We start from the raw sequence: 57,671 nt of genomic DNA on the forward strand, positions 1-57,671 counted from the left end.
CGTTCGCCCCGGGGCCGTGCGTCACCCGCTCCGACGAGCCGAGCCCGTCCCCGACGCCCGACGCCACCCCGTCGCCGTCGGCGACTGCGCAGGACGACGCGGCCGCGGACGAGAAGTCCGGCAAGGTCGACACGGAAGCGGGCGAGAAGCCCGGCCCGGGCGGGGCCACCGCCCCGGAGCCGTCCGCGAGCGCATCGCCGGCCGCCGACGGCCCGGCCGGGGCGGAGCCCCCTGCGAAGGGGGCCGACGCGACCGACGACGCCTCGGCGCGGTCCGCCGCCGCGGAGCCCACCGCGCCGTCGTCGCCCACCGCGTCGAGGAACCCGCTCGACCCGCTCGGACTCGGCGACGCCCTCAAGGACCTCTTCGACGGGCCGGACAGGGCAGAGGACGAGTCCCCCGGGAGCGCGAGCCCGTCCCCGAGCCCCACCCCCGCCGCCCCCGGCCCGGTCGAAGCGCCCACGGCAGCGGCTGAGGACACGGCGAACGAAGAGGACGGTCCGGCGAAGGACGGCCCCGGCCCGGCGGAGGGCTCTTCCGACCCGGCGGAGGACGCCTCGGAGGAGACCGCCGACGCCATCCGCGAGGCCGCCGCGCAGGCGGGCCAAGAGGTGACGGAGCTCGACGAGGACGTCAAGGGCCTCGACCCCAGGAAGGACGAGGACATCCCGGACGGCGCCAAGCCCCGGTTCCCCTGCCCCGAGCCGGACCCGGACGCGCTCGCCGCGGCCGACCTGGAGCCCGGCCTTCCGCTCCTCCCGGCCGACCCGTGGATTCTGGAGTCCTCGCTGCTCACCCTCAACGGCCTGGACTACCGGGGCATCGTCGAGGTGAAGAAGGCGGACGGCCGCGTCAAGAAGGTCCTGAAGTTCACCGCGAGCTCCATCGACATCAAGGACCTCCACCAGCTCACCACCGGCCCGGCTGGAACCACGGGCCATGTGAAGGGCCGGGCCGGCTCCACCTCGAAGATCCGCAACGGCACGGTGACGATGTACACGGAGGAGCTGAAGGGCAACCTCTTCGGTCTCATCCCGATCACGTTCAGCCCCGAGACCCCGCCGCCGCTGAACGTCCCCTTCGCCTTCTTCACCCAGGTGAGGGTGGTCCAGGCCGGCCAGTTCGGCGGCACGCTCACCATTCCCGGACTGCAGAACTACCTCGACGGCGGCGCCGGCTGACAGCCGCCCGGGAGCCGCACACGGCCGTGGGNCCGGGAGCGCGGCCCACGGCCGTGTGCTGGAGAAAGGGGTCAGCCCCGCTCACCGCCCAGGTGGTGGACCCGGACCATGTTGGTGGTGCCCGGGATGCCGGGGGGCGAACCGGCGGTGATGACCATCGTGTCGCCGTGGTTGTAGCGGTTGAGCTTCAGCAGCTCCGCGTCGACCAGCTCGACCATGGCGTCGGTGTTGTCGACGTGCGGGACGACGTGCGCCTCGACGCCCCAGCTCAGGGCGAGCTGGTTGCGGGTGGACTCGTCCGTGGTGAACGCCAGAATCGGCTGCGCCACGCGGTAGCGGGAGAGGCGGCGGGCGGTGTCGCCGGACTTGGTGAAGGCGACCAGGGCCTTGCCGTTCAGGAAGTCCGCGATCTCACAGGCCGCACGGGCCACCGAACCGCCCTGCGTACGGGGCTTCTTGCCGGGGACCAGCGGCTGGAGGCCCTTGGACAGCAGCTCCTCCTCCGCGGCGACGACGATCTTCGACATGGTCTTGACCGTCTCGATCGGGTACGCGCCCACCGACGACTCCGCCGACAGCATGACCGCGTCCGCGCCGTCCAGGATCGCGTTCGCGACGTCGGACGCCTCTGCGCGCGTCGGCCGCGAGTTGGTGATCATCGACTCCATCATCTGGGTCGCCACGATCACCGGCTTGGCGTTGCGCCGGCACAGCTCCACCAGGCGCTTCTGCACCATCGGGACCTTCTCCAGCGGGTATTCGACGGCCAGGTCGCCACGGGCGACCATCACACCGTCGAACGCCATGACGACGCCCTCCATGTGCTCGACCGCCTGCGGCTTCTCCACCTTGGCGATGACGGGGACCCGGCGGCCCTCCTCGTCCATCACCTTGTGCACGTCCTTGACGTCCTCCGCGTCCCGGACGAAGGAGAGGGCGACCAGGTCGCAGCCCATCCGCAGGGCGAAGCGGAGGTCCTCGACGTCCTTCCCGGACAGGGCCGGGACGTTCACCGCCGCACCGGGCAGGTTGATGCCCTTGTGGTCGGAGATGACACCGCCCTCGATGACGATCGTCTTGACCCGGGGACCCTCGACCTCGACGACCTTCAGCTCGACGTTGCCGTCGTTGATCAGGATCGGGTCGCCCTTGGCGACGTCGCCGGGCAGCCCCTTGTAGGTCGTGCCGCAGATCGACTTGTCGCCGGGGACGTCTTCGGAGGTGATGGTGAACTCGTCCCCGCGGACCAGCTCGACCGGGCCCTCGGCGAACTTGGCCAGCCGGATCTTCGGGCCCTGGAGGTCGGCGAGCACGCCCACCGCGCGGCCGGTCTCGGCGGCCGCCTTGCGGACGCGGTCGTAACGGCCCTGGTGTTCCTCGTGGGAGCCGTGACTGAAGTTGAACCGGGCCACGCTCATGCCGGCCTCGATCAGAGCGACGAGCTGCTCGTGGGAGTCGACGGCGGGACCGAGTGTGCAGACGATTTTGGAACGGCGCATACGGCGAATCCTATCGGTTTGTTTCGCTACGGAATATTCCGCCTGGTGGAAGATACAAAGGGGCGTGGGGGTGCTCAGTTGTCACCCTGTGCGGGGACCGGCCCGGCCTGCCCGGCTCCCGGTCCGCCGACCGGTCCGGACCGCCCGACCAGGGCGAAGGTCTGGTCGGCGATCTCCAGCTCCTCGTCCGTCGGCACCACGGCCACCGCCACCCGGGCGTAGTCCGGCGAGATCAGCCGCGGCTCACCGGACCGCCGGGCGTTGAGGCCGGCGTCGACCGCCATGCCGAGCTCCTCCAGCCCCGCGATGGCAGCCTCCCGCACCGGGGCCGCGTTCTCACCGACCCCCGCCGTGAACACCACCGCGTCCACCCGGCCGAGCACCGCCGTGTAGGCGCCGATGTACTTCTTCAGCCGGTGGACGTAGACGTCGAAGGCCAGCGAGGCCCGCTCGTCACCCGCGTCGACCCGGCGGCGGATCTCCCGCATGTCGTTGTCGCCGCACAGGCCGACCAGCCCGCTCTTCTTGTTCAGCAGGACGTCGATGTCGTCCGTCGACATCCCGGCCACCCGCTTGAGGTGGAAGGTCACCGCCGGATCGACGTCTCCGGAACGCGTACCCATCACGAGCCCCTCCAAGGGGGTCAGCCCCATGGAGGTCTCCACGCAGCGCCCGCCCGCCACGGCCGAGGCGGACGCGCCGTTGCCCAGGTGCAGCACGATCACGTTCACCTCCTCCGGGGCCCGGCCCAGCAGCTCGGCCGTCTTCCGCGACACGTACGCGTGCGAGGTGCCGTGGAAGCCGTAGCGGCGGATGCGGTGCGCGTCGGCGGTCTCCACGTCGATCGCGTACCGCGCGGCCGCCTCCGGCATCGTCGTGTGGAACGCCGTGTCGAAGACCGCCACCTGCGGCAGCTCGGGGCGCAGCGCCTGGGCCGTCCGGATGCCCGTGATGTTCGCCGGGTTGTGCAGCGGGGCGACCGGCACCAGCCGCTCGATCTCCGTCAGCACCTCGTCGGTGATCACGGTCGGTGCGGTGAACCGCAGCCCGCCGTGCACCACCCGGTGCCCGATCGCGGCGAGTTCGGGCGAGTCCAGTCCGAGGCCGTCCGCGGCCAGCTCCTCGGCCGCCGCCTCCAGGGCCGCCGCGTGGTCCGCGATCCGGCCCGTGCGCTCGCGCGGCTCCGCGCCGCCGCCGGCCAGCGGGGTGTGGACCAGGCGGGAGGTCTCCTCGCCGATCCGCTCGACCAGCCCCGAAGCGAGCCGGGACCGGTCGCGCATGTCCAGGAGCTGGTACTTCACCGAGGAGGAGCCGGAGTTGAGGACGAGTACGCGGTGCGCTTCCACGGGGGCCGTGCCTTCGTTGTCGGGAACAGTGCCGGTCATGCGGGGCGCTCCTCGTCCTGGGCCTGGATCGCCGTGATGGCCACGGTGTTGACGATGTCCTGGACGAGCGCGCCGCGCGAGAGGTCGTTGACGGGTTTGCGCAGCCCCTGGAGCACCGGGCCCACGGCCACCGCGCCCGCCGAGCGCTGCACGGCCTTGTAGGTGTTGTTGCCGGTGTTCAGGTCCGGGAAGATCAGCACGGTCGCCTGGCCCGCCACCTGGGAGCCCGGCAGCTTCGTCGCCGCGACGGACGGTTCGACCGCCGCGTCGTACTGGATCGGCCCCTCCACCCGCAGCTCCGGCCGCGCGGCCCGGACCCGCTCGGTCGCCTCCCGCACCTTGTCGACGTCCGCGCCGGAGCCGGAGGTGCCGGTGGAGTACGACAGCATCGCGACGCGCGGGTCCACGCCGAACCGGGCCGCGGTCACCGCCGACTGCACCGCGATGTCCGCGAGCTGTTCGGCGTCCGGGTCCGGGTTGACCGCGCAGTCGCCGTAGACGAGCACCTTGTCGGCCAGGCACATGAAGAAGACGGACGACACGATGGAGGCGTCCGGCCGCGTCTTGATGATCTCGAAAGCCGGGCGGATCGTCGCCGCCGTGGAGTGCACGGAACCGGACACCATCCCGTCGGCCAGCCCCTCCCGCACCATCAGCGTGCCGAAGTAGTTGACGTCCGCCACCACGTCGTACGCCAGCTCCACCGTCACCCCACGGTGCGCGCGCAGCTCGGCGTACCGCTCGGCGAAGGTCTGCCGCAGCTCGGAGGTCTGCGGGTCGATCAGCTGGGTGTCCGCGAGGTCGATGCCCAGGTCGGCGGCCTTCTTGCGGATGGTGTCCTCCGGGCCGAGGAGGGTGAGGTCGCAGACGTCCCGGCGCAGCAGCACGTCGGCGGCGCGCAGCACCCGTTCCTCCGTGCCCTCGGGCAGCACCACGCGCCGTCGGTCGGCGCGCGCCTGCTCCAGCAGCTCGTGCTCGAACATCATCGGCGTGACCCGCCCGCTGCGGGCCACCGAGATCCGCTCCAGCAACGCCCCGGTGTCCACATGGCGTTCGAACAGGCCGAGGGCGGTCTCCGCCTTGCGGGGCGTCGCCGCGTTCAGCTTGCCCTCCAGGGAGAAGAGCTCCGCCGCGGTCGGGAAGGAGCCGCCGGCCACAGAGACGACCGGGGTTCCCGGCGCGAGCCGCGCGGCCAGCGTGAGTATCTCCTCGCCGGGGCGCTCGTCCAGCGTCAGCAGGACGCCCGCGATGGGCGGGGTGCCCGCGCTGTGCGCGGCCAGCGAGCCCACCACCAGGTCGGAGCGGTCGCCGGGCGTCACGACCAGGCAGCCGGGCGTCAGCGCGTTCAGCAGGTTCGGCAGCATCGCCCCGCCGAACACGAAGTCCAGCGCGTCGCGTGCGAGGCCGGAGTCGTCGCCGAGCAGCACCGTGCCGCCCAGCGCGGCGGTGATCTGCGCGACCGTGGGCGCCGAGAGCGCCGGGTCGTCCGGCAGCACGGAGACGGGGACGGGCAGCCGGGCGGCGAGCCGCTCCGCGATCACCTCGCGGTCCTCGGACGCCACCCGGTTCACCACCATGGCCAGCACGTCGCAGCCGAGCCCCGCGTAGGCGCGGTACGCGTTGCGGGTCTCGGCCCGCACGGACTGGGCGGGCTGTCCCTTGCCGCCGACCACCGCGATCACCGAGGCCCCGAACTCGTTGGCCAGCCGGGCGTTCAGCGCCAGCTCGTCGGGGAGCTGGGTGGCGGCGAAGTCGCTGCCGAGGACGAGCACCACCTCGTAGTCCCTGGCCACCTCGTGGAACCGTTCGACGAGGAGGGAGACCAGGGCGTCGGTCCCCTGCTCGGCCTGGACGGCGGAGGCCTCGTGGTAGTCCAGGCCGTAGACGGAGGCGGGGCTCTGGGAGAGGCGGTAGCGGGCTCGCAGCAGCTCGTAGAGCCGGTCCGGCCCGTCGTGGACGAGGGGGCGGAAGACCCCCACCCGGTCCACCTGACGCGTCAGTAGCTCCATGACTCCCAGCTCGACGACCTGGCGGCCGTCCCCCCGGTCGATCCCGGTCACGTACACGCTGCGCGCCACGCGTGCTCTCCCGTCGTTGTGTCGGTGCCGCGACCCGCGGGTCGCCCGGACGAGCGGTGAGGTCCCCGTGCTGTCCCGGTCTTCCGCGGGGTGCGGCATTGGCCTGCATCGGCTCTTGACGATACCCGCGAGGGCCGCTAGGCCGCCCGCCGGAGCCGTCGGCAGGGGCGTGCCGGGCGGCCCCCGGCGGGCGCGGTCCGCCCGGCCCCGTCGGCGCCCCGGCCCGGCCGAGAGCGCGGGGCCCGTGCCGGGCGTGGGACAATCGTGCTGGCTCAGGGCACGGGGGACGCTTCGGACGGACCCCGTACAGCGCGGCACTAGCGAGCAGGAGACACACCACGATGCGCATCGGAATTCTCACCGCGGGCGGCGACTGTCCCGGTCTGAACGCAGTGATCCGGTCGGTCGTCCACCGGGCCGTCGTGGGGCACGGGGACGAGGTCATCGGTTTCGAGGACGGCTTCAAGGGACTTCTGGACGGCCACTTCCGCCCCCTCGACCTCAACGCGGTCAGCGGCATCCTCGCCCGGGGCGGCACCATCCTCGGCTCGGCCCGCCTGGAGCGCGACCGGCTGCGCGAGGCCGCGGAGAACTGCGAGGAGCTGTCCCGCCGCTACGGCATCGACGCGCTCATCCCGATCGGCGGAGAGGGCACGCTCACCGCGGCCCGGATGCTCTCCGACGCGGGGATGCCGGTCGTCGGCGTGCCGAAGACCATCGACAACGACATCTCCGCCACCGACCGGACCTTCGGTTTCGACACGGCGGTGGGCGTGGCCACCGAGGCCATAGACCGTCTCAAGACCACCGCCGAGTCCCACCAGCGGGTGATGGTCGTCGAGGTGATGGGGCGGCACGCGGGCTGGATCGCGCTGGAGTCCGGGATGGCGGGCGGCGCCCACGGCATCTGCCTGCCCGAGCGCCCCTTCCAGGTCGACGACCTGGTCACGATGGTCGAGGAGCGCTTCGCGCGCGGCAAGAAGTTCGCCGTCGTCTGCGTCGCGGAGGGCGCTCACCCGGCCGAGGGCTCCATGCCGTACGCCAAGGGGGCGATAGACCAGTACGGTCACGAGCGCTTCCAGGGCATCGGCAACCGCCTCGCCGTCGAGCTGGAGACCCGGCTCGGCAAGGAGGCCCGACCGGTCATTCTCGGCCACGTCCAGCGCGGCGGCACGCCGACCGCCTACGACCGGGTCCTCGCGACCCGCTTCGGCTGGAACGCGGTGGAGGCCGTGCACCGCGGGGACTTCGGCCGGATGACCGCCCTGCGCGGCAACGACATCGTCATGGTGCCGCTCGCCGACGCCATCACCCGTCTCAAGACGGTCCCCGCCGACCGGATGTACGAGGCCGAGTCGGTCTTCTGACGCCCGGCCGGCGCCGGCCCGTGCCCGCGCACGGCCGTCCGCCGCGCGAGGTCCGCACGGGAGGGGGACGGGGACGCCGCCCGCCCGTCCCTTCCGCGGCCTCCGTCACCCCAGCAGCCGCCGCACGGCCTCGCGGCCCGCTTCGAGAGCCGCTTCGAGCGTTCTGCCGTCACGGGTGAGGCGGCCGACCCGGGGGGAGTCCGGAGACGGGCGGACGGACAGGACGGCGGGCTGTGCCGACGGGGCGGCGCCCGGCCGGGCGTCCCGGACGGGCAGCCCCGACCGGTCGTAGGCGGTGAGGAGGGCGTCGTCCTCCAGCAGCCGGCTGTCCCGGGCCAGGAATGCCTCGTGGAGGGCCTTGGGGTAGCCGCGCAGGGCCGTCGCGGCGACGAACCGGGCCCCGTGGGACGGCCGTCGGCCTGCCCGGGGCCCGGGGGGAGAGGGGCGGACCGCCGGGCGGGAACGCAGCACGAGCACATGGGTCGCTCCCTGGGCCAGGGCGGTGCGGTAGGGGATCGACTCGGCGAGGCCGGCGTCGTAGAAGACGCGGCCGCCCAGTTCGACGGGCGGGCCCGCCAGGAAGGGCAGCGCAGCGCTGGCGCGCAGGGCGAGCCGCAGTTCGACCGGACCGGTGAGGTACGGGCGCAGGTCGGTGGACGCGCCGGTGTGCGCGTCGGTGGCGAGCGGGTGGTAGGTCACCGGGTTGGCCAGGACGGAGTCGAAGTCCATGGGCGCCACCTCGCAGTAGAGGTGCTCGACCAGATGCCGCACATCGACCACGGGGCGACCGCGCCAGACGTTGACGGGCCGGATCATCGCCCGCGCGTACATCGGCTCTGCCCACCCCGCCAGGTTCTCCGGGGCGCTGCTGAGCAGCCAGGCGCCCGTGATCGCCCCCGCCGAAGCGCCGTAGACGGCGTCGAAGGCATCGGTCGCGCCCGCTTCGTGCAGGGCGAGGGCCATGCCCGCGGAGACGGTTCCGCGCATTCCGCCGCCCTCGACGACCAGGGCCACGCGCAGCCCGTCGTGGCGCCGCCCGGGTCTGCTGCCGTCGCGTGAGCGGTCCGCGATGACACGCAGCACGTCGTGCCGGTCCTCTGCGGTGGAGCCCTCCCGGAGCATGCGCCCTCTCCCTGCTCTCGCTCGTGTGCGCCCCGCCGCCCCGCGGCCCCGGTCGGCACGTCGGGCGCCCGTGCGCCACCGTTCCCGGCGCGGGCCCTCCCGGGCTGCTGGACGAACGTGCGAACACTACCGGACCCGCTCGGCCTTGCCCGGGAGACTCCGAGCCGCCTCGCGCCGGTCCTCCCGCGCCGGCGCCGACGCCGTGTCACCCCCGTGGGCCCGGGCCCGGGCCCGGGCGAGCAGGGCGCCGGCGTCCGGGTCCGCCTGGAGGGAGCGCAGGACCAGCAGCCACCATTCGTCCAGCCGTGCGCCCCAGTCGCGACGGCCCGGCATCTCGTCGGTCAGGGTGCACAGGCCGAAGAAGGCGCCCACCAGGCTCACGGCCGCGGCCGACGGGACCACCCCCACGGCGAGTTCGCCTCGCGTCCTGGCCTGGGCGAGCAGCCGGGTGACGGCCAGCGCCCAGGCGCCGAACGGCGTGGGCACGACGGCGGCGATGGCCCGGCGCTCCGACCACAGCCGTGCGCCCGCGCGCGCCACCACGTCCTCACTCAGGGCGCGGGCGACCCCGAAGCTGAGGGCGACGAGCTTCTCCAGCGGGGGGACGCCGGGTGCGGCGTAGGGGGCGACGAGCTGCGGCCAGGTGGCGAACTGCTCGCTGACCACGGCGAGGGCCAGCCGCTCCTTGCTGGAGTAATGGAAGTAAATGGCTCCACTGGTCTTGCCCGAGTGGTCACTTATGTCATTGATGCTCGTTCCCGTATAACCCCGTTCGACAAATAGATGTGCGGCTGACTCCAGAAGGATTCTGCGGGTGGTGCGTGCCCGGTCCTGCACGTCAGTTCTCCTTTCGTTCGCATGCGTCAATATTGCTGGAAAAGCTCAGGGGTGAACGTGAGCTAGGCGCGGCGGCATGGCGCGAAGATCCTATTATTCTTCGGCCATACGCGTGGACGAGGGGCAGGGAATCGCCTCTTTTTCTGCGGGGCGGAAACGTTTTACCTGGGGCGCAAAGCGCGGTCGGTATTCCTGTGGGTGAGCAGCGGTCCCGCCGCTCACCAGGCATCTTGCGGGTGCTGGAGGAATCGCGCCCCGTTTCGGCTCGCGACGGGTCGCGCCCAGGTGTCGTCCGCCGCTCCTTTCGCGTGCACTCGAATTGGTGATTGCGGAAAACGGGAGTCCGGAATTAACGTAATGACCACGATGTTTCTGGCTCGGCCGGAAGTGACCGTCCGGGCCCGTCACGGCGCTCACGCGGTGCGACCGGTCACGTCCGGCGTGCTCGCGGCAGCCCGTGCGGCATCGCTCGTTCCCGCCCGTCTCCGTGGGTGGGCCACCCCCGCCCCGGTCCGTCCGCGCCCCGCACCGCTCGGCGCGGTCTTTCGAGAACGGCAGCTATATGACAGCTCATCGCATTTTCGCGTGGTCCCCCTCCGCCATCGTCTTCGACTGCGACGGCACCCTGATGGACACGGAACGGCACTGGCAGGAGGCCAGGACCATCACGTTCCAGGCGTTCGGCCTCAAACCCCCGCCCGGCTTCGCCGACCGCGCCAAGGGGGTGCACTACACCGACTGCGGCGCGCTCATGGCCGAGGAGACCGGAAAGCCCGACCTGGTGGAAGAGCTGACGGACAAACTCCTCCACACCTTCACTGCGCTGGTCGACGAGGACCCCGTGACCATGCCGGGGGCGGCCGCGCTGGTCCGGATGGCCGCCCGCCACCGCCCGCTCGCGGTGGCGAGCAACTGCCCGCGGGAGATGGTCGAGGCATGCCTCGACCGGGCCGGTCTGCTGGGCTGCTTCGGCCATGTCGTGGTGGCCGGCGACGGCGTACGGCCCAAGCCGGAGCCCGACGTCTACAGCGTCGCCGCGCGGCTCTGCGGCGTACCGCCGAAGGAGGCGCTGGCCGTGGAGGACTCGCTCACCGGCATGGAGTCGGCCCGAAGGGCCGGCCTCCGCGTCATCGGTCTCGGACCACGCCCGCCGGGCCCGGAGGCGGACCGGGCGGACCTGTGGGTCGCCGCCCTGACGGACCGGGAGCTGATGGCATGGGCCCGTAGCCGGATCGGCCCGTAGGCCGGCTCGGCCCGGGTGCGCGCGCCACCCGGCCCGGTGGGCGGGGGCCACCCGTCCGAGGCGCCTCCCGGGCGCGGACGGCGGTCAGCCGGCGGTCAGTTCGGGCCCCAGCGTGTGCACCGTCCCGGCCGAGGAGGCGAAGAAGAGGGCGATGCCGACGGCTCCGGGGTCCGGTACGCCCGTCGCCCGCTCGCCCAGATAGCTGGCACGGCCCATGCGGGCGGAGAGGGAAGCCGTCTCCCGCACCCCCAGCCAGGCGCCGTCCGCCGCAGAGGCCAGTGCCTCGGCGGGCGGCGCGCCGCCCGCCGCACGCAGCGCCTCCGCCGCCGGCGCCAGCGCGTCCACCAGGGTCTTGTCCCCGGGCGCGGCGTCCCCCACCCGGCGGATGGCGGCCAGACCCTCGGCGGCGCCCTCGGCGAGCGCGCCGGTCCTCAGCCCCGGGCCCGGACCGGCGGCCCTGCTCAAGGCCTGGAACAGCAGGCCGAACAGAGGGCCGCTGGTCCCCCCTATCTCGTCGAGGAAGGCGGAGGCCAGGGCGCCCAAGGCCCCGGCCGGACCCGATCGTCCCTCCTCGGTGTCCAACAGCCGCCGCGCGGCCCGGACACCGGCGGCGAGATTGGTCCCGAAGTCACCGTCCCCCGCCTGCTGGTCGAGGGCGGTCAGCTCGGCCTGGGTGGCGTACACCGACTCGGCGAAGCGGTCCAGCCACTCGCGGGTCTGCGTGCCGTCGATCGCGGCGCTCGTCATGATGCCGTCCTCCTCCTCGTATCGCGGACTGCCGGGAACTCGCGGGCGGCCCGGGCCCGGCAGGGCCGGCCCGTCCCGGCGGTGCACCCGGTGCGTCCGGCCGGGCGGACCCGGCCGGTCACCACCGCAGGGTGGGGGTGCGCACCGGAGCATCGTAGAAACGGAGTACGGCCGGGTCGGCGACCATCAGGGTCAGGGAGAAGCCCCGCATGTCGAGGGCCGTGACGTAGTCGCCGACCAGATGCCGGGCGAGCCTCACCCGCCGGGAGTCGAGGAACCGCCCCAGTTCGCCGAAGATGCCGTACAACTCCAGCGCGGTGACCGAGCCCAGGCCGTTGACCAGGGCGACGACAGGGTCGTCCGGGCCGGGGCCCAGTGCGTCCAGCAGCGAGCCCGCCATCTCCTCCACCAGGCCTGCGACGTCCGTCTGGTCGCGGGTGCGCTCGGCGCGTTCGCCGTGGATGCCGACGCCGTACTCCAGGACGCCGGGCGGCAGCGTGAAGGCCGGCTCGCCGTCGGCCGGCGCGTGGTGGGCGGCGGAGGCCACCGCGAGCGTGCGGCACCGGGCGGTCAGCGCGGTGCCGAGATCCGCCAGCTCCGCCAGTCCCATCCCGGTGTCCGCTGCCCCGCCCAGAACCTTCTCCACCAGCACCGTGGCGCCCGTGCCCCGGCGTCCGGCGGCGATCTGGGCGGAGTCGGAGGCGAGGTCGTCGTCGATGAGGACCCTTGCGCAGGGGACTCCCGCGTCCGCGAGCCGCTCGGCGGCGATACCGAAGTTGATGCGGTCGCCCGTGTAGTTCTTCACGATGTGCAGTACGCCCCCGGGCCCGGCGACAGCGCGGGAGGCGCGGAAGATCTGCCGGTTGTGCGGGGAGGCGAACACCCTGCCCGGACAGGCCGCGTCGAGCATGCCCGCCCCCACGTACCCGGCGTGCAGGGGCTCGTGGCCGGAGCCGCCGCCCGACAGCAGCCCCACCCGCCGGGCCGGAGCCGGATGCCGGGCGGTGACGTAGCCCTCCACGGGGTCGTAGGCCACGAGATCCGCGTGGGCGCGGGCGAAACCGGACAGGGCGTCGGAAACGAGCTCACCGGCGCCGTTCTCGAAATACCTCACCATGCTCGGCACCCTTTCCGTCCCCGGCCGCCAGGCCGGACAGTCGCCCCGGACGTGAGCTCCATGGTGCGGGTGACGCAGCGCGCACGGCAACCCGCGCCGCGTATCGACCCGGTTGCGAAACGGCCGCCCGGCCGGGGAACGCCCGTCCCCCGCGCTCGGCGCCGGGGGCCGCCTCTGTGCCGGGCCCATGGCGGCGGACGCGCTTTCCCACGGGCCGGGGGCGGTGCCAGGACGGCCGGACCCGCGGCCAGGGGCCGTTGGAGTGACAGCGCCCCGGTGCGCCGCGTGCACGGCCCCCGCCGCCCCGCGGAGCGCCCCGGCCGGGGCGGCGGGGACGGGCCCGCCCACGGGCCCGCGCCGTACTCCGGCCGACCCGGCCGGCAGCGCCTCACATCCCGGCGGTCCGCCAGAAGTGTTCCACCACCCGGGCGAGGAACGCCCGCCCCGCGTCGCCCGTGGAGCCGGGGCGTTCCCGGCCGGTGCTGCTCCAGCTCAGCGTGGAGACCATCAGGGCCTGGTATTCGCCGTGCAGTTGTTCCAGCACCTTCTGGACCAGCCCCCGGTCCAGCGGGACGATCTTGGACACCGGCCGGACGTAGGCCTGCCAGCGTGTGGAGACCGCGCTGCTCAGCAGAGCCGCCAGCTCCTCGTCGCGGCCCGTCGCCGTGAGAAACTGCGCCGCCGACAGACCCAGCGTCCGGCACAGCGCGGCGGACTGGCGCTCGTTGCCCCGCCAGCGGCCCGACTCCTCCATCCGCAGATAGGCGGCCCCGGTCATCCCCAGGTGCCGGGCCAGGTCGTCCACCGTCAGATCACGGGCCATCCGGTGCTCGCGCAGGGTGGTGGCGGCCGCCAGCAGCTCGCCGGGGGCGCACCACAGGACACCGGCGAGGGCGGTCAGTTCACGTTCCCCCGGGGCTGTGACGCCACGCTCCCAGGCGACGATGGTCTCCGCGCTGATCCGGAGGCCGTACTGGGCGGCGAGCCCGTAGGCGACATGTCCGGGGGCCATCCCCAGAGCCTCGCGGAGTCGGCGGGCGGCAGGGGCGTTGAACGGCGGGGAGGAGTGCACGGGGCCCACCGTAGGAGCCAGGCTTCTCCCTGGCTACGGTACGTTCCCCCCGGAACACTCTTCGTGCGAACCTCCTACGGAGAACCGGGCGGGCGGTCCGGTAAACCCGCCCCACCAGCGCTTTCCCCGGCACCCGGGAAACGGTCCCCTCAGGGCCGCCGGGCCGGGCGGCAAACGCTTGCCGTCCGCCCCGTGCCAGCGTGCTCAGCGGCCCGTCGCCAGCCAGCGGTAGTGCAGCTCCGGTCGGCCGACCTGTCCGTAGTGCGGACGCCGCGCGGCGCTGCCCACGCTCACCAGATGCTCCAGATACCGCCGCGCCGTGATCCGCGAGATCCCCAGCTCCTCCCCGGCGGCCGCCGCCGTCACCCCGTCCGGCGACCGCCGCAGCACCCCGGTCACCGCCTCCAGGGTGGGACCGCCGATCCCCTTGGGCAGAGCGGCCGGATGCGCGACCCGCAACGCGCCCAGCGCCCGGTCCACCTCCTCCTGGCCGCTCGCCTCCCCGGCGGCCGCCCGGAACTCGGCGTAGCGCACCAGCCGGTCTCGCAGCGTGGGGTACGTGAACGGCTTCAGGACGTACTGCACCACGCCGAGGGACACCCCTTCCCGCACCACCGCGAGATCCCGCGCAGAGGTCACCGCGATCACGTCCGCCCCGTGCCCGCCGGCCCGCAGCGACCGCAGCAGTCCGAGCCCGTGCCCGTCGGGCAGATAGAGGTCGAGCAGCAGCAGGTCCACCGGGGCCCGCTCCAGCGCCCGCACCGCCTGCCCGCGGGTGTGCGCCACCGCGGTCACCGTGAAGCCCTCCACCCGTTCCACGTACATCCGGTGCGCGGCGGCGGCCACCGGGTCGTCCTCCACCACCAGCACCCGGATCACGCCGTCACCCCAGCGGCCGCGGCACGGGGGGCGAGCGGCAGCCGCACGGTGAACCGAGCGCCGCCCTCCGGCCCCGCGTCCAGCTCCACCGTGCCCCCGTTGCGGTGCGCCGCCTGCCGGACCAGGGCGAGCCCCAGGCCCCGGCCCGCCCCGTGCGTCGACCAGCCGCGCCGGAACACCTCGTCCGCCGCCTGCGGCCCGATGCCCGCCCCGGTGTCCGCGACGCGCAGCAGCAGCTCCCGGTCGTCGGCGAGCGCGGTCACCGTGACGCGGGCCCGCCCCGCCGCGCCCCCGGCCGCCCGCGGCGGGGGCACGAAGCCCGCGCCGTCCGCGTTCTCGGAGGCCGCCTCCACCGCGTTGTCGATGAGGTTGCCCAGGATCGTCACCAGGTCGCGCCGGCCCGGTGACGCGGGCAGCGCCCCGTCGTCGATCAGGCTGTCCTCCGCGAGGACCAGTTCCACGCCGCGCTCGTTCGCCTGTGCCGCCTTGCCCAGCAGCAGCGCCGCCAGCACCGGTTCCTCGACCGCGCCCACCACCCGGTCGGTCAGCGCCTGGGCCAGCTCCAGCTCCGCCGTGGCGAAGCCCACCGCCTCCTCGGCCCGGCCCAGCTCGATCAGCGAGACCACGGTGTGCAGCCGGTTCGCCGCCTCATGGGCCTGCGAGCGCAGCGCCTGCGTGAAGCCGCGCTCGGAGTCCAGCTCGCCGGAGAGCGCCTGGAGCTCCGTGTGGTCCCGCAGGGTCACCACCGTGCCGCGCCGCTCGCCGCCCACCACCGGGCGGGTGTTGACCACGATCACCCGCTCCGCCGTCAGATGCAGCTCGTCCACCCGCGCCTCCGAGGCCAGCAGCGCCCCGGTCAGGGGCGCGGGCAGGGCCAGTTCGTCGACCGCCCGGCCGACGGCCTCCGTCTCCGGCTCCAGGCCCAGCAGCTCCCGCCCCGCGTCGTTGATCAGCGCGACCCGCCGACGCCCGTCCAGCATCAACAGCCCTTCGCGCACGGCGTGCAGGGTCGCCTGGTGGTAGTCGTGCAGCCGGCTCAGCTCGGCGGCGTTCATGCCGTGGGTGTGCCGCCGCAGCCGGGCGTTGATCACGTAGGTGCCCGCCCCGCCGAGCGCCAGCGCCCCGCCCGCCGCGAGCGCGAGGGCGCCCAACTGCTCCCGCACCTGCGAGGAGACGCGGTCCACGGTGATGCCCGCGCTGACCAGGCCGACGATCCGGCCGCCGTCGCGGACCGGGGTCACCACCCGTATCGAGGGTCCCAGCGTGCCGGTGTAGGTCTCGGTGAAGGTCCGGCCGCGCAGCGCCTCCCGCGTGTGGCCGAGGAACGTCTCGCCGATCAGCGCCGGGTCCGGGTGCGTCCAGCGCACCCGTCGCGGGTCCATGATCGTGACGAACGCGATCCGGGTGTCCGCGCGCACCCGTTCCGCGTACGGCTGGAGCACGGCCGACGGGTCCGGGGTGCGGATGGCCTCCCGCACGGAGGGGGACCCGGCCACCGCGACGGCCGCCGCCCGCACCTGGCGTTCGGCCGTCTCCTCTGCCTGCGCGCTGCCCGAGACGTACGCGAAGACGGCGCAGCCGGCCACCACGGCGGCGATGAGCACGACCTGCATGGCGAAGAGCTGGCCCGCGAGGCTGCGCGGACGGGTACGGGGGAGGCGCATGCCCCTCAGTCTGCCTGGCCCCGCCCTGCTCTCCCGGCGCGCCGGAAGGCGTCCGTGAACGATATGAACGCAAGGGTGACCGGGGTCACAGCGCGGTGGATAGTCACCGGAGCCCCCAGGGACGGGGGCGCAGCCGTGACCGAGCCGAGGAGCCAGCCGTGGCAGTGGCAGCCAGACAGCGGGACCGAACCCACTACCTCTACATCGCCGTCATCGGCGCCGTCGCGCTCGGCATCCTGGTCGGCTTCGCCGCCCCCGGGGCAGCCGTCGAGCTGAAGCCCATCGGCGCCGGCTTCGTGAACCTGATCAAGATGATGATCTCGCCGATCATCTTCTGCACGATCGTGCTGGGCGTCGGCTCGGTGCGCAAGGCCGCCAAGGTGGGCGCCGTCGGAGGCCTGGCGCTCGGCTACTTCCTGGTCATGTCGACCGTGGCCCTCGCCATCGGCCTGGTCGTCGGCAACCTCCTGGAGCCCGGCTCCGGCCTCCACATCACCGAGGCGGCACGGGCCGCGGGGGAGAAGCAGGCGGCGGGGGCGAGCGAGTCCACCGTGGACTTCCTGCTCGGCGTCATCCCGACCACCGTCGTGTCCGCCTTCACCGCCGGCGAGGTCCTCCAGACCCTGCTGGTCGCGCTGCTCGCCGGCTTCGCGCTCCAGGCGATGGGGCCGGCCGGCGAGCCCGTCCTGCGCGGCATCGGCCACATCCAGCGGCTCGTCTTCCGCATCCTCGCGATGATCATGTGGGTGGCCCCGGTCGGCGCGTTCGGCGCGATCGCCGCGGTGGTCGGGGAGACCGGGCTCGACGCCCTGAAATCGCTGGCGGTCATCATGATCGGCTTCTACCTCACCTGTGCGCTCTTCGTCTTCGTGGTGCTCGGCGCGCTCCTGCGCCTGGTCGCCGGGGTCAATCTGATCGCCCTGCTGAAGTACCTCGGGCGCGAGTTCCTGCTCATCCTGTCCACCTCCTCGTCCGAGTCCGCTCTGCCCCGGCTGATCGCCAAGATGGAGCACCTGGGCGTCAGCAAGCCCGTCGTCGGGATCACGGTGCCGACCGGCTACTCCTTCAACCTCGACGGCACGGCCATCTACCTCACGATGTCCTCGCTCTTCATCGCCAACGCGATGGGCGACCCGCTGAGCGCCGGCGAGCAGATCTCGCTGCTCGTCTTCATGGTCATCGCCTCGAAGGGCGCGGCGGGCGTGACCGGCGCGGGCCTGGCGACCCTCGCCGGCGGCCTCCAGTCGCACCGCCCCGAACTCGTCGACGGCGTCGGCCTGATCGTGGGCATCGACCGCTTCATGAGCGAGGCCCGTGCCCTGACCAACTTCGCGGGCAACGCGGTCGCCACGGTGCTGGTCGGCCACTGGACCAAGGAGATCGACAAGGAGCGTGTGGGGGAGGTGCTGGCGGGCCGCGCCCCGTTCGACGAGCGCACCCTCGTCGACGACCACGCCCCCGCCGACGAGGCGGGTGACGTCCCCGGGCCACGGGATTCCGCCGCCGGGCAGCCCGCCAAGGTCTGACCCGCCCCCACCGGCCCGCCGGGGAGGCCCCTGCCCGAGGACACCCGTACACCCCCCGGTACGGGTGTCCTCGCGCCACGGGCCTCCCCGGCGGGCCGGCGCCCTCGAACGCTGGCTCGCAGCGCGGACCGCACAGGTCCGCGACCCGGAGAGCCGCAAGGTACTCCAGGCGTACACCACCTGGCGCCTGCTGCACCGCCTCCGCCGCTTCTCGCGGTGCCGCCCCGTCAGCCAGGCGCAAGCACACGGCGTGCGCGCCTATGTCACCCAGGTGGTGCGCCTGCTCAACTGGCTCCACACCCAGGGCGTCGCTCTCAGCGCCTGCACCCAGGACCTTCTGGACGCGTGGCTGGACGACTACCCCGGCCGCGGCCCACGGGTACACGGCCAAGGCGGCGGGACTCCTCGCTCTCCTCTTCGCGCAGGACCTGTCCCGGGTCGTCGCCCTCACCACCGAGCACGTGGAGGTCGCCCGGGGCGCGGCGCTGCTCCGGCTCGGGCAGGTCCCGGCCCAGATGCCGCCACCTCTGGACGACTACATCCGAACCCTCCACGCCCAGGCGGCGGCCACGAGTACCGCTGGAGAACGCTGGCTGTTCCCGGGCCGCTTCCCGACCCAGCACCTCAGCAGCAGCCAGCTGGTACGTCGCCTCCATGCGCTCGGTATCCGGCCCCGGATGGCCCGCAACACCGCCCTCGTCGAGCTGGCATCCGAACTACCCGCCGTCATGGCCAGCCGACTGCTCGGTGTTCACCAGAACACCGCCGACTCCTGGCAGCGCATAGGCGGGCAAGACAACACCTACGCGGCTGAATTGGCAGCACCGCCTCGGTCAAAGACGCACGCCATCGCTCCAGCTCGGCTTGGAGATCCTCCACCCACACCGCCGCGGCCTTCCGCGGCACTTCCGGCACCGCCCGCATCGACGGCATCCGCCACCACCACGACATCTCGGTCAGCACCGGACCGAGACTTCCGCGCCGGCCCTCAGTTCACGCCTGACCAGTGAAAACCACACATAAGCTCCGGGCAGAGAACAACCTCTGAGGTGTCCTTCGCCCCATCCGTCTCAGGTGCGAATCGGAAGGGTGACTCGGTGCGGGGAACGGCGCCGCCGTCATCGATCAGGTGACCTGAAGGGAGACGATCACTATCAGACATGTTCGGCGCTCAACTTTTGCGTCCAGGACGGATTACTGCTTCACGAGATCTTTCGAGTCCCCAGCGGTATCAGCAGATCCGACATTTCATCCTGCTATGACGAATAAGTCAGGGGGCGTACCGCCCAGAGGTCGGGAGTGGGACCCGATCACGGTCGCTGATCGCGTGAGGTCGCTCCTCGGGGGTCCATCGATGCCAGCGCACGTAAGGCTGTAACCCTCGGCACCAAAATGATGGTGCTTCGACGTACAGGTGTTCCTCTGGGTAGCCGTGCTGAAGCTCGTGCGTAGTGCGGCAGGCGGGGAATGCACAGAGGGCCAATTATGCATATTACCTCGCAAACTACTCCTCGCTGCCAGGATGTCTGATCTTCGCGATCAGTCATTGCTGCGTCGCGTTAGGGAACGTACGGTCCAGGCCGTCACAGAGTCTTCACAGTGTCCTTGCGTGAAGGGTCTGGCTGTACGTGCGTCTACGAGCGAAGGAATGGCATGAGGGTGAAGTTGAATCGGGTAGGAGTCGTGATCGCAGCCGCTGCTGCTGCAACGTTCACCTTGGCTCCGCCGGCTTCTGCCGAAGGAAGCTGGAGCAGTTACATATCCAATTGGCGGGGAGGGGATGAGTCCCGCCGCTGGACGGACAACCACAGCGACGGGTCGAGCACGACGGTGAGCTTCTCCGGCTGCAGCTTCGGAGGACCCAGCAGCGCGACTCTCGAGCTCGACCACGTCAGAGACTTCCTTCCGGACGTGAGCCACGGCACGCGGAGTAACTCCTGCAACACGGTGTCCTGGGGTGAGGTGGGGAAGGCGGAGTTCTACTTCGTCTACATCGGCTCTACTAGGCTCAGCGTCAACAGCGTCGTTACGCGCTACTGACAGCGTTCGGACCGACAGTGGCCCCTCGGGTATCCGGGGGGCCACGCCTCTCAGGAAAGTTGACAGAAGGCCAGAATGACCATCCATGTCTCGCGCTGTTGCTTCGGCTACCGGCGCCGGGGACTCGTCCTGCAAGACCTGACGCTTGACCTGCCGTCAGGGTGCGTTGTGCTTCTCGGGCCGAACGGCGCCGGTAAGTCGACGTTGCTGGGACTCCTCGCATCCGCACTCATTCCAAGCGCAGGTAGCGTGACGCTCGGTGACCTGGATACCCGCAGACGGGGCGATCTGAAGCGGTACCGGCAGCAGGTTGGCTGGCTGCCGCAGCAGGTGACTCCGGTACCGGGGCTGCGTGTCAGAGAGCAGGCTGCGTATGCCGGATGGCTGAAGGGCCTGTCGCGGCGGGATGCATGGGACAGATCGCTGGGCGCGATCAAACAGGTAGGACTGGATGAGCTGGCCGACCGTTCTGCCGCGCAGCTGTCTGGGGGGCAGCTGCGTCGCCTGGGTATTGCTCAGACGATGGTGCATTCGGCGCAGGTGGTCCTGATGGATGAACCAACCGCCGGCCTCGACCCCACGCAGCGCAAGGTGTTCCGCGGCCTCCTGGACGACCTGAAGGACCAGGCGAGCTTCGTCGTTTCCACCCACCAGACCGAGGACCTGGAAGACAGCTACGACTCGGTCCTGCTCCTCGACCGAGGCAACATCCTCTTCCAGGGGCCGACCGTGTCTTTCCTCGACCTTGCTCCGGGCCAGGTGGCGTCCGGACGCCGGGCTGAAGCCGCCTATGCCGGTTTGGTGAAGGGGGAGGTGTAAGCGTGCCTTGGAGCACCGTACTGCGGGTGTCGATCGCGCCTCGCATCGGCCTTCTGCTAATCATCTGGCTGCTTGCCTACCGCGACAGCGTCACCGAGCTGGTGACTCGCGGGTATTGGGACTCAGTTGCCGGTCAGAGCTCGTCTCTCCTGGTTTGGACAGCACCGGCCGTGGCTTCCTGCGGCGCTTGGGAGGGGATGCGCGTCCGGCAGGCACGGACTCTGCAAGGGGCGCCGTCGCGGACGTTCACGGGAGTATCTCTCGCTGTACTCTCGCCCACTCTCGTCCTGGGAGTACTCGCGGTCACGCTGTCACTCGGCATGCTCCTGCCGCAGGCTGCAGGCAGCCCCAACTGGACTACGGTGGCCATCCTCGCTCTGGAGCTGCTGGTCGTGGCGGCGCATATCGTCGTCGGATATGTCCTCGGGCTCACCCTGCCCCGGTTGCTGGCCGTGCCTGTGGCACTGGTGGGAAGCTTCGTGTGGATGGCCTACCCGGCGGCGATGAACGTCTTCTGGGTGCGTCAACTAAACGGTACGAACTTGGCCGAGTGTTGTCAGCTGGACCAAGTGGCCGCTCCCCGCAGCATTGTCGCCCCGGCGCTCGCCTCAATCGGACTGCTCGCAGCTGCCTGGCTGGTGACGGTGCAGGGGCGGCGACTGCGACCCCTCGCTCCCGTTGTCCTGACCGTCGCCGTAGCGATCTCGGCTTGGATTGTCCATCCCCTCGGTTACAGCGCAGCCGAATCCCGCTCCACAGCATCCCGCACCTGCTCAGCAACCCACCCGCAGGTCTGCCTCTGGCCCGAACAGCGCGACAACGCGAGGGACATCACCACGTGGGCAACGGACGCCCACAGGCGTCTGACTGTCGCAGGCGTCACGACAACTGCTCAACTGGCGCCCCGATCGACCACACCGACCTCCGACGAAGTCCGAGCCCTTCTCGCTCTGAGCGCCCTGCCCAAGGACATTCCAGCCTGCGCCCAAACCGCTGAGTGGCCAGGGAGCCGGGCCTACGGCCCATTGAGTGTCTGGCTCACCATCACCGCAGGCGCGGACCCCCAGACTGTCGCGTCCCGCTATGCGCCCCCCGAAGTCGATGTCGCCAAACGCGTTCTCGAACAGACTCCACACGACCAACAAGTCTGGTTCCAGCAGAATGCCGAAACACTCACTCGGTGTGATAAGCAGCCCGTCCTTGACACACGGCACCTCTGAGTCCGCTACGACGAGCCAACCGACAGAGAGAAACGTCCATGGACTGGTGGATCCAGGTTCGTCGAGTACCCGCAATCTGTGCAGCCCTGGTGGCCTGCCTGGTACTCGGCGCCATCGCCGACTCCATCCAGGTACCCGTACCGATCGTAGTAGGAGGAGTCTCCTTCTCCTTTCCCCTCCCCTTCCTGCTGCCCCTGGCACCGGTGTGCCTCATCCTTCACGGACAGTCCCGCGGAGGAAGCTCCATCGAAGCGACCGCCGTACGCCCTGTCGGCCTATGGGACGCCGGACTCATGACGGCCTGCACACTCGTGATGCTCGCCGGAGGCTGGCTCATCTCCTCGACGTCCGGTCACATACTCGCAGCAGGCATGGCCCGAAACTTCCTGGGCTACCTCGGACTCGCCCTCCTGCTACGCCTCCTCACCAGCCCTCGCATCGCTGCCACGATCGTCACCGTCTTCCCCATCGCGTGCGCAGCGTTCGGAGTGCAACACGGAGTACCTGCACGGTGGGCATGGCCCTTGCACGAGCCCACTTACCTACCAGCGTTCATCGCAGCCATCGCCGTGGGAGCTACCGGACTGGCCGCATCTGTTCTCCCTCTTACCGCTGGTCGCCTGGCTCGGCTCTCGCGGTAGTGATGTGGTGGAGCACTCCGCAAGCCGTAATGCCCACGGCATGCAGTGGCCTTAATTCCGCAAGTTCTGGTAGCCGCACTTACCAGTATCCGCTCCGCGCGGGACGAGCGGGGCCGGCCCCCGGCCCCGCGCTGAGCTGGTCCCTGTCCCGCAGGTGCGTATCTGACAGTCAAGTGGGTTCTTGGCAGGCCTCTTCCGCCCGCCCAGCATGGTTCCCATGACGCAAGGGAAGACGACACCCCCCGTACCCGTCACCGTCCTCGGCCTCGGTGACATGGGCCGTGCCCTGGCCGGCGCCTTCCTGTCCGCCGGTCACCCCACCACCGTCTGGAACCGCTCCCCCGGCAAGGGGGATGACGTGGTGGCCCGGGGAGCGGTGCGGGCGGCGACCGCAGAGGAGGCGGTGCGCGCGAGCGGACTCGTCGTGGTCTGCCTGGTCGACTACGACGCCTCCGACGCGGTCCTGGAGCCGCTGGCCACCGCGCTGGAGGGGCGGGTCCTGGTCAACCTCACCTCCGACACCCCGGCGCGTGCCCGGCGGGCCGCGGCCTGGGCCGAGAAGCACTCGCTGGCCTACCTCGACGGGGCCATCATGGTTCCGGTCGAGGTGGTCGGCTCGGCACAGGCGCTGGTCTTCCACTCCGGGGACCGGGCCGCGTACGAGGCCTACGAGCCCGCCCTCAAGGCGCTCGGCGAGCCCGCGACCTACCTGGGGGAGGACCCCGGGCTCGCCGCCGCCTACGACATGGCCATGCTGGACTTCTTCTACGGGGCCATGGGCGGCCTCGTCCACGCCTTCGCGCTGGCCCGCGCGGAGGGCGTCGACGGTGCGTCGCTCGCCCCGTACCTCACCACCATCGCGGACATCCTGCCGCCCATCGCGGCGTACACGGCCACCGACGTCGACACCCGTCGCTACGTGGGCGAGGGCGCCAACCTCGCCATGATGGCGGCCAGCGTCGACCACATCCTGCACACCGCGAAGGACCGGGGGCTGGACACCTCGCAGCTGGCCGCCCTCAAGGGCGTCACCGACCGTGCCATCGCCCGGGGCCACGGCCCCGACTCCTGGTCGAGCATCATCGAGGTGCTCGACCAGGACTGAGCCGCGGAGGGGACGGGGCAGGGCCCGTACCGCGCCGGTCACGACCCGGCACGGGCCCCACCGCCCGCGGGCCCCTCAGGCGGGCCGGAACCACACCGTTGCGAGCGGCGGCAGCGTCAGCGAGATGCTGGCCGGCCGGCCGTGCGCCGGCACCGCCTCCGCCTTCAGCGGTTCCTCGTTGCGCACGTCGCCGCCGCCGTAACGGGCGGCGTCCGTGTTCAGGACCTCCACCCAGCCCTCCGCCGCCGTCACGGGCACCCCGAGGCGGTAGTCGTGGCGGACCACCGGGGAGAAGTGGGAGACCGCGAGCAGCGGGGAGCCGTCCGCGTCGTAGCGCAGGAACGCGAACACGTTGTCCTCGGCCGCGCCCCCGTCCACCCAGCTGAACCCCTCCGGCGACGTGTCGCGCTGCCACAGCGCGGGCACCGCCCCGTACACCGCGTTCAGATCGCCGACCAGCGTGCGCACCCCGCGGTGATCGCCGGAGGCCTCGTAGGAGGGGTCCAGCAGCCACCAGTCCGGCCCGTGCGCCTCGGACCACTCCGCGCCCTGGGCGAACTCCTGCCCCATGAAAAGGAGCTGCTTGCCGGGGTGGGCCCACATGAAGCCCAGGTAGGCCCGGTGGTCGGCGCGCTGCTGCCACCAGTCGCCGGGCATCTTCGCCACCAGCGCCTGCTTGCCGTGCACCACCTCGTCGTGCGAGACCGGCAGCACGTAGTTCTCGCTGTACGCGTACACCATCGAGAACGTCATCTCGTCGTGGTGGTACTTGCGGTGCACCGGTTCCTTCGCCATGTACAGCAGCGAGTCGTGCATCCAGCCCATGTTCCACTTCAGCCCGAAGCCCAGGCCGCCCCGGTCGGTGGGGCGGGTGACGCCGTCCCAGGCGGTGGACTCCTCGGCGATGGTGACGACGCCCGGGTTGCGGCGGTAGACCGTCGCGTTCATCTCCTGGAGGAAGGAGACCGCGTCCAGGTTCTCCCGCCCGCCGAACTCGTTGGGCGACCACTGGCCGTCCTCGCGGGAGTAGTCGAGGTAGAGCATCGAGGCGACCGCGTCGACCCGCAGCCCGTCGATGTGGAACTCCTCGCACCAGTAGGTGGCGTTGGCGACCAGGAAGTTGCGGACCTCGGTGCGGCCGTAGTCGAACTCCAGCGTCCCCCAGTCCGGGTGCGCCGCGCGCCGCGGGTCGGCGTGCTCGTACAGCGGCCGGCCGTCGAACTCGGCGAGCGCCCAGTCGTCGCGCGGGAAGTGCGCGGGCACCCAGTCCATGATCACGCCGATGCCCGCCCGGTGCAGGGAGTCCACCAGGAACCGGAAGTCGTCCGGGGAGCCCATTCGCGAGGTGGGCGCGTAGAAACCGGTGACCTGGTAGCCCCAGGAACCCCCGAAGGGGTGCTCGGAGACCGGCATCAGCTCCACGTGCGTGAAGCCGAGGTCCTTGACGTACGCGGGCAGTTGATCCGCCAACTGACGGTACGTCAGTCCGGGTCGCCAGGAGGCGAGGTGTACCTCGTACACCGAGAACGGGGCCTCGTGGACCGGGCGGTCGCCCCGGTGCGCCATCCAGTCCGCGTCCTGCCACTCGTGGTGCGCGGCGGTGACGATCGACGCGGTCGCGGGCGGCACCTCGGTGCGCCGGGCCATCGGGTCTGCCCGCACGGTGTGCGAACCGTCGGGGCGGCAGATGTCGAACTTGTACAGGGCGCCCTCGCCGACTTCGGGCAGGAACAGCTCCCACACCCCGGTCGAGCCGAGCGAACGCATCGGCAGAGCCGTGCCGTCCCAGTAGGTGAAGTCCCCGGTCACCCGGACCCCGCGCGCGTTCGGCGCCCACACGGTGAAGCGGGTCCCGGCCACCCCCTGGTGTTCCATCGGCACCGCGCCCAGCGCGCGCCACAGCTCCTCGTGGCGGCCCTCGCCGATCAGGTGCAGATCGAGCTCGCCGAGCGCGGGGAGGAAGCGGTAGGGGTCCTCCACCTCCAGGGCGGCGTCGTCGTACACCACCTGGAGCCGGTACTCCGGCACGGTGGGCGCCGGCAGCACCCCGGAGAAGAACCCGTCGCCCTCCGGGTGCAGTTCGACCCGTGCCCCCGTGGTCAGCACCGTGACGGAGTGCGCGAACGGACGCAGCGCCCGCACCAGCACCCCGCCCGGGACCGGATGGGCGCCCAGCACGTCGTGCGGCGCGTGGTGCTCGCCGGCCAGCAGCCGGCCGCGGTCCCCCTCGTCCAGGGCCGGGGCGGGGCGGGCGCTCGGCCCGGCCCCGCCGCGGCGGGGCCGCGGCGGGGCCGCGTCCGCGGGCCGGTCGCGCGGGGCGGACGCGACCGACGTGCCGGCGGCCCCCGGAGCGGTGATCTCGGTCGGAGTCCGCTGCGGCGTGGGCGGTACCTCGACGGCGGCGGCTTCGATGGTCTTGCGGGATGCCTTGCGGGACGGCTTGCGGGCGGTCACGGGGGACTGCCTCCTCAAAGAAGGTGGAGGGGATGAGCACGGGCGGGGTCGGCGGGAGAAGAAGTGAGGGGGAGGGCGGGGCGAGGAGGGGGGGAGAGCGGCGGCGCGGAGCGGACAGGCGCGGCGGGGGCCCGCCGCGCACGGTTCAGGCGGCGGCGGGGCCGGCGAGCCGCTGGATGGCCGCCATCGGGACCGGCAGCCAGTCCGGGCGGTGCCGGGCCTCGTACAGCACCTCGTACACCGCCTTGTCGGTCTCGTGGGCGCGCAGGAGTTCCGGCTCGCCGCGCGGGTCGGAGCCCGACGCCTGCGCGTACCCCTCGCAGTAGGCGTCGCGGCAGCGGGCCGCCCACCGCGGGTCCCACGGGTGGTGCGAACGCGCCGCGTAGTCGAAGGAGCGGAGCATGCCCGCGACGTCCCGCACCGGCGGTGACGGGCGGCGGCGCTCGGAGAGCGGACGCGCCGGTTCACCCTCGAAGTCGATCAGCGACCAGAAGCCGTCGGCGGAACGGAGGGCCTGCCCGAGGTGGAGGTCGCCGTGCACCCGTTGCTGCGCCCAGCCGCCGCGATGGCCGAGATCGGTCACCGCCTCGAACGCGGCGCGCAGCCCGGGGACGTACGGCACGAGCGCGGGGACCGCCTCCGAGGCGGCCTCCAGCCGCTGGGTCATCCGGGCGACCAGCTGCCGGGTCTGGGCCCCGCGCAGTGCCGGGGCCGGCAGGGCGGCGGCGAGCGCGGTGTGCACCTCCGCGGTGGTCCGGCCCAGCGCCCGCGCCTCGGGCAGGAAGTCGCGGCCCTCGCCGAGCGCGCCGAGCGCGAGCCGCCAGCCGTCGAGGGCGTCCCGCAGGAAGGGCTGGAGGACGCCGAGGGTGAGCGGTTGGGGGCCTGGCGCCTCGAACCAGGCGACCGGGGCGGGCACCCGGCCGCACCCCTCGCGGCCGAGCGCGAGGGGCAGCTCCAGGTCCGGGTTGGTGCCGGGGAAGACCCGCCGGAAGATCTTGAGGATGTAGGCGTCGCCGTAGACGATCGAGGAGTTGGACTGCTCGGCGTCCAGCACCCGGGGCGGCAGCCCGGCTGGGATCGCCGCCGTCCGCTCGAAGCGCAGGGAACCGAGGGAGCCCGGTCTGCGGAAGCGTTCCAGCAGCAGATCTGCCAGCCGCGGGTCGTGCAGCGCGTCGTAGACGGCCCGCCCGGCCAGCGGGCCCTGCTCCACCCGGCCGAGCAGGGCGCCCCCCAGCAGCGGCGGCAGTGACGTTCTTGCACCGAGGAGGAGCTGATAGCAGTCGTCGGCGGGGTGCTCGGCGTGCGGGGGCTGATGGGCCCGCACCAGCAGGTGCAGCAGCCCCGGGCCCGCCGCGCCGTCCAGCGGGAGCATCTCGGTGGCGGAGACCAGGGAGAAGCCGGTGACCGGCCGGCCCTTGCCCGCGAACCACCGCTGCCGGGGCAGCCACGCGTGGAGCAGGGGGGCGAGGGACGGGAGCAGGGCCCCCTCCCTCGTCCGGTCGTGCGTGGTGCTGTTCCTCGTGCTCTTCGCCAGGGTGACGTGCGTGGATGCAGCCTCCGACATGGCATCGCGTCCTTTCCCCGGGTCCACGCAGGATGCGAGGAGTGTCCCGGATTGCGGCAATGGCTGTCCGGCTGTGCGGGACGTGTCGGGTGAGGAGGGCCCTTACGGACTCGAACGGCGGAACCGGGCGGCTCCGGGCCCCCGTGCGGTGCGGCGGGAACCGTCCCGCACGGGGCGGACTCCGCGTCAGACCGGCGGCGCGTCCTTGCGCAGCCGGAACCAGTAGAAGCCGTGCCCCGCCAGGGTCAGCAGGTAGGGCCACTGGCCGATCGCCGGGAAGCGCACCCCGCCGATCAGCTCCACCGGATGCCGTCCGTTGAAGGACCGCAGGTCCAGTTCGGTCGGCTGGGCGAAGCGCGAGAAGTTGTGCACGCACAGGACGAGGTCGTCCCCGTACTCGCGGGTGAACGCCAGCACCGCCGGGTTGGAGGACGGCAGTTCGGTGTACTCGCCGAGGCCGAAGGCCGGATTCTGCTTCCGGATCTCGATCATGCGGCGGGTCCAGTGCAGCAGCGAGGACGGCGAGGCCATCGACGCCTCGACGTTGGTGACCTGGTAGCCGTAGACCGGGTCCATGATCGTCGGCAGGTAGAGCCGCCCCGGATCGCTTGAGGAGAAACCGGCGTTGCGGTCGGGCGTCCACTGCATCGGAGTGCGCACCGCGTCCCGGTCGCCCAGCCAGATGTTGTCGCCCATCCCGATCTCGTCCCCGTAGTAGAGGATCGGGGAGCCGGGCAGCGACAGCAGCAGGGCGGTGAACAGCTCGATCTGGTTGCGGTCGTTGTCCAGCAGCGGGGCGAGCCGTCGGCGGATGCCGATGTTGGCGCGCATCCGCGGGTCCTTGGCGTACTCCGCGTACATGTAGTCGCGCTCTTCGTCCGTGACCATTTCGAGGGTGAGCTCGTCGTGGTTGCGCAGGAAGATGCCCCACTGGCAGTTCTTCGGGATCGCCGGGGTCTTCGCCAGGATCTCGGAGACCGGGTAGCGGCTCTCCCGGCGCACCGCCATGAAGATCCGCGGCATCACGGGGAAGTGGAACGCCATGTGGCATTCGTCGCCGCCGGCCTCGTAGTCGCCGAAGTAGTCGACGACGTCCTCCGGCCACTGGTTGGCCTCGGCGAGGAGGACCGTGTCCGGGTAGTTGGCGTCGATCTCCTTGCGGACCCGCTTGAGGAAGTGGTGGGTCTCGGGGAGGTTCTCGCAGTTGGTGCCCTCGCGCTGGTAGAGGTAGGGCACCGCGTCGACCCGGAAGCCGTCGATGCCCAGGTCCAGCCAGAAGCGCAGGGCGGCGAGGATCTCCTCCTGCACCGCCGGGTTCTCGTAGTTCAGGTCCGGCTGGTGCGAGAAGAAGCGGTGCCAGTAGTACTGCTTGCGCACCGGGTCGAAGGTCCAGTTCGACGTCTCGGTGTCGACGAAGATGATCCGGGCGTCCGGGAACTGCTTGTCGTCGTCGGCCCAGATGTAGTAGTCGCCGTAGGGCCCGTCGGGATCGCTGCGGGACTGCTGGAACCAGTCGTGCTGGTCGCTCGTGTGGTTCATGACGAAGTCGATGATCACGCGCATGCCTCGCTGGTGGGAGGCGTCCACGAACTCCACGAAGTCGGCCAGGTCGCCGAAGTCGGGCAGTACCGCGGTGTAGTCGGAGACGTCGTATCCGCCGTCGCGCAGCGGCGACTTGAAGAACGGCGGCAGCCAGAGGCAGTCCACGCCGAGCCACTGGAGGTAGTCCAGCTTGGCGGTGATGCCCTTGAGGTCGCCGATTCCGTCGCCGTTGGAGTCCTGGAAGGACCGGACGAGCACCTCGTAGAAGACGGCGCGCTTGAACCAGTCGGGGTCGCGGTCCTTGGCGGGAGTGTCCTCGAACGTGTCGTGGACAGGCTCATTGACGATCATGGTGTGGGTGACCCTCCGGTCGGCGGGGACGGTCGCAGGACGGCGATGTGCGCGGGCGTGATGCCCGGCTCCAGGCGCACATAGAAGGTCCTGCCCCAGTGGTAGGTGGCGCCGGTGAGCTCGTCGCGCACCGGTACGCGCTCGTGCCGTGCGAGGCCGAGCCGCTCCATGTCCAACGAGACCGTGGCCTCCTGGGTGTGGTGCGGGTCGAGGTTGACGACCACCAGAACGGTGTTCGATCCGAAGCGCTTGCTGTAGACGATCAGCGCTTCGTTGTCGGCGTGGTGGAAGTGGACGTCGCGCAACTGCTGGAGTGCGGGGTTGCGGCGCCGGATGCGGTTGAGCGAGGTGATCAGGGGCGTCAGCGTGCGACCCTCGCGTTCCGCCGACTCCCAGTCCCTCGGGCGCAGTTCGTACTTCTCCGAGTGCAGGTACTCCTCGCTCCCCGGCGCCGCCGGGGTGTTCTCGCACAGCTCGAATCCCGCGTACACGCCCCAGGACGGGGAGAGCGTCGCGGCCAGTACCGCCCGTGCCTCGAAGGCCGGGCGGCCGCCTTCCTGGAGGTAGCCGGGAAGGATGTCGGGGGTGTTCACGAAGAAGTTGGGCCGCATGGAGGAGGCTGCCTCGCCGGACAGCTCCGTGACGTACTCGGTCAGCTCCTGCTTGGTGTTGCGCCAGGTGAAGTACGTGTACGACTGCTGGAACCCGACCGCGCCCAGGGTGTGCATCATCGCCGGGCGGGTGAACGCCTCCGCCAGGAAGATGACGTCGGGGTCGGTGCCGTTAATCTCCGCGATGACCTTCTCCCAGAAGACCACCGGCTTGGTGTGCGGGTTGTCGACCCGGAAGATCCGCACCCCGCGGTCCATCCAGAAGCGCAGGATGCGCGACGTCTCCGCCACCAGGCCGCGCATGTCCTTGTCGAAGGCGATCGGATAGATGTCCTGGTACTTCTTCGGCGGGTTCTCGGCGTACGCGATCGAGCCGTCGGCCCGGTGGTGGAACCAGTCCGGGTGCTCCTCGACCCACGGGTGGTCCGGCGAGCACTGGAGGGCGAAGTCCAGCGCGATCTCCATCCGCAGGTTGCGGGCCACCGCCACGAAGTGGTCGAAGTCCTCCAGCGTGCCCAGCTCCGGATGGACCGCGTCGTGCCCGCCGTCCGCGGAACCGATCGCCCACGGCACGCCCGGGTCCAGCTCACCGGCCGTCAGGCTGTTGTCCGGTCCCTTGCGGTGCGTGGTCCCGATCGGGTGGACCGGGGGCAGGTAGACGACGTCGAAGCCCATCGCCGCGACGGCGGGCAGCCGCTCGGCCGCCGTCCGGAAGGTGCCGCTGACCAGCCGGGCCGGCGCGTCGGGGCGGGTGTCGGACGGGTCTGCCGGCTCCCGCCGCGCTCCCTCGGAGCGCGGGAACAGCTCGTACCAGGACCCGTACAGCGCCCGCTGGCGCTCCACCCGCAGCGCCAGCGGCCTGGACCGGGTGACCAGCTCGCGCAGCGGGTGCCGGGCGAGGACCTCCTGCGCCGCCGGGGTCAGGGCGGCGGCCAGCCGGGCGGCCGGCGGGTGCGCGGTGTCGCGCAGGGCGTCCATCGCGGCGAGCACCGCCTCGCGGCCGTGCTTCTTCGGAACGCCCGCCGCGGCCCGCTCCAGCAGGGCGGCGCCCTCCGCCAGCACCAGGTCGGTGTCGATGCCCGCCGGGATCTTGATCGCGGCGTGGCGGCGCCAGGTGGTGACCGGGTCGCTCCAGGCCTCCACGGTGTAGGTCCAGCGGCCCTCGGACCTCGGGGTGACGTCGGCTCCCCACCGGTCCGTCCCCGGCGCCAGCTCGCGCATCGGCGTCCACGGCCCGACCCGCCCGTTGGGATCGCGCAGCACGACGTTGGCGGCCACCGCGTCGTGCCCTTCGCGGAAGACGGTGGCGGTGACCTGGAAGGTCTCACCGACCACGGCCTTCGCCGCCCGTCTGCCGCAGTCGACGAGAGGACGGACGTCCAGGACGGGGATACGACCGATCATGGAATCACCTGGGGGCTGGAGGAACGCGGTGGGCACGGAGGACGGCACGGGCGCCGGGGACCGACCGCGCGTGCCGCGAGGGTGGGGATCTGTCCTTTGTAGCTGCTCGGTCGGCCGTTGACGGGCTGTGGGCATGGCCGCTCCTGTCCGCGTTCACTCGAATGGCACTCGAATGGGTGGGTCACGGGGGTTTCACGCATGTTTCGGATATGCGGAGAACGCCTGCGGACCGGGTCGCGCCGTCGGCCCGGGGAAGCCTTCCCCGCGTCCGCGGGCGGAGAATCCGGCGCGGGGGTCGACCGCCGGGTCGCTGGGCCGTGCCGGGAACCGCCGTGCGCGGCGCGCGCCCCGACGGGCGCACGGAGCCCGGGGCGCCGTCACGGGCTCCGGTCGCCCGTCCCGCGCCCCTGCACGGCAGCCTTCCCTGTGTCCCGGGCGTCCACAAGGCCGCGTACGGGGGAAATCGGCCAAACCCGCAGGTGACGGGAGTGAAGGCGGCGGGCGGGCGGGGCGCGCGGGGCCGCTGGGGGAGGCGCGCGCCGGCCGGCCGTGGACCCCGCGCGCCGCCCGCGCGCCGTGGTCCGGGGCCCCGGGACCTCGCTACCGTCGAGGGTGACGGAAGGGGCGCGCACCGTGGTGCGTCCGCCCGGATGCGCAAGTCCCCTGTAAAGGTGGAGTACGTGAAGGCCATTCGTCGATTCACCGTGCGTCCTGTCCTCCCCGAACCCCTCCGACCCCTCCACGACCTGGCCCGCAACCTGCGCTGGTCGTGGCACACCGAGACCCGTGAGCTCTTCCGGGCGGCCGACCCAGAGGGCTGGCGGCCCGCCGACGCCGATCCCGTGCGCCTGCTCGGCTCCCTGTCCGCCGGGCGGCTCGCCGAACTGGCCCGGGACGAGGAGTACCTCGGACGCCTCGCCGAGGCGTCCGCCGGCCTCCAGGAGTATCTGGACGGCCCCCGCTGGTATCAGGAGCAGCGCGCGGCCGGTGCGGCCCTCCCCTCCGCCATCGCCTACTTCTCGCCCGAGTTCGGCGTCACCGCGGCTCTGCCCCAGTACAGCGGCGGCCTGGGCATCCTGGCCGGCGACCACCTCAAGGCCGCCAGCGACCTCGGCGTCCCGCTCGTCGGCGTCGGGCTGCTCTACCGGCACGGCTACTTCCGGCAGACCCTCTCGCGCGAGGGGTGGCAGCAGGAGCACTATCCCGTCCTCGACCCCCACGAGCTCCCGCTCGACCTTGTGCGCGAGGCCGACGGGTCCCCGGCCCGGGTGGTGCTCGCCCTGCCCGGCGGCCGCTCGTTGCACGCGTGCGTCTGGCTGGCCCGCGTCGGCCGCGTCCCGCTGCTGCTGCTCGACTCCGACGTCGAGGAGAACGCGCCCGGCGAACGCGACGTCACCGACCGGCTGTACGGCGGCGGCAGCGACCACCGGCTCCTCCAGGAGATGTTGCTCGGCATCGGCGGGGTGCGCGCCGTGCGCACCTGGTGCCGGCTCACCGGCGCCCCGGAGCCGGAGGTGTTCCACACCAACGAGGGCCACGCCGGGTTCCTCGGCCTGGAGCGCATCCGGGAACTGGCCGCTGCCGGACTCGACTTCGACGCGGCCCTCGAAGTGGTCCGGGCCGGGACCGTCTTCACCACCCACACCCCGGTGCCCGCCGGAATAGACCGCTTCGACCGGCACCTGGTCTCCCGCCACTTCGGCGAGGACGGCGAGCTGCCCGGCGTCGCCGTCGAGAAGATCCTGCGGCTCGGCACGGAGACCTACCCCGGCGGCGAGCCGGAGCTGTTCAACATGGCGGTGATGGGGCTGCGGCTCGCCCAGCGGGCCAACGGGGTCTCCACCCTGCACGGGGCCGTCAGCCGCGAGATGTTCTCCGGGCTCTGGCCCGGCTTCGACCCCGCGGAGGTGCCGATCACCTCCGTCACCAACGGGGTGCACGCACCGACCTGGGTCGCCCCCGAGGTGTTCCGGCTCGGCGCGGGCCAGGTCGGCGAGGACCGCGCCCACCAGGTGCTGGCCGGCGCCCCCGTGACCGACGCGGACGCCACGCGGACCGGAACGCCGCGCCGCTGGGAGGCGGTCGGCTCCATCGGCGACCAGGAGATCTGGGACCTGCGCCGGGACCTGCGCGGACAGCTGGTCACCGAGGTCCGCCGCCGGCTCTACGCCTCCTGGCGCAGGCGCGGCGCGGGCACCGCCGAGCTCGGCTGGATCGACGGCGTCCTGGACCCGGACGTGCTGACCATCGGCTTCGCCCGCCGCGTCCCCTCGTACAAGCGGCTCACGCTCATGCTGCGCGACCGCGACCGGCTGCGCGAGCTGCTGCTGCACCCGACACGCCCCATCCAGATCGTCGTCGCGGGCAAGGCCCACCCGGCCGACGACGGCGGCAAACGGCTGGTCCAGGAGCTGGTGCGGTTCGCCGACGACCCGCGGGTGCGCCACCGCATCGTCTTCCTGCCGGACTACGGCATGGGCATGGCGCAGAAGCTCTATCCGGGCTGCGACGTCTGGCTGAACAACCCGCTGCGCCCGCTGGAGGCGTGCGGCACCAGCGGGATGAAGGCGGCGCTGAACGGCTGCCTCAACCTGTCCGTGCGCGACGGCTGGTGGGACGAGTGGTTCGACCCGGACTTCGGGTGGGAGATTCCCACCGCCGACGGCTCGGCCGTGGACGAGGACCGGCGCGACGAGCTGGAGTCGAACGCCCTGTACGCCCTCATCGAGGACCGGGTCGCCCCCCGCTTCTACGACCGGGGCCCCGACGGCCTGCCCGGCCGGTGGATCGAGATGGTCCGCTCCACCCTGGTGAACCTGGGTCCGAAGGTGCTCGCGGGCCGGATGGTGCGCGAGTACGTGGAGCGGCTCTACACGCCGGCCGCCCAGTCCCGGCGGACCCTGGAGCCCGAGGCCGCGCGCGCCCTCGCCCAGTGGAAGGCGAAGGTGCGGACGGCCTGGCCGGGGGTCCTCGTCGACCACGTGGAGTCGGTCGCCGACACCGCTGCGGGCGGTTCGGCGGAGCTGGGCGGGACTCTGACGCTGCGGGTGCGGATCGCGCTCGGCGGCCTGGACCCAAACGACGTTGAGGTGCAGGCGGTCGCGGGCCGGGTCGACTCCGGTGACGCCATCGCCGACGCCCAGACCTTCCCGCTGAAGCCGGTGGGCGGCCACGACCTGGAGGACCGCCGGCTGTACGAGGGCACGCTCACCCTGGACCGGACGGGGCCGTACGGCTACACCGTCCGCGTCCTGCCCGCGCACACGCTGCTGGCCTCCGGCGCCGAACTGGGCCTCGTCGCGCTGCCGACCGGGGCCGCGGCGGAGGAAGCGGGCGTGCTGATGCGCTGAGCGCGCGCCCGGCGCGGGGCCTCGCCCGGGTGCGGCCGGACCGGTCGAGGCCCCGCCGGTCACCGGCGGGGCGCTCCATGGCGAACGGCCCGGGAGGGGGCGTACTCCTCCCGGGCCGTTCCGTGCTGGGTCCCGCCGGCCGGTGGGCCGGGCGGGGTCAGAAGGTGAGCTTGAAGCTGTTGATGCGGCCGACGTCCTGCCGTGCGACGTCCTGGACGCGCAGCTTCCAGACGCCGTTGGCCGCCTCGGACGAGGCGTTCACCGTGTAGGTGGTCACCACGTTGTCCGCGGAGTCGCCGCTGGAGGAGTTCTTGAGCCGGTAGGCGCTGCCGTCGGGGGCCACCAGGTCGACGACCAGGTCACCGCGCCAGGTGTGGGTGATGTCCACGCCGACCTTGAGGGTGCTCGGCGCGTTGCCGGCCACGCCGGAGACGGTGACCGAGCTGGTCACGGCCGCACCGGCGTCCGGGATCGAGACCGGGGTGGTGTTCTCGAACACCTTGCCGCCCGGGTCCGGGTCGCCGCCGCCGGGCCGCGAGCCCACGTTGACGCCGGCCCAGGCGTGGGCCACCGCCGCGTACTCGGGGCTGGTGGCCCCGTACAGCTCACCGGCGACCGCGAGCGTGCCGGTGCGCGCGGCGGCGTAGTTCGTGGTGGAGGTGAACTTGGTGGTGAGCGCCTTGAACCAGATCTGCATCGCCTTCTCCCGGCCGATGCCGGTCACCGGGAGCCCGTCCGAGGTCGGGGAGTCGTAGGCGACCCCGTTGACGGTCTTGGCGCCGCTGCCCTCGGAGAGCAGGTAGAACCAGTGGTTCGCCGGGCCCGAGGAGTAGTGGACGTCGACGTTGCCGATGCCCGAGTACCAGTAGTCCTTGGACGAGCCGTCCCTGGAGGGCTTGTCCATGTAGCGCAGCGGGGTGCCGTTGCCCCTGATGTCGATCTTCTCGCCGATCAGGTAGTCGCCCGGGTCCTCCGCGGTGTCGGAGTGGAACTCCACGCCCGCGGCGACGATGTCGGAGGTGGCCTCGTTCAGGCCGCCGGACTCGCCGCTGTAGACCAGCCTGGCGGTGGCCGAGGTCAGGCCGTGCGTCATCTCGTGGGCGGCCACGTCCAGGGAGGTCAGCGGCTTGACGTTGCCGTCGCCGTCGCCGTACGTCATGCAGAAGCAGCTGTCCTGCCAGAACGCGTTGACGTAGTTGTTGCCGTAGTGGACCCGGGAGTACGCGCCGACGCCGTCCCCGCGGATGCCGCTGCGGCCGTGCACGTTCTTGTAGTAGTCCCAGGTCTCTGCGGCCCCGTAGTGGGCGTCCGCGCCGGCCGTCTCGGCGTTCTGCGGAGTGCCGTCGCCCCAGACGTCGTCCGAGCCGGAGAACAGGGTGCCGGTGCCGGAGCTGCCCCGGTTCAGGTTGTACGTCCTGTGGTTGCCGCGCGTGGTGTCGGTCAGCGTGTACGAGGGCGCGGTGCCCAGGGTGACCTGGCCGTTGTACTGCGTGTTGCCCGTGCCGTTGTGGACGGCCTGCCACTCGTACAGCTTCTCGCCGGAGGAGGCGTCGGTGAGCACGTGCAGCTCGTTGGGGGTGCCGTCGTGCTGGAGTCCGCCGACCACGGTCTCGTACGCGAGCTGCGGGGAGCCGCCGCCCAGCCAGATCACCTTGCGGGGGGCCTGGCTCGCCTCGGTCGCCTTGGACCCCTCGGCCTTCGCCGCGCCGAGCGCCTGCTTCTCGGCGGCGGCCGGGGCGACGTCGGCGGTGAGGCCGACGGCCTTCAGCTGCGCGGAGGTCGCGGTGGACGCCCTGCTGACGCCCTCGGTCCGCCCGGCCGGGGACTCCTTGACCACCAGGTCGCCGCCGAGGACGGGGAGCCCGCCCAGGGTGCGCTCGTAGCGGGTGTGCGTGGTGCCGTCACGGTCCTGGACGACATCGCGGACCACGAGCTTCTCGGTGGACCCGAGACCGAGCTCCTTGGCCGCGGCCGCCCTCGTGGAGTTCGCCTCGCGGAGCAGCTCGGCGCGCTGGGCGGGGGAGAGCTTCGCCGGCACCGCCGCAGGGTCGGCCTTCGTGCCGGCGGTGATGCCGCCGAGGGGGGCCGACGCGGGGGTGGTGGTGGCGGTCGCGGCGCCGGACGGGACGGCGACGGCGATCATGGCTGCTGCGGCTATCAGAGCGCCGGTCGCGGTGGTGCGACGGCTGGGCGTGGATCTCACGCGGTCTCCTTCTGCGAGGGGGGTACCGGCGGCGCTGGACGGGCCGTCCGGACGGTGCAGGCGGTGCGCAGAACGGGGTGAACAGTGTCAGCAAAGCGTCAGTTATGTCAGGGGCGCGTCAACAAGTTGGCCGGAACTCGTCCGTTGCCGAAAAGGTCATGTTCGTTAAGCGGACGTTTCACCGAACATGGCCCTCGTGTTACCGGAGGGCGGCAGCACCGGTATGCACAGGGTGGTCACAGGTTTCGTCCACGGAGAGCGCCGGGCCGCTCCCGGCGGAGGGGGCGGTGTGGACCACCTGGTGAGACGGGGGCGCGTTCTGGCCAGATCCCGCTGCCGGAATCCGCCGGTCCGTCAGGGGCGCCTATCCGGTGGCCGTTCGCCGGTGGACGCGGACCGGCCGGGTCCGGAACGAGGGCTGAGCGGGGCGGGCCGGTAGGCCGGCCGCACGGCCGCAGGGTTCCGTACCCGAGCGTGTACGGCTCCTTCCGCGGCCTTGCCCGTGCGAGCCCCGCGCCGCGCCCGGCCGAACCCCTGGGGAGCCGGCAGGTGCGGCAGCCGCCCTGTGGGGCAGGTCACAGGTGCCGTCCACGGTCCAGTACAACTCAGCACCACCCGTAGCGGTCACACTCCATGGCCTCACCCGTGTCCCCCTCCACCTTCGAAACCGGGCGGCCTCCCAGCCTTTGTGCCGCTCCGTCGGCACCCAGACTTCTCAGAGGTCCTCATCTCATGAAGCTCCGCCGCGCCATGGCCGCCGCCGCCGCGACCGCCGTCCTCGCCCCGGTCACTCTGCTGTCGTCCTCCGTCGCCTTCGCGACCCCCAGCCCCGCCCCCGAAACCACCGAAACCACCGAAACCCCCGAGGCCGCCGTACCGGAGGAGTCCGAGACGTCCCCGGCGGCCGAGGAGCCCGAGGCCCCCGCGTCGGAGGAGGCGTCGCCTACCCCGCCGACGGCCGAGAACGGGGAGCCGTCTCCCGCCGCCGAGCAGCCCGAGACGGCCCCGTCCCCCGCCGGGACCGTCACCGCGCCCTCGCCGACGCCGTCCGCTGCCTCGCCCGCCGACATATGCGAGGGCACAGAGGAGCCGGAGTTCGACAAGAACCTGCGCACCACGCTCTCCGGACTCCCGTCCGAGGTCGTCGCGGGCAGCGGGTTCCACGGCTTCCGGCTGAACGTGGTCAACAAGGGCGACAACGCCTACCAGCGCGTCGACCTCGGAGTCTTCGCCGCGCAGGTGGACACCGACACCTGGGAGGAGACCACGGGTCACCTCACGCTCCAGTTCAAGGACCCGGAGACGGGCGTCTGGACGGACATCTCCCTCGCGGACGAGGAGACCGCCGGCTACCTCGGCTACACCGACATCCGGGCCCAGGAGTCCTTCGCGATCGACATGCGGCTGAGCGTCGGCGCGAAGGCCCCCGCCGGCTTCGGCTTCGCCATCACCATCGGCCTCTACGCCGACGACAAGGGCAACTGCGTCTTCGCGGACAGCGAGGAGTTCTATGTGTTCGACGTCCTCGCCGCCGACGCCGACCCCGGCAAGCCCAACGAGGCCGAGCCCCAGGAGGGCGGCAGGAAGCCGCTGCCGGCCAAGCCCGTGGGCGACACCGAGGTGAAGCCAGAGGGGACCCTCGCCCAGACCGGTTCCGACTCCGGCCTGCCGGTCATCGCGACCATCGGCGGGGTGGCCGTCCTCGCCGGCGCCGGTGTGGTCTTCGCCCTGGGCCGTCGCCGCCGCGGCCACACGGCTGCCTGACACGGCGCAGGGGGCGTTCCCTCCTCCGCCCGGCCGGGCGGAGGAGGGAACGCCCCCTGCGCGTGGGTCCTGCCCGCCTCCCGGTCGGCCGGTCATGGGCCGCGCCGCCCCCGGGCCGGCTGCCGGGGGAGACGGCCCGGGGAACCTCAGGGGCGCGGATCAGCAGCCGTACCGGGTCGGGCCGGAAGCTGCCGCAGCGCGCCCGGGGCGCCGTCTCGGCAGGGCCGTGTTCACGACCTGGACGGTCTCACCGCAACCAGGGACGGCGGGACGCCCCGGCGCCCTGCCCCCGCCCGGGGCGCGTCGGCGGCGGTCGGCGGCGGTCGGCGGGCGCGCGTCGAGCTGTCCGGTGGCGGGGCGGGGCCGCGTCCGGGCGGGGCCGCCGCCACCGCGGGACTACAGGCGGCGGTACGTGCGGCCGCCGCGCCGGGGGAGGGCCCGCGGGTCGTTCGCTCCGTCGGTCGCGGTGATCTCCAGCGCGAGGTGCAGTTCGGCGCGGACGGTGGCGTCGGTGAGGTTGCGCCCGAGGCGTTCGGCGCACTGGGTGAGCCAGATCGCCAGGGTCGTGCGGTGGACGTGCAGTTCGGTCGCGGCGGGTGCGGCCTTGGCGCGGTGGCGCAACCAGCAGGCCAGCGCGATCCGCAGGTGGGGTTCGAGGCCGCCGACCAGGCCCGCGGCCCAGGCGCGCGCCACGTCCGTGTCCAGGATGCCGCCCGGCAGCGCCTCCAGCCGGGCCGGACCGGACGGCACGGCGGCCGCGCCCCGGCCTCCCGCCGTCGGCTTCCGGCTCTCCTCCCGGTCCTCGCCACGGGTGGGAGCGCGCAGGGCGAGCAGCAGATGCGCCTGCACGGTGACGTCGGCCAGGTCGGCGTCGAGCACCTCGCCCAGGTCACGCAGACGGGCCCGGACGGTGCCGGCCGAAAGCCCGAGCGCCGCGGCGGCGCGGGGGGTGCTGCCGGCACGGAGCCACACCATGAGCAGATGCCGGAGGGCGAGGGGCAGCGGGGCGAGGACGGACCCCGCCCACCGGGCGTAGGGAGCGGCGGGAAGGAGGCGGGCGAGCTGGGTGGCGCCGACGGCGTCGGCGGGGACGACCCGGTGGGCCGGAGTGGCGCTGTACCGCGCGGCGGCCGCGTCGGCGTGCGCGGTGGCCATCTCGGCCAGCGGGAGCGGCCCGGCCAGGCCCGCGAGCAGCTGGTGACGCTCGCTCACCCGGGAGACCAGGCGCAGAATCCGCCCGTCGTCGCACCCGTGGTGGAGCTCGGCGACGACGAGTTCGCCCTCCAGCCGCCCCATCAGGGTGCGGGCGACGGCGCGCGCGGCCAGCAGGGAGGGGCGGGCGGCCCGCCACAGGACCTGATGGGCGGTGGGGACGTCGCGGCCGGAGAGCCGGTAGACCGTGACGTGGGTGAGTCCCTCGGCGCCCAGGGCGTCGGTGACGGCGGTGGTGTGGCCGGCCAGCAGCAGCCGGAGCAGAGTGGTGTGGAGCGCCATCTGCTCGGCCCTCAGTTCGGCGGCGCGCTGCCCGCGCACCTCCAGGAGGGCCGCGGCGGTGGCGGCGACGAGCGCGGTGTGCTCTGCGGGCGCGGTGGGCGCCGGCGCCAGGACGAGGACGGCCCCCGCCGCCGGGCGCAGGACGTGGCGCGGGTGCTCCTGGGGGTGCGCGGCGGCGTGGACGCCGTCGGAGGCCGCGGTGGCGGGGGTGCTGTAGACGGCCCCGGCGATCGGGTCGGCCAGCACCGCCGACCCGCCGATCAGGGCGGCGGCCTCGCTGATCAGGTGCGCACCGGACCGGGTGGCCGCCCGCAGCAGCCTGCCCGCCGTCTCCCGGCCGTCCCGCGGGTCGGCGGCCCCGCGGTCGGTCGTGCCTGTGGTGCTCATGCTGCAACCCTCTGCGGGCCGTGCGCGCCGCGCACCCGGAAAAGGGTGCGCGGCACGTCAGGTGCGGACGTGTCAGGGGACGCGGGCGACGGCCCCCCACCCGGCCCGGTCCGTGGTGGTGCCGGTGGACGAGTCGGGCCGCCAGTTCGGCCAGGAGACCATCCCGGGCTCCACCATCTCCAGCCCGTCGAAGAACGCGATCGTGGTCTCCGGCTCCCTGAATATGTAGGGAATCGCCCCGCTCGCGTTGTACTCGTCCTGCACGGCGCGGTGGGCGTCGTCGGACGCGGTGGAGTGGGAGAGCGCGAGGTGGCTGCCCGAGGGCAACCGCTCCACCAGCCGCCTCACCAGGGACAGGGCGTCGTCCCAGTCGACGATGTGCCCCAGCACGTCCGAGATCACCAGCGCGACCGGCTGCGTCAGGTCCAGGGTTCTGGCCGCTCCGGCGAGCACGGCCTCGGTGTCGCGCATGTCCGCCTCGACGTAGGCGGTCGCGCCCTGGGGGCTGCTGGTCAGCAGCGCGTGGACGTGCAGCAGGACCAGGGGGTCGTGGTCGACGTAGACGATCCTCGACTCCGCGGCGATCCGCTGGGCGACCTCATGGGTGTTGTTCGCCGTCGGCAGCCCCGCGCCGACGTCCAGGAACTGCCGGATTCCGGCGTCCCGGGCGAGGTAGGTGACCGTCCGGCGCAGGAAGTCCCGCGACTCCTTCGCGAACGTCTCGATCAGCGGGTACTTGTCACGGTAGGCGTCGCCCGCCGCCCGGTCCGCCGGGAAGTTGTCCTTCCCGCCGAGCCAGTAGTTCCACACGCGCGCCGAATGCGCGACGCTCGTGTCGATCTGCGCGGGCAGCTCAGGCCCATTCCCGGTCGTACTCATCCTGCAGAACCTCCTTCGTTCGGGCCGGACGCATCGCCATCACGCACGACACGTCCAGCATTGCCTGGTACGCCTGCACCGACGGGTTGGTGTCGCACACCTCCGCCGTTCCGGGCAGCCCGCCCTCGCGCACCACGTGGTCCGCGATCTCCCGGATCTCCACCCGGTAGAGACTCAACGCCGGTACCCCCGTCAGCGGGTGGGGCGGCGCGCCCTCGTGGTGGAGCTGCACCGTCGTCCCCCGCCGCCCGGCGGCCCTCTGGAGCGCGGTGAGCTGCTCGCGCATCACCTCCGCGCTGCCGACCCGGCAGCGCAAAGCCGCGACCGGCAGCACCGCCCACACGCGCGCCTGCTGTTCCGTGAGCCGCCTCTGACGCTCCGCCAGCAGATCCGCACGCCGTCGTCGCGCCGCAGCGTCCAGCTCCGGGCGCAGCGCGGCGTCCACGGCCATGGCGTAGGCCGGGGTCCGCAGCAGCAGGGGCACCAGCGCCGGGTCCCACGTGCGCACGAAACACGCCGCGGACTCCACGCTCATCAGGTCCATCAGCCACGGGTCCATCGCATCACGCCACGGATGCCACCAGCCCGGCATGTTCGCCGCGTTCAGCCGGCCCATGATGTCGTCGGTCTCCGCCGCGCCCGCCCCGTAGGCACAGAGCAGATCGGACACCTGTCCCACATCCAGGGAGGTCTGCGCCTGTTCCAGGCGCCGCAGCGTCGACGGGTGCCACCCCAGCTCCTTCGCGGCCTGGGGCACGGACAGGCCCGCCCCTTCCCGCAGGAGCCGCAGACGGGCCACCAGGACCAGGTGCTGCGCCGTCGCGCCAGACCGTTCACGTGCCATGGCCCGCCCTCCCTTCCCGCTCTGGCTCGATCTGTCCGACACTCCGCGCAGACTGCGCGCAGTGCACACAGCGCACCTTGCGACGACCGCACGCCGCTCTCATGGTGAGTATCGCCGACTCCGTCCGACGTCACACGGTGGACTCGGACCGTCCTCACTGCCTCCAGCACCTCCGCGGAGCCCCATGACCACCTCGACCACCGGCCTTCCGCGCGCCCCCGCCGACACCCTTTCCCACCGCCGCCCGAACACGCGCTCGCGGCAACGCCGTTGGCCGGCCGACGCCCCGGCCCGCCGGAACGCCGCGCCCGAGGACGCCGACGACGACGCGCCGGCCGTCCACGAGCCGGTCACCCCCTTCGTCGCCCCCGCCCTCCCGACCACGCGCCTGGGCCGGACCGCCCCCCGGGGCGCCCCGCCCGCGCCGCACCCGGCGACCACGCACGCCCGCACCCTGGAGCCCGCCTCGTGAACCACCCGAACCTGACCCTGCTGCCGACCGTCGCCTCCCCGGGGCCGTCCCCGGCCCGCCCCCTCGACCTCCGGGTCCGCGTCCAGCGGATTCAGATCGACGAACTCGTCGTCGAGGACCCCCGCCTGGTCCTCGCACACGCCCGCCGGGCCGTCCGCACGGACCCGGACGCGGCGGCCCTTCTCGGGTACAGCCCCGCTGCCCCGCTGTCCCTCCCCGCCGCGACCGCACTGCTGTGCGCGCTCCACGAAGCCGAAGAACTCACCGGGATGGGCCTGCGCCCCGCGCGCAGGACCACCCGCGTCACCGCCTCCGACCAGCAGACCGAGCCCGTCTCCCTGGTGCTGTCCGACACCCCGCGCCGGCAGGAGGGCTGACCGGCCGTGCGACGGCCGGGCCCGCCGCGCGGAGGAGGCCACCCGGCACGCCCGCGCGACGGGGCGGGCACGGGAGGCGGCGTCGGCCCGGACAGCCCTCGGCAGCCGCTTTGACGCCGCGGTGCGCACCGGCCGCCGAAACCGGGCGACGGGTGCGCACCGCGTGACGGGGCCCGGGCGCCCTTCCCTCAGGCCAAGCTGTCCTTCCACGTCCGGTGCAGCCCCGCGAACCGCCCCGTCCCGCCGATCAGTTCGGCGGGCTTGCCGTCCTCGACGATCCGGCCGCCCTCCATCACCAGCACCCGGTCCGCGATCTCCACCGTCGACAGCCGGTGGGCGATCACCACCGCCGTGCGGCCGTGCAGCACCGTGTCCATGGCCCGCTGCACGGCGCGCTCGCCGGGGATGTCCAGGGAGCTCGTCGCCTCGTCGAGGATCAGCACCGCAGGGTCGGCCAGCAGAGCGCGGGCGAAGGCCACCAACTGCCGCTGGCCCGCCGAGATCCGCCCGCCGCGCTTGCGTACGTCGGTGTCGTAGCCGTCGGGCAGGGAGGCGATGAAGTCGTGCGCGCCGATCGCCTTCGCGGCGTGCTCGATCTCCTCGCGCGTGGCGTCCGGACGGCCGATCGCGATGTTCTCCGCGACCGTCCCGGAGAACAGGAAAGCCTCCTGCGTCACCATCACCACGCCCCGGCGCAGCCCCGCCGTGTCCAGGTCGCGCAGATCCACCCCGTCCAGCAGGACCCGGCCGTCGGTGGGGTCGTAGAAGCGGGCCAGCAGTTTGGCGAGCGTCGACTTGCCCGCCCCCGTCGAGCCGACGACCGCCACCGTACGGCCCGCCGGGATGTGCAGGTCGAAGCGGGGCAGCACCTCGCCGCCCGTACGGTAGGCGAACCGCACGCCGTCGAACGTGACGTCCCGGCCCGGGAGCCCGCCGGATCGGGGCGGCAGCTCCTTGGGGTCGTCGGTCTCCGGCACGGTCGGGGTCTGGGCCAGCAGGCCGGCGATCTTCTCCAGCGAGGCGGCCGCCGACTCGTAGGAGTTGAGGAACATGCCGAGCCGGTCGATCGGGTCGTACAGCCGGCGCATGTACAGCACGGCCGCCGCCAGCACCCCGAGCGCCAGGGTCCCGTCGGCCACCCGGTAGGCGCCCCACAGCACCATGCCGGCGACCGCCGTGTTCGCCACCAGCCGTGAGCCGACGACATAGCGGGCCATCTCCAGGATCGCGTCGCCGTTCGTCCGCTCGTGGTGGCCGTTCAGCGCGGCGAACGCGGCGTCGTTGGACCGCTCCCGGCGGAAGGCCTGGACCGGGCGGATGCCGTTCATCGTCTCCGCGAACTTCACGATGACCGCGGCGATCGCCGTCGAACGGGTCCCGAACACGACGGACGCCCGCCGCCGGTACATCCGTACCAGCAGGTACAGGGGTACGAAGGAGAGCGCGGCGATCGAGCCGATCCCCAGGTCGAGCCAGAGCAGCAGCAGCGAGATCGACACGAACGACAGGACCACGCCGATCAGCTCCTGGAGCCCCTCGCTCAGCAGTTCCTGCAACGACTCCACGTCCGTCGTCGACCGCGAGATGAGCCGGCCGGAGGTGTAGCGCTCATGGAAGTCCACACTCAGCGCCTGCGCCTGCCGGAAGATCCGGCCGCGCAGGTCGAGCAGCGCGTCCTGGTTGATCCGGGCGGCGGCCCGGACGAAGCCGTACTGGAGGAGGCCCGCGCCCACCGAGCACAGCGCGTAGCCCACCGCGACCGCGATCAGCGGCCCGTAGTCGTGGTCCCGGAACGCCGGGACCCCGCTGTCGATCGCGTACGCCACCAGGAGCGGGCCCGCCTGCATCGCCACCTGCTGGACCACCAGCAGGACGGCCGCGACCGCGACCCTGCCCCGCATCGGCGCCAGCAGCGAGAGCAGCAGGGCGCGGGTCGCGCCGGGCGGTGCGGGCAGGGCGTCCCGGTCGAACGGATCGCCGCCCTCCCGCCCCCCGGACGCGACCGGGCCCGCGGGACGGCCCTCGTCGTCGGCGGCGGGAAGCGAAGCGTCATCGGCGGTCGTCGTCATCGGGCACTGCCCTCCTCTGCGGGGACCTGCTGGACGGGGGCGGGCTCAGGGCCGGAGGGGGCGGCGGGGGCCGGCTCCCGGTCGGCCCCCGCCCCTGCGGCAGCGGCTTCGGAGTCCGCGATCGCACGGCCCCCGGCGACCGGCCCACCGTGCCCGGCGCCCGACATCAGCCAGGCGTACTCGGCGTTGCCGCGCAGCAGCTCCTGATGGGTGCCGACCGCGGCGATCCGGCCCCCGGACAACAGCGCCACCCGGTCCGCGAGCATCACGGTCGAGGGCCGGTGCGCCACCACGAGCGCCGTCGTCTCCTCCAGGACCCGCCGCAGCGCCGCCTCCACCAGGGTCTCCGTGTGCACGTCCAGCGCGGACAGCGGGTCGTCCAGCACCAGGAAGCGCGGCTCCCCGACCACGGCACGGGCGAGCGCCAGCCGCTGGCGCTGACCTCCGGAGAGGCTCAGTCCCTGCTCGCCGACCTCGGTGTCCAGCCCCTGCGGCAGACCGTCCACGAAGTCGGCCTGCGCCACCGAGAGCGCCCGGCGCACCTGGTCCTCCTCGGCGTCGGCCGCGCCCATCCGGACGTTCTCACCGACCGTCGCGGAGAACAGCGTCGGCTCCTCGAACGCCACCGACACCAGCTCCCGCAGCCGGGAGCGCTCCATCGTGGCGATGTCCTCGCCGTCCAGGGTGATCCGCCCGCCGGTCACCTCGTGCAGCCGGGGCACCAGCGCGGTGAGCGTCGTCTTGCCGGAGCCGGTGCCGCCCACCAGGGCCATCGTCTCCCCCGGCCGGATGTGCAGATCGACGCGGGCGAGGACCGGTGCGGCGTCCGGGGCCGCGTCCGGATAGCGGAACTCGACACCCTCGAACACCATCCCGGCGGCGGTGGCCGGCGCTCCCTTCCGGGCCGCGGAGGCGCCCGGCTCCTGGGCCACGTCCATCACCTCGAAGTACCGGTCGGTCGCGGTCGCCGACTCCTGGCTCATCGCCAGCAGGAACCCGATCGACTCCACCGGCCAGCGCAGCGCGAGCGCCGTGGAGAGGAAGGCCACCAGCGTCCCCGCCGACAGCGTGCCGTCCGCCACCTGGATCGTGCCGAGCACCAGCGCGGCCCCGATCGCCAGCTCCGGGATCGTGGTGATGAGCGCCCAGATCCCGGCGAGCAGTCGCGCCTTGCCCAACTCCGTGTGATGCAGCCGCCGCGACAGCGCCCGGAACGCGCGCGCCTGACTGCGGTGGCGCCCGAAGCCCTTGACGATGCGGATGCCCAGCGCGCTCTCCTCGACGACCGTGGCGAGGTCGCCGACCTGGTCCTGGGCCCGGCGTGCCACCACCGAGTACTTCGTCTCGAACAGCGAGCACAGGATCATCAGCGGCAGGGCGGGCGCCAGCAGCACCAGTCCGAGCGCCCAGTCCTGGGCGAACAGGAGGACGAAGCCGACGAGGATGGTCGTCGCGTTCACGAACAGGAAGGTCAGCGGGAACGCCAGGAACATCCGCAGCAGCATCAGGTCCGTGGTCCCGCGCGACAGCAGCTGGCCGGAGGCCCAGCGGTCGTGGAAGGCGATCGGCAGCCGTTGCAGATGGCGGTAGAGGTCGGCCCGCATCGACGCCTCGACCCCGGCCAGCGGACGCGCCACCAGCCAGCGCCGGAACCCGAACAGCACCGCCTCCGCGACGCCGAGCAGCAGCAGGTACAGCGCCCCCAGCCAGACGCCGCCGGGATCGCGGTCGGCGACCGGGCCGTCCACCATCCACTTCAGGACCAGCGGGATCACCAGCCCCAGACAGGACGCCAGGACCGCCACGAAGGCAGCGGTGAACAGGCGGACCCGGACGGGCCGGACATAGGGCCACAGGCGCAGGAGGGAGCGCACGGCGGACCGGTCCGTGTGCTCGGCAGGCTTTTTGGGCATCAGGGGCGACTTTACGTTTCACCGCTGACATCGGTCCTGTGATTTTCCTCCTCCGGGACCGCCCGCCGGAGCAGCAGGCCGCCGTGGCCGTCGGCTGCGACCGGGGCGTCCTCGGCTGACCGCGCCCACGCCCGCCGGGCCCGTCACGCGGCCACCCGCAGCAGCAGCACCGAACGGGCCGGAACGGTCGTCTCCGTGCCGCCCTGCCACACCGTGCCGGGAGCCTCGGCCTGCCGCTCCCGCGAGGTGTCCAGGAGCAGTTCGTAGGCGTGCGCCCACGGGGCCCCCGGCAGCGCGAAGCCCGTCGGCTCCGCGCCCGCGTGCAGCACCGCCAGGAAGCTGTCGTCGACGACCGGCTCGCCGCGCGCGTCACGCCCCGGGATGTCCCGCCCGGAGAGGTAGAGACCGAGCGTGGCGGCGGGGGCGTACCAGTCGCCCTCCGTCATCTCCCGGCCGTCCCGCGCGAACCACGCCAGGTCACGGAGCCCGCCCGGGGCCTGGGCCCGGCCGGAGAAGAACGCCCGGCGGCGCAGTACCGGGTGGGCGTGCCGCAGCCTCAGCACCCGGGCCGTCAGCTCGGTCAGGTCCCGCCACTCGGGCCGCTCCAGGAGCGACCAGTCCAGCCAGCCGGTCACGTTGTCCTGGCAGTAGGCGTTGTTGTTGCCGCCCTGGGTCCGGCCCATCTCGTCGCCCGCCACCAGCATCGGCACCCCGGTGGAGAGCAGCAGCGTGGTCAGCAGGTTGCGGAGCTGGCGGCGGCGCAGCGCGTTGACCTCCCCGTCCGTGCTCTCCCCCTCCGTCCCGCAGTTCCACGCCCGGTTGTCGTCGGTCCCGTCCCGGTTGCCCTCCCCGTTGGCCTCGTTGTGCTTGCGCTCGTAGCTGACCAGGTCGCGCAGGGTGAAACCGTCGTGCGCGGTGACGAAGTTGACCGAGGCGTACGGGCGGCGGCCGCCCCAGGCGTACAGGTCGCTGGAGCCGGTCAGGCGGTAGCCGAGGTCCCGTACGTCGGGGAGCGCGCCGCGCCAGAAGTCGCGCACGGCGTCACGGTAGCGATCGTTCCACTCGGCCCACAGCGGCGGGAACGCCCCGACCTGGTAGCCGCCGTCGCCCACGTCCCACGGCTCGGCGATGAGCTTGACCCGGCGCAGCACCGGGTCCTGGGCGATCACCGCGAGGAACGGCGAGAGCATGTCGACGTCGTGCGTCGAGCGGGCCAGCGCCGCCGCCAGGTCGAAGCGGAAGCCGTCGACGCCCATCTCGGTGACCCAGTAGCGCAGCGAGTCGGTGATCAGCCGCAGCACCTGGGGCCGTACGACGTGCAGGGTGTTGCCGCAGCCCGTGTAGTCGGCGTAGCGGCGGGGGTCGTCCCGCAGGCGGTAGTAGCCCTGGTTGTCGATGCCGCGCAGCGACAGCGTCGGGCCCAGCTCGCCCGCCTCCGCGGTGTGGTTGTAGACGACGTCGAGGATCACCTCGATCCCGGCGTCGTGCAGGGCGCGCACCATCCGCTTGAACTCGCCGACCTGCCCTCCCGTGGCGCCGGACGCGGAGTAGGCGGCGTGCGGGGCGAAGTAGCCGATGGAGTTGTAGCCCCAGTGGTTGCGCAGCCCGCGCCGCAGCAGATGGTCCTCGTGGGCGAACTGGTGGACCGGGAGGAGTTCGACGGCGGTCACCCCGAGCCGGGTGAGGTGCTCGATCGCGGCGGGGTGCCCGAGCCCCGCGTACGTGCCGCGCAGTTCGGGCGGGACGCCCGGGTGGAGCTTGGTGAAGCCGCGTACGTGGAGTTCGTAGATGACGGAGTCGGCCCACGGGGTCTTGGGGCGGCGGTCCTGCGCCCAGTCGTCGTCATCGTGGACGACGACGCCCTTGGGCACGAAGGGCGCGGAGTCCCGGTCGTCGCGCACGGTGTCGGCGACCTGCTGCTCGGGCCAGTCGCGCACATGCCCGTAGACCTCGGGCGGCAGGGTGAACGAGCCGTCGACCGCACGGGCGTACGGGTCCAGAAGCAGCTTGGCCGCGTTCCACCGTGCCCCCGTCCAGGGGTCCCAGCGGCCGTGCACCCGGTACCCGTAGCGCTGCCCCGGCCACACCCCCGGCACGAAACCGTGCCAGATCTCGTGGGTCAGCTCGCTCAGGGGGCGGCGGGTCTCGGCGCCCCGTTCGTCGAAGAGGCACAGCTCGACGGCCTCCGCCCCGCCCGCCCACAGGGCGAAGTTGGCGCCCGCGACCCCGTCCGGCCCGATCCGGTAGCGCGCCCCCAGCGGCGTCGGGGCCCCCGGCCACACGGCGGGGGCGCCCGCTTGCGCGGGCAGGGCGTCGGCGCGCCCCGCACGGGCGGGGCGCGCGCGCAAGGTCGCGGCGGGTGCCAACGAGGCCTCCGCGTCCGGCGCCCCTCCGGCGCCCGCTCCGCCGCCGGGCCCGGTCGGGTCCGGCGGCGGAGCGGCCTCCGCCGTCCGTCCCGCCGGTTCTTCCCCTGTCTCCTGCTCGGCTGCGCTGGACACCGTGTCGCCTCCCGCGGCTCGTGAGGACGGGGGACCGGCAGGGGAGCGCGGCGTCCCGGCCGCGGCCCCTCCCCGGTGTGGTTCTCCCCTCTGTTCTGCCCACCGGTGGGCCCACCCTCACGTGCCCCCCGAGCGGCCCCGGTCGTTGGGGGAGCGTGAATCACACAGCGAAGAGAGCACGGGCCGGCTCGGCCGCCGTGCTGACATGGGTGGGACTGCTGGCCGTGCTGGCCCTGCTGAGCGGCTGCACCAACGCCCGGGAGGCCCTGCTGAACGGCAAGCCGGGAGGATCGCGCGAGGAGATCGGCATCTTCCCCGAGGACGGGGCCGAGGAGGTGGACGAGGAGACCCGGATCGCGGTGAAGGCGCCGGACGGGCGGCTGGAGAGCGTGAAGGTGACGCGGATCGAGGACGCGCAGCAGCAGACGGTCGCGGGCCGCATCGCGCCGGACGGTCGTTCCTGGGCCCCGGAGCCCAAAGCGGCCCGACTCGCCCTGGCGGCCAAGTACAGCATCGACGCGGTGGCCGTGGACGGGGCGGGACGCCGCTCGGCCCGGCACACCACCTTCACCACGCTCGTCCCCGAGCACCGCTTCATCGGCTACTTCAAACCGGAGAACCGGTCCACCGTGGGCACCGGGATGATCGTCTCGTTCTCCTTCAACCGCCCCGTCGCGGACCGGGCGGCGGTGGAGAAGGCCATCCGGGTGACGGCAGAACCGGCGGTGGAGGTCGTCGGCCACTGGTTCGGCAAGGACCGGCTCGACTTCCGCCCGCGTACGTACTGGAAGCCCGGCACAGAGGTCACCGTCGACATCGGGCTGCGTGACGTGGAGGGGGCCCCGGGCGTGTACGGCAGCCAGGACAAGACCGTCGTCTTCACGGTCGGCCGCTCCCAGGTCTCGCGGGTCGACGCGGCGGCGCACACCATGGAGGTGCGCCGCGACGGCAAGCTCCTCAGCACGGTCCCGATCACGGCGGGGGCCCCGAAGACCACCACGTACAACGGGAAGATGGTGGTCACCGAGATGCACGAGGTGACCCGGATGAACGGGGCCACGGTCGGCTTCACGGACGAGAAGGGCAAGGGCGAGTACGACATCAAGGACGTCCCGCACGCGATCCGGCTCACCGAGTCCGGCACCTTCCTGCACGGCAACTACTGGGCCGACGAGGACGTCTTCGGCCAGGAGAACGTCAGCCACGGCTGCATCGGGCTGCGGGACGCCAAGGGCGGCGGCGGCTCCACCCCGGGCGGCTGGTTCTTCGACCAGACCCTGATCGGCGACGTGGTCGAGGTGGTCAACTCGCAGGACGCGAAGGTCGCCCCGGACAACGGGCTCAGCGGCTGGAACCTCGGCTGGAAGAAGTGGAAGGCGGGCTCCGCGCTCCGCTGAGGCGCCGGGCTCCCCGCCCTCGGCCCCCGCCCTCGGGCCTGCCCCGGGCGCCCCGCGCCACCTTGGCCCCTCGCAGGGCGGGTTGGGACGGAACGGTGACATTCCGGAGGGAGTCCGCCCCCGTCGCGGTGTGATTATCTTGCGCCGGGCGTGCCTGTTCGGTGCGCGGGGGTGCAGGCCGTGGCGGGGCCCGGCCGTGCGAGGGGAGACGACCAGAGTGAACGGGCAGCCGATATCGGGGGCATCGGCCGGGGCGGGCAGAAGGCGGAACGGCGGGTCGGGGCTTGTGGCCCTGGCCATGGGCGCGTTGCTGTTGCTGGTGACGGCGTGCGGCGGGAGCGCCGACGCGGAGGACAGGGGCCGGCCCGCGGGCGCGACGAAGACCGAGGACACCCGCGCCTCGCAGGCGGTCGTGACCATCGCGCCCGAGGACGGCGCCGTGTCCGTGGCGACCAGCGGAGCGCTGGAGATCAGCGCGGCGCGGGGCAAGCTGACCACGGTCGAGGTCGCCGACCCCAAGGGCAACGAGGTCAAGGGCGTGATCGCGGCCGACGGCGCGAGCTGGACGCCCGAGCGGCACCTCGCCGCCGCCACCAAGTACACGGTGCACGCGGTCGCGGAGGACGCCGAGGGGCGGGAGTCGGCGAAGGACACTGCCTTCACCACGCTGGTGCCGCAGAACACCTTCATCGGGCAGTACACGCCGGAGGACGGTTCCACCGTCGGGGTCGGCATGCCGGTCTCCATCGACTTCACCCGGGGCATCACCGACCCGGACGCGGTGGAGCGGGCCATCACGGTCACGGCCGAGCCGGCCGTCGAGATCGAGGGCCACTGGTTCGGCAACGACCGCCTCGACTTCCGCCCCCAGAAGTACTGGGCGCCGGGCACGGAGGTGACCGTCGACCTCGCCCTCGACGGGGTCGAGGGGCGGCCGGGCGTCTACGGCAAGCAGGCCAAGAAGGTGAAGTTCACCATCGGCCGCAGCCAGGTCTCCACGGTCGACGCGAGCACGCACCGGATGAAGGTCGTCCGTGACGGCAAGCAGATCAAGGACATCCCGATCTCCGCGGGGGCCCCGGCGACGACCACGTACAACGGGCAGATGGTCATCAGCGAGAAGCTCAAGGTGACCCGGATGAACGGCGACACGGTCGGCTTCGGCGGTGAGTACGACATCAAGGACGTGCCGCACGCCATGCGGCTGTCCACCTCGGGCACCTTCCTGCACGGCAACTACTGGGGCGCGTCCTCCATCTTCGGGAAGACCAACACCAGCCACGGGTGCGTCGGTCTGCGCGACGTGCGCGGCGGGTGGGACGGCCGGACCCCGGCGGCGTGGTTCTACGACAAGTCGCTCATCGGTGACGTCGTCATCGTGAAGAACTCCCACGACAAGACGATTCAGCCGGACAACGGCCTCAACGGCTGGAACATGGACTGGGAGGAGTGGAAGAAGTAGGGACCGGCCCCTGCTTCCCCTTCCGTGCCGCTCGGCGGGCCCGGTGCTGTGACCAACGGCACCGGGCCCGCCCGCGTTAGCCGTGGTTAACCTCTCCCCATGACCGTAACCCTCGAAGTACGCGACAACGTCGGCACGATCCGCCTGGACCGGCCGCCCATGAACGCCCTGGACGTCGCGGTCCAGGACCGGCTGCGGGAGCTGGCCGGCGAGGCCACCCGGCGCACGGACGTGCGCGCCGTGATCCTCTACGGCGGGGAGAAGGTGTTCGCGGCGGGCGCGGACATCAAGGAGATGCAGGCGATGGACCACACGGCGATGATCGTCCGGTCCAAGGGCCTCCAGGACGCCTTCACCGCCGTCGCCCGCATCCCCAAGCCCGTCGTCGCCGCCGTCACCGGCTACGCGCTGGGCGGCGGCTGCGAGCTGGCGCTCTGCGCCGACTTCCGCATCGCCGCGGACAACGCCAAGCTGGGCCAGCCGGAGATCCTCCTCGGGCTGATCCCGGGCGCGGGCGGCACCCAGCGGCTCTCCCGGCTGATCGGCCCCTCCAAGGCCAAGGACCTCATCTTCACCGGGCGCCAGGTGAAGGCCGAAGAGGCGCTGGCGCTCGGCCTGGTCGACCGGGTGGCGCCCGCCGCAGAGGTCTACGAGCAGGCGCACGCCTGGGCCTCCCGACTGGCGAAGGGCCCCGCGCTGGCGCTGCGCGCGGCCAAGGAGGCGGTGGACGCGGGGCTGGAGACGGACATCGACACCGGGCTCACCATCGAGCGGAACTGGTTCTCCGGCCTCTTCGCCACCGAGGACCGCGAGCGCGGCATGCGCAGCTTCGTCGAGGAGGGGCCGGGCAAGGCGACGTTCCTCTGACCGGCCGCCCGGAGGGCGCGCGGTGGCCGAGGCGGTCGGCGTAGTCCGCTCGGGCGGGCCGGTAGTCCCCTCGGGCGGGCCCCTGGGCGGAGTTCATCCGTGCGAGCGGATTATCCGGGCCTTAAGACAACCTTAAGGCCCGGTGCCGCCTCCTTGGGGGTGGGGTTCACCGGTCGCGGCATCGCCGCAGTTCACCCCGGCCTTTCAGGGGTCCGACATGCCAGAGGCATATGCCACAAGCCTTCCCCCGGAGGGGGCGCGCCGGGGGGCGGATTCCCGGGGAACGGCCACGGGGGTCGACCGGTGCGGCCATGATGGTGGGCATGGCGGGCCTGGAGGGTGTGGATCAGCCGCGACCGCGCAGCAGCGCGACCGCGGCACGGCGGACGTCGACCATGGATGACGAACAGGCGTTCAAAGCGCTGGAGTTGTTCGGAAATCCGACCGAGGAGGAAGTCCGGTTGCCGTCGCGCCCGGAGTCCGCGGCGACCGCCCGTCGGCTCACCTCCTGTGTGGTGCTCCGTCAGTGGGCACTCTCGCCGCAGACCGAGGAGTACGCGGTGCTCCTCGTCTCCGAGCTCGTCGGCAACGCGGTGCGTCACACCGGGGCCCGCGTCTTCGGGTTACGCATGGTGCGCCGCCGGGGCTGGATGCGCATCGAGGTGCGCGACCCGTCGCGCGGGCTGCCGTGCCTGATGCCGGTGCGCGAGATGGACGTCAGCGGCCGGGGGCTGTTCCTCGTCGACAAACTCTCCGACCGGTGGGGTGTGGACCTGCTGCCCCGCGGCAAGATCACCTGGTTCGAGATGCGCATCTCCGACCGTTGACACCCCCCGTCGCATCGCCCCCCCGGTCGAGCGGCCGCGGACCTCCCGGCCGTCGGCCCTCCCCAGGCCGTGCGCGCCGGGCCGTGACGCGCAGAGGCCCCCGGGCGGCCGGGGTGCGGCGCTGCGGGGGCTTCTGTGGGGGCCGCGGAAGGTGGGGTGTTGTCCGCGGCCGTTCGCGACGACCTGGGCCCGGGTCGAAGGGGGTCGTGGCTCCGACTATGACAGACGGGCGACCCCGGTGCCAAAAAGGCTTTTCTGGAGTTTCTGGGTCCAATCGGGCATTCCTCGACTGAATCCTTGGTGTGCTCGGTCACTAGCCTGGCATTTCATGCATTCTTATGGTGGCGGTTGAATGATTCACAGATCATGCGGACAGTCACTCAATCGTTAGATTCCGCCCATTCCGCCTCTACTGTGTACCCGGGAAACCGGGGAACGCGAGGTGGACGAGCATGGACGGACACGGGTCCGCGATGGGTCGACGCGGTGTGCTGAGTGCCGGGGCCGGGGCGCTGGCCGCCGCGTTCGCCGGCGGTTGCGCCCGGAGCGAGGGGGCGGGCGGAGCGGCGGGACCGTCCGCCCCGCCCCCGGCTCCGGCGACCGCCGTCGGGGGCGCGGCGCCCGGCCCGCGCCACTTTCCCCGGCTGCCCGTCCAGATCTCCCACGGCCCCCGCGACCGGCCCCGGATCGCCCTCACCTTCGACGGCCGGGGCGACCCGGATCTCGCCCGCACGGCGCTCACCGGCATCGAACGGGCCGGGGCCCGGGTCACGGTCCTCGCCGTCGGCAGCTGGCTCGCCGAGCATCCGGCCATGGCCCGCAGGATTCTCGACGGCGGCCACGAGATCGGCAACCACACCGAGCACCACCTGGACCTCGCCACCCTGGACGAGCACGCGGCGTACGAGGAGATCGCCGCGTGCGCCCGGCGGTTGCGCCGCCTCACCGGGTCCATCGGCTCCTGGTTCCGCCCGCCCTCCGCCCCGTACGCCGACCCGCTCGTCGAACGGCTGGCCCAGCGGGCCGGTTACCCCCATGTCCTGGCTTGCGACGTCGAATCACTCGACCACGCGGCCACCCGGGTCGCGGCGGTCACCCGCAAGGTCGCCGGCGAGCTGCGCAACGGCTCTGTGGTCGGGATGAGCCTCGGCCGCCCGGTCACGGTCGCCGCGCTGCCGCTGCTCCTGGCCGAGATCGGCCGCCGGGGCCTGCGCGCGGTGACGGCCACCGAACTGGTGAGTTGACCGACCGTCCCCGCGTCGGCCCGCCCGGTCCGCCGCCGACGTCACCCGGACGGCCCGATAATCTGACCCCCGACATTCGGCATCACGAAGGGGCGGAACAGTGGCGGACATCGAGTCGGCGCGTACGGCATTCGAGCGGTTCGACCAGAACGGCGACGGCCTGATCACGGCGAGCGAGTACAAGAGCGCGATGGCCCAGCTGGGCGACCCCTTCGTCACAGAGACGGTGGCGCAGGCGGTCATCAACGCCCACGACGCCAACGGTGACGGCCTGCTCACCTTCGAGGAGTTCTGGGCCTCGCGGAACAAGGCCTGAGTCCGCGGCGGCNCCCCCGTCGTGGAACCGGGAGCCGCCGGCGTGTCAGAAGCAGCCCCGCGCGGGGGCTTTCCGGGCGGCCTGGGCGGGCCCGCACGGCTTGCCGCGCCTTCGTCCAGAAGTGAGGATCGGGACCGTGAAGCTCTCCGGACCCCCCGCCGCGACGGCCGCGGCGGACGGCCCCGGCATATCCCCCGCCGCCCCCGCCCCGCCCTTCGCCCGGCCCGTCCGGCCCGAGGCCGCGAGCGCGCCCGGCAGCGGTCGGGCGTGGACCGCCCGGGTCCTGCTGGGCGCGGCCGGCGTGCTGGCCCTCCTCACCGCGCTGTTCGGCCCCGAGCTGCTGGCGCGCGGCACGGGGGAGCTGCGGATGCCCGGCGCGGGTCTCACCACCCTGCTCCGGACCGTCCTGTTCACCGCTCTCGCACTGCATCTGGGCGAACTGGTCGCCCCCCAGCTCCTCCGCCCGGTCCGCGGCCGCCCCAGGACCGCCGTGCGCGGCTGGGCGGTACCCGCCTCCCTCACCGGGGCAGCCGCCGCGGCCGCGCAGATCGCCCACCTCGCCGCCGTCAGCGACCTCGGGATCACCGAGACCTACGGCACCCGTGAAGGGGGGTTGCTCCTCCTCATCGCCAACGGCCTGGCCGTCGCCGCCGGATGCGCCGCGAGCCGGCGTCCGGCCCTCGCCCTCGCCCCGCTCGCCGTCGTCATCGGCGCGGAGGCCCTGCGCGCGCACCCGGAGGCCCACAGCCCCGAGATCGGCGCCGCCCTCACCGTGGTCCACCTGACCGCCGCCTCGCTGTGGGCCGGCGGCCTGCTGTACGTCCTGCGCACCATGTGGCTCTGGCGCGGCTCGCCCATCGCGGCCCGCGCGCTGCTCGGCAGGTACGCACGCCTGGCGATCTGGCTCTACGTCGCGCTCGCCGCCACCGGCACTGCCTCCACGCTGCGCCGACTGCCGCTGGACGTCGTCCTCACCTCCGCCTACGGACGCACCCTGCTGGTCAAACTGGTGCTGATGGCGGGGGTGAGCGCCCTGGCGGTGGCGGCCCGGCGGCGGATGCTCCGGGACACGGACCCGGCGGCCGCCCACCGGCTGGCCCGCGGGGAGCAGGCCGTGCTGGGCGCGGTCGTCGTGGTCTCGGCCCTCCTGACCGTGGCCCCCGACCCGCACTGGATCTCCCTGCGCTAACGGCGCTTCCGGTACGGGTCCCAGCTCCGCAGTTCCTCGTCGCGCGGGGCCCGGACGAGCGCCGGCGGCCCCGGCCCGAAGACCCGCACCGGCCGACGCGCGTCCCACGACGGCCACCCAGGCTCCCCGTCCGCCGCGAAACGCACCCAGGCCGCGTGCATCGCGTCCGCCAGCTCCTGCGGGGCGCCGGGCCCCGTCAGCGCCCGGGTGTCGGGGTGGACGAGGGTGTCGAAGACGAAGCCGAGCTCCAGCGCGTGGCAGGCGCCCAGCCGCTGTACGGGGGAGGGCCAGCCGAACTCGTACACATAGGTCGAGCCGGCGGCGTCCGCCCGGGCGTCGGCCAGCCGGTTGAGGGGGACCCGCAGCAGGAGGTCCGTCGTGAGCGCGCCGAGCAGCTCGCCGGGCGTGGCGTCCGGCCGGGCGGCCCGGTAGACGCGGGCGGTCGCGTTCGGCACCGAGAGCTTCAGCAGGGCCAGGCGGAACCTCAGCCGGCCGAGCCGCTCGGTCAGGCCGCCGGGGACGAACCAGAGCCGGTACTCCTCGGTGTTGGCCCCCATCAGCAGATCGACCCCCGCGCCTGCGCCCGTGCGCAGCGCCTCGGCGGGGTCGTGCGGCAGCAGCTCGCCGTCCACCACGATCGGGAAGGAATCC

The 57,671-nt window shown here is 72.7% G+C and carries 41 protein-coding genes (2 of these 41 cut by a window edge); 19 read left to right on the forward strand and 22 right to left on the reverse strand.

The features are described from left to right. Positions 1-1,181, forward strand: the 3' portion of a protein-coding gene (locus tag V9U70_RS28485; protein WP_336679896.1) for a hypothetical protein. It extends 220 nt beyond the left edge of the window; only the last 1,181 of its 1,401 coding nucleotides appear in the window; the start codon falls outside the window, past its left edge; its stop codon occupies positions 1,179-1,181. 71 nt (positions 1,182-1,252) lie between these two features. Here the strand turns inward: V9U70_RS28485 and pyk are convergent, their stop codons facing one another. From pyk to pta, 3 genes are all read right to left on the reverse strand, one after another. Continuing rightward, positions 1,253-2,680, reverse strand: a complete 1,428-nt coding sequence (gene pyk / locus V9U70_RS28490) for a pyruvate kinase (RefSeq protein WP_336679897.1) — start codon at positions 2,678-2,680, stop codon at positions 1,253-1,255. A gap of 74 nt (positions 2,681-2,754) precedes the next feature. Next, positions 2,755-4,026, reverse strand: a complete 1,272-nt coding sequence (locus tag V9U70_RS28495; protein WP_336680132.1) for an acetate kinase — start codon at positions 4,024-4,026, stop codon at positions 2,755-2,757. A gap of 35 nt (positions 4,027-4,061) precedes the next feature. After that, positions 4,062-6,143 (reverse strand): phosphate acetyltransferase, encoded by a 2,082-nt coding sequence (gene pta, locus V9U70_RS28500; RefSeq protein ID WP_336679899.1) that lies wholly within the window; start codon positions 6,141-6,143, stop codon positions 4,062-4,064. Positions 6,144-6,484: 341 nt separating this feature from the next. On the opposite strand from pta, the gene V9U70_RS28505 reads away from it, so the two are divergent. Continuing rightward, positions 6,485-7,510 (forward strand): ATP-dependent 6-phosphofructokinase, encoded by a 1,026-nt coding sequence (locus V9U70_RS28505; protein WP_336679901.1) that lies wholly within the window; start codon positions 6,485-6,487, stop codon positions 7,508-7,510. Positions 7,511-7,615: 105 nt separating this feature from the next. Here V9U70_RS28505 and V9U70_RS28510 read toward each other — a convergent pair whose 3' ends face one another. Together V9U70_RS28510 and V9U70_RS28515 are read right to left on the reverse strand one after the other, a co-directional pair. After that, complete coding sequence (locus V9U70_RS28510; protein ID WP_336679902.1) at positions 7,616-8,632, reverse strand: patatin-like phospholipase family protein; 1,017 nt, start codon at positions 8,630-8,632, stop codon at positions 7,616-7,618. Positions 8,633-8,758: 126 nt separating this feature from the next. Continuing rightward, the gene (locus tag V9U70_RS28515; protein WP_336679903.1) at positions 8,759-9,469 is read right to left on the reverse strand and encodes a ScbR family autoregulator-binding transcription factor; all 711 of its coding nucleotides are present in this window, start codon (positions 9,467-9,469) and stop codon (positions 8,759-8,761) included. A 562-nt stretch (positions 9,470-10,031) separates the two neighbouring features. Here V9U70_RS28515 and V9U70_RS28520 point away from each other — a divergent pair. Beyond that, complete coding sequence (locus tag V9U70_RS28520) at positions 10,032-10,712, forward strand: HAD family hydrolase (RefSeq protein ID WP_336679904.1); 681 nt, start codon at positions 10,032-10,034, stop codon at positions 10,710-10,712. Between the two features lie 84 nt (positions 10,713-10,796). On the opposite strand, the gene dhaL is transcribed toward V9U70_RS28520, so the two are convergent. The 5 genes from dhaL to V9U70_RS28545 form a co-directional block, all read right to left on the reverse strand. Continuing rightward, positions 10,797-11,459 (reverse strand): dihydroxyacetone kinase subunit DhaL, encoded by a 663-nt coding sequence (dhaL, locus tag V9U70_RS28525; protein ID WP_336679906.1) that lies wholly within the window; start codon positions 11,457-11,459, stop codon positions 10,797-10,799. Positions 11,460-11,577: 118 nt separating this feature from the next. Beyond that, on the reverse strand, positions 11,578-12,576 hold the full coding sequence (locus tag V9U70_RS28530; protein ID WP_336679908.1) for a dihydroxyacetone kinase subunit DhaK: 999 nt from the start codon (positions 12,574-12,576) through the stop codon (positions 11,578-11,580). Between the two features lie 388 nt (positions 12,577-12,964). After that, positions 12,965-13,588, reverse strand: a complete 624-nt coding sequence (locus tag V9U70_RS28535) for a helix-turn-helix domain-containing protein (RefSeq protein WP_336680133.1) — start codon at positions 13,586-13,588, stop codon at positions 12,965-12,967. Positions 13,589-13,852: 264 nt separating this feature from the next. Next, the gene (locus V9U70_RS28540) at positions 13,853-14,527 is read right to left on the reverse strand and encodes a response regulator (RefSeq protein ID WP_336679910.1); all 675 of its coding nucleotides are present in this window, start codon (positions 14,525-14,527) and stop codon (positions 13,853-13,855) included. After that, a complete protein-coding gene (locus tag V9U70_RS28545; protein ID WP_336679911.1) occupies positions 14,524-16,191 on the reverse strand; it encodes a sensor histidine kinase in 1,668 nt (555 codons plus the stop codon). The genes V9U70_RS28540 and V9U70_RS28545 overlap by 4 nt, the downstream gene beginning before the upstream one ends. A gap of 158 nt (positions 16,192-16,349) precedes the next feature. On the opposite strand from V9U70_RS28545, the gene V9U70_RS28550 reads away from it, so the two are divergent. From V9U70_RS28550 to V9U70_RS28570, 5 genes are all read left to right on the forward strand, one after another. Next, positions 16,350-17,717 carry a cation:dicarboxylate symporter family transporter gene (locus V9U70_RS28550; RefSeq protein WP_336679912.1) on the forward strand — a complete coding sequence of 456 codons (1,368 nt, stop codon included), beginning with the start codon at positions 16,350-16,352 and terminating at the stop codon, positions 17,715-17,717. A 1,653-nt stretch (positions 17,718-19,370) separates the two neighbouring features. Beyond that, positions 19,371-19,757, forward strand: coding sequence for a hypothetical protein (locus V9U70_RS28555; RefSeq protein WP_336679914.1), 387 nt, complete (start codon positions 19,371-19,373; stop codon positions 19,755-19,757). 75 nt (positions 19,758-19,832) lie between these two features. Then, positions 19,833-20,576, forward strand: a complete 744-nt coding sequence (locus tag V9U70_RS28560; protein ID WP_336679916.1) for an ATP-binding cassette domain-containing protein — start codon at positions 19,833-19,835, stop codon at positions 20,574-20,576. Positions 20,577-20,896: 320 nt separating this feature from the next. Next, positions 20,897-21,796, forward strand: coding sequence for a DUF7224 domain-containing protein (locus tag V9U70_RS28565; RefSeq protein WP_336679918.1), 900 nt, complete (start codon positions 20,897-20,899; stop codon positions 21,794-21,796). Between the two features lie 858 nt (positions 21,797-22,654). Beyond that, positions 22,655-23,542 (forward strand): NAD(P)-dependent oxidoreductase, encoded by an 888-nt coding sequence (locus V9U70_RS28570; protein WP_336679920.1) that lies wholly within the window; start codon positions 22,655-22,657, stop codon positions 23,540-23,542. Positions 23,543-23,617: 75 nt separating this feature from the next. Here V9U70_RS28570 and glgB read toward each other — a convergent pair whose 3' ends face one another. From glgB to V9U70_RS28590, 4 genes are all read right to left on the reverse strand, one after another. Beyond that, positions 23,618-25,996: a 1,4-alpha-glucan branching enzyme gene (glgB, locus tag V9U70_RS28575; protein ID WP_336679922.1), complete on the reverse strand. Its 2,379-nt coding sequence runs from the start codon at positions 25,994-25,996 to the stop codon at positions 23,618-23,620. 145 nt (positions 25,997-26,141) lie between these two features. After that, positions 26,142-27,560 carry a maltokinase N-terminal cap-like domain-containing protein gene (locus V9U70_RS28580; protein ID WP_336679924.1) on the reverse strand — a complete coding sequence of 473 codons (1,419 nt, stop codon included), beginning with the start codon at positions 27,558-27,560 and terminating at the stop codon, positions 26,142-26,144. 186 nt (positions 27,561-27,746) lie between these two features. After that, on the reverse strand, positions 27,747-29,453 hold the full coding sequence (gene treS, locus V9U70_RS28585) for a maltose alpha-D-glucosyltransferase (RefSeq protein WP_336679926.1): 1,707 nt from the start codon (positions 29,451-29,453) through the stop codon (positions 27,747-27,749). Then, entirely contained in the window at positions 29,450-31,468 is a 2,019-nt protein-coding gene (locus V9U70_RS28590) for an alpha-1,4-glucan--maltose-1-phosphate maltosyltransferase (RefSeq protein ID WP_336679928.1), read from the reverse strand. Before V9U70_RS28590 ends, treS begins: the two co-directional genes overlap by 4 nt. A gap of 680 nt (positions 31,469-32,148) precedes the next feature. On the opposite strand from V9U70_RS28590, the gene glgP reads away from it, so the two are divergent. After that, positions 32,149-34,818, forward strand: a complete 2,670-nt coding sequence (gene glgP / locus V9U70_RS28595) for an alpha-glucan family phosphorylase (protein WP_336679929.1) — start codon at positions 32,149-32,151, stop codon at positions 34,816-34,818. A gap of 157 nt (positions 34,819-34,975) precedes the next feature. On the opposite strand, the gene V9U70_RS28600 is transcribed toward glgP, so the two are convergent. Then, positions 34,976-37,021 (reverse strand): M4 family metallopeptidase, encoded by a 2,046-nt coding sequence (locus V9U70_RS28600; RefSeq protein WP_336679930.1) that lies wholly within the window; start codon positions 37,019-37,021, stop codon positions 34,976-34,978. Between the two features lie 732 nt (positions 37,022-37,753). On the opposite strand from V9U70_RS28600, the gene V9U70_RS28605 reads away from it, so the two are divergent. Next, positions 37,754-38,785 carry an LPXTG cell wall anchor domain-containing protein gene (locus tag V9U70_RS28605; RefSeq protein WP_336679931.1) on the forward strand — a complete coding sequence of 344 codons (1,032 nt, stop codon included), beginning with the start codon at positions 37,754-37,756 and terminating at the stop codon, positions 38,783-38,785. Positions 38,786-39,181: 396 nt separating this feature from the next. On the opposite strand, the gene V9U70_RS28610 is transcribed toward V9U70_RS28605, so the two are convergent. The 3 genes from V9U70_RS28610 to V9U70_RS28620 all read right to left on the reverse strand — a co-directional run bounded on the left by V9U70_RS28610 (position 39,182) and on the right by V9U70_RS28620 (position 42,389). Continuing rightward, the gene (locus tag V9U70_RS28610; RefSeq protein WP_336679933.1) at positions 39,182-40,666 is read right to left on the reverse strand and encodes a helix-turn-helix domain-containing protein; all 1,485 of its coding nucleotides are present in this window, start codon (positions 40,664-40,666) and stop codon (positions 39,182-39,184) included. 72 nt (positions 40,667-40,738) lie between these two features. Then, the gene (locus V9U70_RS28615; RefSeq protein WP_336679935.1) at positions 40,739-41,545 is read right to left on the reverse strand and encodes an SAM-dependent methyltransferase; all 807 of its coding nucleotides are present in this window, start codon (positions 41,543-41,545) and stop codon (positions 40,739-40,741) included. Then, positions 41,520-42,389, reverse strand: a complete 870-nt coding sequence (locus V9U70_RS28620) for a helix-turn-helix domain-containing protein (protein ID WP_336679937.1) — start codon at positions 42,387-42,389, stop codon at positions 41,520-41,522. The genes V9U70_RS28615 and V9U70_RS28620 overlap by 26 nt, the downstream gene beginning before the upstream one ends. A 184-nt stretch (positions 42,390-42,573) precedes the next feature. On the opposite strand from V9U70_RS28620, the gene V9U70_RS28625 reads away from it, so the two are divergent. Both V9U70_RS28625 and V9U70_RS28630 read left to right on the forward strand, forming a co-directional pair. Continuing rightward, positions 42,574-42,861, forward strand: coding sequence for a hypothetical protein (locus V9U70_RS28625; protein WP_336679939.1), 288 nt, complete (start codon positions 42,574-42,576; stop codon positions 42,859-42,861). Beyond that, the gene (locus tag V9U70_RS28630; protein ID WP_336679940.1) at positions 42,858-43,238 is read left to right on the forward strand and encodes a hypothetical protein; all 381 of its coding nucleotides are present in this window, start codon (positions 42,858-42,860) and stop codon (positions 43,236-43,238) included. The genes V9U70_RS28625 and V9U70_RS28630 overlap by 4 nt, the downstream gene beginning before the upstream one ends. Before the next feature lie 188 nt (positions 43,239-43,426). Here the strand turns inward: V9U70_RS28630 and V9U70_RS28635 are convergent, their stop codons facing one another. The 3 genes from V9U70_RS28635 to glgX all read right to left on the reverse strand — a co-directional run bounded on the left by V9U70_RS28635 (position 43,427) and on the right by glgX (position 49,718). Next, positions 43,427-45,307, reverse strand: coding sequence for an ABC transporter ATP-binding protein (locus V9U70_RS28635; protein WP_336679941.1), 1,881 nt, complete (start codon positions 45,305-45,307; stop codon positions 43,427-43,429). Further along, positions 45,304-47,220 (reverse strand): ABC transporter ATP-binding protein, encoded by a 1,917-nt coding sequence (locus V9U70_RS28640; RefSeq protein ID WP_336679943.1) that lies wholly within the window; start codon positions 47,218-47,220, stop codon positions 45,304-45,306. Before V9U70_RS28640 ends, V9U70_RS28635 begins: the two co-directional genes overlap by 4 nt. A gap of 143 nt (positions 47,221-47,363) precedes the next feature. Beyond that, complete coding sequence (glgX, locus tag V9U70_RS28645; RefSeq protein WP_419724044.1) at positions 47,364-49,718, reverse strand: glycogen debranching protein GlgX; 2,355 nt, start codon at positions 49,716-49,718, stop codon at positions 47,364-47,366. A 155-nt stretch (positions 49,719-49,873) separates the two neighbouring features. On the opposite strand from glgX, the gene V9U70_RS28650 reads away from it, so the two are divergent. The 7 genes from V9U70_RS28650 to V9U70_RS28680 all read left to right on the forward strand — a co-directional run bounded on the left by V9U70_RS28650 (position 49,874) and on the right by V9U70_RS28680 (position 57,020). After that, on the forward strand, positions 49,874-51,115 hold the full coding sequence (locus V9U70_RS28650; RefSeq protein WP_336679945.1) for a L,D-transpeptidase: 1,242 nt from the start codon (positions 49,874-49,876) through the stop codon (positions 51,113-51,115). 217 nt (positions 51,116-51,332) lie between these two features. Then, positions 51,333-52,577: a L,D-transpeptidase gene (locus V9U70_RS28655; protein WP_336679947.1), complete on the forward strand. Its 1,245-nt coding sequence runs from the start codon at positions 51,333-51,335 to the stop codon at positions 52,575-52,577. Positions 52,578-52,676: 99 nt separating this feature from the next. Next, on the forward strand, positions 52,677-53,444 hold the full coding sequence (locus V9U70_RS28660) for an enoyl-CoA hydratase/isomerase family protein (RefSeq protein WP_336679948.1): 768 nt from the start codon (positions 52,677-52,679) through the stop codon (positions 53,442-53,444). 311 nt (positions 53,445-53,755) lie between these two features. Next, positions 53,756-54,271, forward strand: a complete 516-nt coding sequence (locus V9U70_RS28665; protein WP_336679950.1) for an ATP-binding protein — start codon at positions 53,756-53,758, stop codon at positions 54,269-54,271. Positions 54,272-54,723: 452 nt separating this feature from the next. After that, positions 54,724-55,515, forward strand: coding sequence for a polysaccharide deacetylase family protein (locus tag V9U70_RS28670; protein WP_336679952.1), 792 nt, complete (start codon positions 54,724-54,726; stop codon positions 55,513-55,515). Between the two features lie 100 nt (positions 55,516-55,615). Beyond that, positions 55,616-55,831: an EF-hand domain-containing protein gene (locus V9U70_RS28675; protein ID WP_336679954.1), complete on the forward strand. Its 216-nt coding sequence runs from the start codon at positions 55,616-55,618 to the stop codon at positions 55,829-55,831. Between the two features lie 283 nt (positions 55,832-56,114). After that, positions 56,115-57,020, forward strand: coding sequence for a CopD family protein (locus tag V9U70_RS28680; protein ID WP_419724047.1), 906 nt, complete (start codon positions 56,115-56,117; stop codon positions 57,018-57,020). Here V9U70_RS28680 and V9U70_RS28685 read toward each other — a convergent pair. Then, a protein-coding gene (locus V9U70_RS28685) for a carboxylesterase/lipase family protein (protein ID WP_336679955.1) crosses the window boundary here: on the reverse strand, positions 57,017-57,671 show its end. The gene runs 851 nt beyond the window's last position; only the last 655 of its 1,506 coding nucleotides appear in the window; the start codon falls outside the window, past its right edge — the gene reads right to left on this strand; the stop codon is at positions 57,017-57,019. The genes V9U70_RS28680 and V9U70_RS28685 overlap by 4 nt on opposite strands.

It is taken from the genome of Streptomyces pratensis (assembly GCF_037137275.1).
Lineage (GTDB): Bacteria > Actinomycetota > Actinomycetes > Streptomycetales > Streptomycetaceae > Streptomyces > Streptomyces pratensis_B.

Excerpts from the sequence above, each read along its gene's own strand:
- V9U70_RS28635 (WP_336679941.1), bottom strand. The coding sequence starts at position 45,307 with ATGACGACGACCGCCGATGACGCTTCGCTTCCCGCCGCCGACGACGAG.
- V9U70_RS28570 (WP_336679920.1), top strand. The coding sequence starts at position 22,655 with ATGACGCAAGGGAAGACGACACCCCCCGTACCCGTCACCGTCCTCGGC.
- V9U70_RS28520 (WP_336679904.1), top strand. The coding sequence starts at position 10,032 with ATGACAGCTCATCGCATTTTCGCGTGGTCCCCCTCCGCCATCGTCTTC.
- V9U70_RS28580 (WP_336679924.1), bottom strand. The coding sequence starts at position 27,560 with ATGTCGGAGGCTGCATCCACGCACGTCACCCTGGCGAAGAGCACGAGG.
- V9U70_RS28625 (WP_336679939.1), top strand. The coding sequence starts at position 42,574 with ATGACCACCTCGACCACCGGCCTTCCGCGCGCCCCCGCCGACACCCTT.
- V9U70_RS28565 (WP_336679918.1), top strand. The coding sequence starts at position 20,897 with ATGCTCCTGCCGCAGGCTGCAGGCAGCCCCAACTGGACTACGGTGGCC.
- V9U70_RS28590 (WP_336679928.1), bottom strand. The coding sequence starts at position 31,468 with ATGATCGGTCGTATCCCCGTCCTGGACGTCCGTCCTCTCGTCGACTGC.
- V9U70_RS28505 (WP_336679901.1), top strand. The coding sequence starts at position 6,485 with ATGCGCATCGGAATTCTCACCGCGGGCGGCGACTGTCCCGGTCTGAAC.
- V9U70_RS28615 (WP_336679935.1), bottom strand. The coding sequence starts at position 41,545 with ATGAGTACGACCGGGAATGGGCCTGAGCTGCCCGCGCAGATCGACACG.
- V9U70_RS28640 (WP_336679943.1), bottom strand. The coding sequence starts at position 47,220 with ATGCCCAAAAAGCCTGCCGAGCACACGGACCGGTCCGCCGTGCGCTCC.
- V9U70_RS28660 (WP_336679948.1), top strand. The coding sequence starts at position 52,677 with ATGACCGTAACCCTCGAAGTACGCGACAACGTCGGCACGATCCGCCTG.
- V9U70_RS28605 (WP_336679931.1), top strand. The coding sequence starts at position 37,754 with ATGAAGCTCCGCCGCGCCATGGCCGCCGCCGCCGCGACCGCCGTCCTC.
- pyk (WP_336679897.1), bottom strand. The coding sequence starts at position 2,680 with ATGCGCCGTTCCAAAATCGTCTGCACACTCGGTCCCGCCGTCGACTCC.
- V9U70_RS28555 (WP_336679914.1), top strand. The coding sequence starts at position 19,371 with ATGAGGGTGAAGTTGAATCGGGTAGGAGTCGTGATCGCAGCCGCTGCT.
- dhaL (WP_336679906.1), bottom strand. The coding sequence starts at position 11,459 with ATGACGAGCGCCGCGATCGACGGCACGCAGACCCGCGAGTGGCTGGAC.
- V9U70_RS28665 (WP_336679950.1), top strand. The coding sequence starts at position 53,756 with ATGATGGTGGGCATGGCGGGCCTGGAGGGTGTGGATCAGCCGCGACCG.
- treS (WP_336679926.1), bottom strand. The coding sequence starts at position 29,453 with ATGATCGTCAATGAGCCTGTCCACGACACGTTCGAGGACACTCCCGCC.
- V9U70_RS28560 (WP_336679916.1), top strand. The coding sequence starts at position 19,833 with ATGACCATCCATGTCTCGCGCTGTTGCTTCGGCTACCGGCGCCGGGGA.
- V9U70_RS28610 (WP_336679933.1), bottom strand. The coding sequence starts at position 40,666 with ATGAGCACCACAGGCACGACCGACCGCGGGGCCGCCGACCCGCGGGAC.
- V9U70_RS28535 (WP_336680133.1), bottom strand. The coding sequence starts at position 13,588 with ATGGCCCCCGGACATGTCGCCTACGGGCTCGCCGCCCAGTACGGCCTC.
- V9U70_RS28530 (WP_336679908.1), bottom strand. The coding sequence starts at position 12,576 with ATGGTGAGGTATTTCGAGAACGGCGCCGGTGAGCTCGTTTCCGACGCC.
- V9U70_RS28620 (WP_336679937.1), bottom strand. The coding sequence starts at position 42,389 with ATGGCACGTGAACGGTCTGGCGCGACGGCGCAGCACCTGGTCCTGGTG.
- V9U70_RS28670 (WP_336679952.1), top strand. The coding sequence starts at position 54,724 with ATGGACGGACACGGGTCCGCGATGGGTCGACGCGGTGTGCTGAGTGCC.
- V9U70_RS28510 (WP_336679902.1), bottom strand. The coding sequence starts at position 8,632 with ATGCTCCGGGAGGGCTCCACCGCAGAGGACCGGCACGACGTGCTGCGT.
- V9U70_RS28545 (WP_336679911.1), bottom strand. The coding sequence starts at position 16,191 with ATGCGCCTCCCCCGTACCCGTCCGCGCAGCCTCGCGGGCCAGCTCTTC.